Genomic DNA, 57,671 nt, shown 5'->3' with positions numbered 1-57,671 from the left:
CCGGAACCTACCGTCTTTCAACCCCCCGTTCCGTTTGGGACTGCAAAGGTAAGGAGCTTTTTTTATTCCACCAAAAAAAATTTTACTTTTTTTTTACCCCCCGAAACGCCCGGAAACCAAACGCCCCCAAACAACCGCAAAACCTTACCCAAACCGTTCAAAAAACAACCGCAAACTCAAAACTTCTTACCGTTTCCCCGTTTGCGGGCTGCAAAAGTAGAACCCTTATCGTCAATTTCCAAACTATGAGATGAAATAAATGGCAAAAAAAACGTTAGTCACTATAAATCAGCAAGAAAAATTTAAACTACCGACACCGTCACGCTGGGCTTGCCATACCTTTCACGAGCCCGACCCCACATACCGAATGGAATAATTCGAATTTATTGTATTTTTACAAGCAAACGCATGGGGTTTGGAACTAATTTACTACATCGACTTACTCGGCGCCATGGTATTCGCTATTTCCGGGGCCATGGCTGCGTCAAGACATGGGATCGACATATTTGGGGCCGCATTCACCGGTTTTGTCACCGCTATCGGTGGTGGCAGCCTTCGCGATATCTTTCTTAATCTACGGCCTGTATGGGTAAACGACGGCAACTACCTGATAGCGATACTGGCCGGCGTATTAATCGCCGTCTTGTTCAAGAAAGTACTGGACAAATTAGCAAGGACACTCTTTCTATTTGACGCGTTAGGAATTGGCTTCTTCACCGTAGTCGGCGTGCAAAAATCATTGCTATTTGAGGCGAGCGGCATTGCCGCTGTCGTATTAGGCATGTTTTCTGCTGTGATGGGTGGCGTGATCCGGGACACCTTATTAAACGAGACCCCGCTAATTCTCCGTAAAGAAATCTATGCCACGGCTTGCCTATCGGGAGCTATCTTATTTGTACTGCTCGACATGGGCGGAGTCAATTATAACCTCAATGCTTTTCTTAGCGCAAGCCTAGTCTCCGTCATTCGGGTTATTGCTGTAAGATATCAATTGACGTTACCCATTGTCGGCGGATAACATCAGCGGTATCAACGTTTTTTCTTTAATGCGGGAAACTTCATTTTGTAATCCACATCCACCTGCCCTCTTGAAATTGCCTCCAGCTTGCTTTTAATCATGGCTTTCCGCAGGGGGCTCAGCTTCTCAGTAAACAGCTTACCTTCAATATGGTCATACTCGTGCTGGATAATGCGCGCAGCCAGCCCTGTAAAATTTTCTTCGTGCTCCACCCAATTTTCATCAACGTAGCGGATACGTATATCAGGGTATCTATTTACATCCTCCCGGATTTCAGGAATGCTCAAGCACCCTTCGTTGAATGCCCATTTCTCGCCATGCTCATCGAGCAACTCCGCATTGATAAAGACCTTCCTAAAATCTTTAAGCGTTGGGTCATCATCTACAAACGGACTCGCATCGATCACAAACACGCGAATGGAAAGACCTATCTGCGGTGCAGCCAACCCCACGCCATGTGCTGCATACATGGTCTCAAACATATTGGCTATCAACTGCTGCAAATCGGGATAATCCTTTTCAATCGCTACTCCCTTTCGCTTCAAAACCGGGTCGCCATAGGCTATGATAGGTAATTTCATGATACAAAAGTAATGATTTTATAGAAAACCCTTATCTTTGATCATGCCTGAGAAACTACCCGACAAAACAGTCTTTTCCCTTGTGGAGGTGGCCCGCAGCATCCAAAAGACCATCGCCGAACGTTATAAAAGCGTCTATTGGATAAAGGCAGAGATGAACAAGCTCAATCATTACAGCCATTCTGGCCATTGTTATCCGGAATTAGTCGAAAAAAAAGACGGCAAAGTGATCGCAGAAATGCGTTCCGTACTCTGGAATGGCGATTACAAACGCATCAACGAACGGTTTATCGAAATTGCAAAGGAGCCCTTGAAAAACGGTATTACCATTTTATTTCAGGCAACAATCTCCTATGATCCGTTATATGGCCTTAGTCTGCGTATTCTGGACATCGACCCCGCGTACGCGTTGGGCGAACTCGAACGCGAAAAACAGGAGAATATCCAGCGGCTCAGACACGAAGAGCTTTTCTATGCCAACAAACAGCTTCCTTTTCCACCCATCCCGAAACGATTGGCCGTCATCTCGGTCGAAACCAGCAAGGGGTATGCCGACTTCGTGAAAATCTTAAATGGGAATTCCTGGGGTTATCGCTTTGAGCAAACCCTTTTTCCAGCATTATTGCAGGGCGACAAAGCGGTTCCTTCCATTATCAACCAATTGGTGCGCATCGCCGAGCATGTGGAAGAATATGATGTTGTCGCCATCATCCGTGGGGGCGGCGGGGATGTAGGGCTTTCCAGCTACAACAACTACTTGCTCGCTTCCGCCATCGCCCGGTTTCCCATCCCTGTACTTACGGGCATTGGGCACTCCACCAACCAGACAGTGAGCGAAATGGTGGCTTATCAAAATGCGATTACCCCAAGTGAACTGGCTGATTTTCTCATCCAGCGGTTCCACAACTTTGCCGTACCCGTTTCCCATGCGCAAGACGCCATCGAACAGGCTGCGGCCAAATTGTTCGCAACACAGAAAAGCAACCTGATGAATTGTATCCACCATTTCCGTTTGCATAGCGTACACTTATTAAATCAGCAGCATAGGGCCCTTGAGTACCACGCCATGCGATTGGATATGGCAAGCGTTAGCCGTCTACGGCACGAAAACCAGGCCTTGCTTTATCCGCAGCAAGCGTTGCTGTCAACGAGTTTAGCCACACTCAAAAACAACAAGTTTAACCTAGCCGCCATGCAGAAATCCGTGCAGCTATTGGATCCGCAGCAGGTCCTAAACCGAGGATATAGCATCACCCGAATCAACGGCCGTGCGGTGAAGCACACCGAAAACATCCGAGACGGCGATACGTTGGAAACACATCTAGCATCAGGAAGCCTCAGCAGTGTCGTCATCCAAATTAACCCATCAGCAAATGAGTAACGAAAAATACACCTATACAGATGCATTCAACGAGCTGCAAACCATTGTAGCCGAAATTGAGCGTGGAGAAATCACCATCGATGAGCTGTCCGAGAAAGTGAAGCGCGCAACGCTGCTCATCAGTGTGTGCAAAGCCAAGCTTACCGCTACTGAAGAGGAGGTAAACACCATATTGGCTAGTTTGGCTACCGATGTTGATTCATCACCACCGACAGAGGAAGAGTAGCTTAGCCCAGCTCGGACTTCAATTGCTCCATGTCCAACTCGTTTTCCCAACGAGCCACCACCAGGGTAGCCGCTGTATTCCCAACGAGGTTGGTCAATGCCCGTGCCTCGCTCATGAAGCGGTCGATGCCGAAGATAAGCGCAACGGATTCTACCGGCATATGCCCCACCACAGGCAGCGTAGCAGCAAGGATGATAAACCCACTGCCCGTCACTCCGGCCGCTCCGTTGGATGTGATGGTCAGGACAAATAACAGAAACAACTGTTCGCCTAAGCTCATGGGCATGTCCAATGCCTGAGCAAGGAATATAGCTGCCATCGTCAAATAGATGGTTGTTCCGTCCAAATTGAACGAATACCCGGTAGGGACCGCCAACCGCACAACCGGTCTTGAACATCCCATACGTTCCAGCTTTTGCATAATTGCCGGCAAAACAGACTCCGAAGAGGATGTTCCCAATACGACGAGTAGTTCTTCCTTAATATAACGGACTAATTTAAACACACTGATGCCGTAATACTTTAAAATCAAGCCCAGCGCCAAAAACACGTATAATAAACACGTGAAATAAAAGGCAACCATGAGCATCCCCAACGATGAAAGCGAGCTGATCCCATATCGTCCGATAGTAAATCCCATGGCCCCCATCGCGCCAATGGGTGCAACACGCATGATCATCTTAATAACGGCAAACAATCCATCCAGAAAAGACTGCATGACGCGGGTGGCAGGCTCCGCGCGGGCTCCAATTTTGGAGAGACCATATCCAAACAATACAGCGAAGAAAAGCACCTGTAGCAAATTGCCCGAAGACAATGCCCCGAAAACATTTTCCGGAATGATGTTCAACAGAAAGTCCTTTACCCCGCCCTGTTCCTTGCTTTGAGTAATGTACCCTGCCACTTCAGTGGTATCCAACGAGCTCGCATCCACATGCATACCGTCACCCGGCTTCAGCAAATTGATCACCATCACGCCGAGCAACATTGCAACCATAGTCGAAAGCTGAAAATATAATAGGGCCTTCATGCCCACTTTCCCGATCTTCTTCACATCCTCCATTCCTGCAATCCCCAAGACGATGCTACAGAAGATGAGCGGAGCGACGACCATTTTTATCAACTTGATGAATCCGTCGCCGAGCGGCTTTAATTGCACGCCTAATGACGGATAAAAATGACCAATCAGAATACCGATGATAATAGCGACAATTACCTGAAAATAGAGCAAGGTAACTAACTTTCTCATTGATGCCGCCCTTTCAGAAAGACCTGTCTGACTGTATAATGATTATCAAAGATGACCAAATCAGCCACCGTTCCATTTGCAATTCGGCCGAGGTCATCGGCACCGATAAATGTCGCAGGGTACAATGAGGCCATTCGCAACGCCTCGTCCATAGGTATACCGCCATGGCGCACACAATTCGCCACCGCCTGCATCATTGTCAGCGCAGAGCCCGATAACGTACCGTCTGGCAGCGTGTACCGATCGCCTTTAAATACATGGATATATGTGCCCTCATTCACAGCTGCGACTGCATCTGTGATAAGAAACAGACGACTGCCCAGCAGTTTTTTGCTAATGGAAAGCACCTGATAATCCACATGGATGCCATCAGCAATGATACTCGCCATGGCACTATCGGATTGGAAGGTCGCTCCTGGAAGGCCCGGGTCGCGGTGGTGGAGCGGAGACATGGCATTGAATAAATGCGTAACGGCCCGGATACCTTGTCCGAATCCGGTCATGGCTTCTCTATAGGAAGCGTTGCTATGTCCCGCAGATAGCAGCACCCCATGGTCTATCAGTAGATCGACCGTAGCCTTATCAAACTTTTCGGGCGCAATGGTCATCATCCGAAGGCAACCGTCTGCCTTTTTTAATAGACCAGCGATTTCGGATTGATCAGGTTCCCGGATATACGCCTCCGGATGCGCACCTTTTCTTAACGCGTTCAAGTATGGTCCTTCGAGATGCAAACCCAGCAGCGCTGGGTGGCGGTATTCACTTAATGTCTCCAGCGCTCGGTTTACCACTGCCATCGTATTTGTAGCCATGGTAATCATAAAACTCGTTGTACCTGATTTCACCAATGCGTTTGCAATGTCTGTGATGGAAACTTCTGAAGTTTCGGCAGAAAACAAACGGCCACCACCGCCATATATCTGCAAATCGATGAATCCTGGTGCAACGTAATTGCCCATTGCATCAACAATGTCAGCTTCAGGCGGAATCTTGTCTGGCGGAAGCAGCCCTTCAACCCGGCTCCCTTTTATCAAAAGCGCTTTGCCGTCGACGAACGTTTCACCGGTAAATATCGTCCCGTTAATAATTGCTACGCATGATTCTGCCATTGTATTATGCTATCGGATCTATTGCCGCTTTAATGCGGTAATAATACAAATTTCTTTTATTTATCCTATCTTTACCGATTAAAATAAACCGCATACACGATGTTAAAAGAAGAACGGCAAGCCTTTATTGTCCATCAAATAAACTTGCACAACAAGGTCTTGTCCTCGGACCTCAGCGTACAACTCAATGTCTCTGAGGATACCATCCGGCGCGATTTGAACGAACTGGCCGAAAATGGCAAGGTGTTGAAGGTATATGGCGGGGCGCTATCCAAGTCGTTCCAATACCCGTTTCAGGAAACCAATATATATGCCCGCGATGCCAAAAAACAAATCGCACATAAAGCCATTAGCCTGATTAAAAACGGAATGACCGTGCTGGCAGGCGGTGGCACGACCATGCTCGAACTGGCGCGGATTGTGCCTGAAAGCCTGCAATGTACGTTTTTCACTATCAGTCCGCTCGTAGCACTCGAACTCGCGGAGCGGACCCATGCAGATGTCATCCTTATCGGCGGTAAACTTTCCAGAAACACGAATATCAGTATTGGTTCCCAAGTTATCAACCAATTATCGGAAATACGTGTCGATCTTTGCCTGTTGGGCACCAATGGTCTTTCGGTAGAAGACGGGGTTACAGACTCCGATTGGGAGGCGGTACAGATTAAGAAAGCGATGATACGGAGTTCGAGCAAAACGGCTATACTCAGTATCGCCGAGAAACTCAATTCGGTACAAAAGATGAAAGTATGTAGCCTTAATGCCATCTCCTACCTGGTCACAGACTTAGCGCCCAAGCACCCGAGTCTGGCAGGGTTTAGCAAGGTGGTAGAAATCGTTTAATGAAAATTCCAGCACTACCCGGCTTCGATACCGAAGCGTTTAACAGGTATTTGCAGCATACCGGTTGGCTGATGATAGCCCGCGTAGGGTCGCTGTTCATCAAGCTGATCATCACTGCGGTAGTGTTGCCCAACTATTTAGGGCCGCACCAGAATGGCATATTGAATTATCCCTTGGTACTGGTTTCTTTTTTCATGGCTGCCAGCAGCCTGGGTATGGACAGTTTTGTCACCCGCCAATTGCTGCAAGATCCGGGCAGACAGCACGTTATCCTGGGCACCGCTTTCCGTTTGCGTCTTTGCGCCGGCCTGTTGGCGCTTCCGCTTATTTATCTAAGTTACTTCTGTATTGCCGGTTTTGCCCAAGAGCCCCCCGCGGCGCCTGTTGGTTACGTCGGTATTGTTTCCTTGATCTGTGTGTTCCAGTCGGTCAATATCATTGACTGTCACTTCCAAGCAAGGGCACAGGGCAAGTATATAATGTATGTGCAAGTTGGAGCCAACCTCATGTCTGCAGTATTCAAGCTATTGTTTATTTTATTTCAGGCATCACTCGGTTGGTTCATTTGGGCGTTGTTATTAGATGTTATCCTGCTAAGTATCGGAAATGTATATATGTACCAGAAGACAGGCTATAACATTTCCGATTGGAAGTTCGATCGTCCTACAGCCAATTGCCTGTTCAGGCTTGCCTGGCCATTGGCGTTTTCCGCTATCTTCATCACCCTCTACATGAAAATTGACCAGCTCATGCTGGGCACCTATCTGGGAGAAGCGGCATTAGGCGTATATGCTACTGTAGTACAACTTAGTGAAGGATGGTATTTTATTCCAATGGCTATTGTCACGGCCCTTTTTCCTGCCATCATGAATGCCCGGCAGGATGACCCCGTACGTTACCGGAAAAGGTTGCTTCACCTGTATGAGTTGATGGTCGTCATCAGCGTTGCGATTGCCGCTACGATCACATTGGTCGCTCCAATCATTTATTCCACTTTTTACGCACCGGGGTATGCCACCGGTGCCCCGGTACTAACGGTCCATGTATGGGCCGGCGTATTTGTATTCCTCAACGTAGCAAGTGGCCAATACCTGATTGCCGAGGGCTACACGTTGCTTTCCCTCGCTCGGGCACTAACTGGTGCGTTGGTCAATATCTTCCTCAATAGCTGGTGGATTCCGCAGTATGGCATGATTGGTGCTGCCTATGCTACGTTGGTTGCGTATGCATCCACCGCGCTGTTTGTTATCTTTGTCCCCAAAACGAGGAGCCAGGGATGCATGATAATGAGAGCGTTGCTATTTATCCCGATTATTCAACGTTTAATGAAACGATAAGCTGTAAGATACCTCATGCCCAAGATCATTTTCGACACATCCATAGGTACAACCAATCTCGGCGACCACATCATTATGGACGCCGTAAACCGGATTGCTGACGAGTTGTTTATGAACGACTTCGTTATCAACGTACCCACTCACTTTGCTATCCATCCAAAAGATTTGCTAAAACTCCGCAAATACGACACCGGTATCGTAGGAGGTACCAACTTACTGAAAAACGACACGCTACGCAAAAGCCAATGGAAGGTTGGACTAAAGGATGTACTGGTATTGCGGCACAAGGTCGTGTTGTTGGGTGTAGGCTGGTGGCAGTATCAGGAAAAGCCTGTTTCCCTGTATTCGCGGGCCATGTATAAAGCCTTGTTTTCCACCAAATACCTTCATGCCGTACGGGATAGCTATACGTTGCAAAAGTTAAACGAAATGGGCGTCCACAATGTGATCAATACAGGCTGCCCTACCGTGTGGGAGCTAAACGAGCCCCATTGTTCGCAGATAAACCCAAAGAAACGTGATAAAGTAGTCTCCACCATCACCGACTATATGCGCGATCCGGAGCGGGACCGGCAGATGCTCGAAATCCTCAAAAAACATTACGAGGAAGTCCATGTGTGGATCCAAGGCTCAAAAGACCAATCGTATATCGAAAGCCTGACATCGGATATCCATTACATCGCTCCAAAACTATCGGCCTTTGATGCGTTTCTGGAGCGTGAGCCCTGCGAGTATGTGGGCACGCGGCTGCACGCCGGCATACGTGCGCTGCAAAAGAAGCGGAAGGCTATCATTATCGGTATTGACAACCGCGCCATCGAAATGCGCAATGACATTGGCCTGAATGTCCTCGAACGCCAGCGAATGGACTTACTTGAAGAGAAGATACACGAAGAAATGAGCGTGAAGTTATATCTTGACTCGAATGCGATACAACGCTGGAAAGAACAGTTCAATCACTAAAATATACAAGGAGTTACCAGCAGTGTTAAAGAAACTATATAATCGGTCCCTTTTCCAACCTACGTTGTTTGGGTTGTTTTTTAATCCTTTTTTTATTATCCGGGGTGGCCTATATAAGGGGATATCCAAATCCAGCGCCCACATGCAGGGAAGGCTGCTGGATTTCGGCTGTGGGAGCAAGCCTTACAAAGCGCTCTTTCATGTCACGGAATACATCGGTACGGACATTGAAGTAAGCGGTCACGATCACCGAAACGAAGAAATCGACGTGTATTACGACGGCAAGACATTGCCGTTTACCGATGCGTACTTTGACAGCATTTTTTCCAGCGAGGTCTTCGAGCACATCTTCAACTTGCCCGAGATTCTTGGCGAATTACACCGGGTGCTCAAGCCAGGCGGGCGAATGTTGGTTACGCTGCCCTTTGTATGGGACGAGCACGAAATTCCCTACGATTACGCCAGGTACACCTCATTCGGCATCCGGCATTTAATCGAGCAATCGGGATTTATCGTACTTGAAAGCCAAAAAACGACCAACTATGTGGCCACCATCTGTCAAATGTGGATTGCCTATATCTACCAGCATATCTTCCCCAAGCATAAAATGTTTCGGATAGCTTTGACACCCCTTTTCATCACACCTTTTACGCTTTGCGGGCTATTGCTGTCTGCGCTGCTTCCCAAAAACATGAACTTTTTCCATAACAATATCCTGGTCGTGCAAAAGCCAGCAAACCAGCCGGAATCCTGATGAATACATTTTCGCCCAAACTTACGGTCATTACCGTCGTATATAACGATGTACGGGGCATTGAACGCACGCTGCTATCCGTCATCAACCAAACTTATCCTCACATCGAATACCTCGTCATTGACGGCGCGTCTACCGATGGCACCACCGAAATCATTCAGCGGTACACCGGTCACATTACGCGATGGATAAGCGAACCGGATAATGGGATTTACCATGCGATGAATAAGGGATTAGCACTGGCGACCGGAGATTACGTATTGTTCATGAATTCGGGCGACGAAATTTACGCTCCGGATACCGTAGCACAAGTTTTTGCTTCCGCACCTAACGCCGATATTTACTACGGTGAAACCGAAATGTTTGATGCCCGCTGGGAATCGCTCGGCTTGCGTAGACACGCGGCTCCGGACCGCTTTACTTGGCGAAGCTTCCGGTACGGAATGAATGTCAGTCATCAAGCCATCTACATCCGCCGCGCCATTACGGGTCCTTACGATTTGCGTTATCAGCTCAGTGCCGATATTGACTGGATAATCTGCGCCGCAAAAAAGGCGAAGACTATTGCTCACACCCGTCGCCTTGTGGCCAAATACCTCGTGGGTGGCATGTCCAAAAAGCGGCATTGGCAAAGTCTTAGGGAGCGTTTCCAGATTTTTAGCAAGCACTATGGGCTGCTGCCAAATATCTTCAATCACATCGTGATCGCCATTAACCTTGCGGCTTATTATGCTCGTCATGGCAAACCGAACGACGGCAGCTTATGAACACATAATGAAACAAGAAGAAATACTCCACGCGCTTACAACCACCAGGATGCCTTTTGGCAAGTATAAAGAGGTATTGATTTGCAACCTGCCGGAGCCCTACCTCGTGTGGTTCCACCAAAAAGGTTTCCCCAACGGCAAATTGGGTATGCTTTTAGCCACCATGTATGAAATCAAGCTGAACGGCTTGGAATATCTGCTTGCTCCACTGCGAAACAAAACTTCTTCGTAGACGTTTAGTAGGCATTAATACGTATTATATTGTGTATTGGTTTCAGAAACGATTAATACCCCTCGTGATGGGAATGGCCCTAATCGCCTGCAACGAGCGGAATAGCCGGTCAGACGACAGCCAGGCCGACTCCTTGGCAGCGCAGCAAACCACGGTTCCCGACAGTTTGTTGCTGGTACCCGGCCAATCGGCAGGGCTTATCACACTGGGTGACACCGATAGCTCGCTTCTTAATCGGCTCGGCCAGCCTGATTTTAGCAATGCTGGCATGGGCAAAGCGGTATTGGTGTGGCGTGGTGATACGACACAAGGCTATCCGTTGTCGGTCTTTACCTCCCGTGATATGGGCAACGATGAATCGGCGCGCATCCAGCAGGTACGGGTTACGGCCCCAAGCTTCCGAACGCGGCAATCCATCCACGTTGGCAGTACGCATCAGGAGATCGCTTCAGCATACCCGCTTCGCCTAACCGAAACATACGACGCCATGGGCGATCCTTATACCATTTATGACACGGATGAAGGGATCGCCTTTGAAATAGCGCCCAATAATCGCTGCATAGCGATTATCATTCATAAAAAGGATGTAAGCCCACCTTCCTTTCTGCCCTTAAGGGACTACCAGTAGGCTTTTCGGCTCCTTTACGGGCCGTCATTGGAAAGTGACCGGGCTACACTGAGCAAAAGGTACGTCAGCTGTGACCCCGAACCTATGAGCCTTAAAAAACGAACTCATGGCGTCCACGAATTGTCGCTCATCCGCTTCGTTCGGCGGATTCGACAAGAAAGTATAGCTATAGTATTCCACATTTCCATTTCGGTCGAAATAGAACCTGTTGAATATCCGAGTGGTCCCCTTCCATTTAACCCCCTGTTCGCTTAGGTGATTACTTATCGCTACCAAAAAACCCTGATAGGCTTCAATCAGATTCGCCTGTTCCTCTGCTGTTTTAAACACGGCCAGAGCCGAATCGGCATCCAAAGCATTTTTGTACCGCTTATCCAGGTCAGACCATGACGACCCGTTTGCTTTGCTCGCCGAAAAGGAAAGAATCTTAGTCTGTCCCTGTACCGGTGAAAATGACGTCAGACAGAGAAATATCAATAGGATGATCGTTTTCATAACGCAAAACTACGAACTATTTTTTTAGTTTTTTGCGTTCATGCAATATGGGGCCATTGGGTAGTGCTAATTTTTACTACCTTTGCACCCGGAAGAATAAACATTAAACGCCGTTTGCAGCGGTATCAATGGACATATGAAACACTATCAAACCCTGCTGTACTATTGCTACAGCCACATTGACAATGCGGAACAGTTTGCCGCGGATCACCTTGAATTTTGCAAATCACTGGGTCTCGTGGGCCGCATCATCGTAGCGGATGAAGGTCTCAATGGTACGGTATCTGGCACGCCGGAGGCGTGCAAAGCTTATATGGCCGCCGTGCATGCTGATCCTAGGTTTGCCAAAACCGATTTCAAGATCGATGAGGTCGATGAGCCTTCGTTTATCAAGATGCACTGCCGGTACAAATCCGAAATCGTGCACTCAGGGCTACGCGATCCCAATGTGATAGATCCAACCAAGGAGACCGGCAAACACCTTGAACCAAAAGCGTTTTTGGAGATGAAAGATCGCGAAGACGTGGTCGTACTGGATGTACGCTCAAATTATGAACATAACGTCGGCCGTTTCAAAAATGCCGTCACGCTGGACATCGAAAATTTCAGGGAGTTTCCTAATAAAATCAATGAACTGGCTCAATATAAAAACAAAAAAATTTTAACCTATTGTACCGGTGGCATTAAGTGTGAAAAAGCCTCCGCCTTACTGTTGAAAGCAGGATTCAAAGACGTATATCAGTTACATGGAGGGATTATCAAATACGGCAAGGAAGTGGGTGGCAAGGATTTTGAAGGCAAATGCTATGTGTTTGACAACCGCGTGACCGTCGATGTCAATCGGGTAAACCCTACCGTAGTCTCCACATGCCTAAACTGCGGCACCACGACCAGCCGCATGATCAATTGTGCTAACCCTGAATGCAACGAGCACTTCACCCAATGTGAGGCGTGTGGATGGAAGATGGAAGGCTGCTGTTCTGATACCTGCATGGAGCACCCGAGGAAAAGGCCATATGACGGCACAGGCTATTACATAAAAGTACCCCAACCGGTCAACATCGAAAAAATTAGCAAGCGGAAGCATAAAAAAATCACGGCCATCCCCACTGCACGTAGTTGATGTTTTTCCCCGTGTCAAGGTATTTTTTTTCGTAGTAGGTCTTAATGGATAATACTTCATCAACCATAGCAGAACGGTACAGGTCTGCCGTTTGCCAGTGAACGTTGAGGCCCAGCTCGTTCAGTTTATCAAGCGTATAGGCGTATAACCCATCATTATCCGTTTTTAGGTGCATGACGCCTCGCGGCTCCATAATCTGCCGGTACTTTTCCAAAAAAGCAGGATGGGTAAGCCGCTTTTTTTCGCGGCTTTTCTGTGGTTGAGGATCAGGGAAGGTAATCCAAATTTCCGAGACTTCGCCATTGGCAAAGTGGTCCAGTATAGTTTCAATCTGGATACGGAGAAATGCCACATTGGCGATGTTGTCTTCCAGGGCCGTCTTGGCACCCCGCCAGATGCGATTGCCCTTGTAATCAATACCGATAAAATTTCTGTCTGGAAAGAGCTTCGCTAGGTTGACGGTGTACTCACCTTTTCCGCACGCCAGTTCGAGTACAATAGGCTGCCCGTTGCCGAAATGCTTCGCCGCCCATTGACCTTTCATTACCTTTCCTTCATCCAATTGCAGTACATTGGCAAAGGTATTGATTGCTGCAAACTTCTTTAATTTGTCTTTTCCCATCTGTTATCCGATAGGCTGCAAAAATAGGCTAATTTGTCATACCTACCCTGGGCAATGGGGAAAAAAAGAAGTTACTAATAAGTCTCGCTGTCGGGAGGGATGCCATAGTCGACATGCCTCCGGGTTTTCCTGCTGCTTTTAGAGGGCCGAACGAAGTCAGCTACCTTATTAATCAGACTGCTCATCCGGTCTTTATTCAACACGCCCGCAGCCTGCTGTGAAGCCAAAGTCACCAGCGCCCGCTTCAGGAAACCAGCACGGCGCAGGAAGAATCGATTGAGCACAAGTGGAAGACCTATTCGCAAAGCCTTATTTAACCAGTCTTCTTCTTTCTTGCCTTTGGCGAATAATTCGCGTACCGCCGCCGTACCCGGAATCCACGAAATCAGCGATTTGACAAATCGGACAGGAGCAGCAGCCTTTTCGTTGAAAAGATGATATTGATCGCTAAGATACTCCTCCTGCTCCTTGGCGAGTGCTTTAAGGCGATAAATTTCCGCCCTCAAATCAGCCAAGTTCTTAATCTTGCTTTCCTTTATCATCATTTTCTTCATCTATTTCGTCATTCCATTTTTGCAAAAAACGCTTGATGGAAAGGTTCATAAATAAGCGTTCAATGGGATTTTCAAAAAGAGACACCAGCACAATCAACAGCACAAATATCCCGGCGGTAGTGAGAAACCCGAGCGAATTACTGTCTAGAAGCTCCCCCAGGTAAAACCCTAAAGCCAAACTGAGAAAGAACACCACAAACACGGTAAATACGGTTTTTACGACATCTACGATCAAGCTGGCAATGAGCCTTGAAGACCGCTCGACGAGCTTGAGCTTAACAAGTTTAAAACGAGTATCTATGTATTCCTTGCTTTTCTGAAATACACCACTAAGTGAAAATTTTCTTTCCTCCATATTGGTTTGGCCAAGGGCTTAATTAATCGATACCGAAAGCGTTCATCCATGAGCTCGCGTGAACTCATAGAAAGCCGGGGTAGGCTACCCCATTGTGCTGTGCCATGTTATGGCTTAGGGCAAGAACCCCTTTCTATATTCAAGCGTGTTCCTCTAAGGCATCCTCCATCGCCTGTTCGCCCTTATTCAGTTTGGACTTGACAGCTGCCACAACTTTCTCCTTGAAATCATTGAGATGCTCCAATTGCTCAGCTGTACGCTCCTTTAGCGCATCGCCCAGATCCTTCAGCGAATCATTCAATTTTTCACGGGTCTCAGATCCCTTATCCGGTGCAAACAAAACTCCTAAAGCCACACCTGCGGCCAACCCTGCTAATAATGCTGCTACCACTTTTGCGTTATCATTCATAACTTGCTATAATTTAGTTGAAAAATCAAGACTATTCATTTTGACATTCCGTTTCCCGTGATTGCCTCCTTCACCCAGTTAACTATACAAATGAGCCTGCAAATCGTTTGCCAAAATCAAAAAAACTGCCGGAAAACCGCATATTGTCATAAAACCCATACCTAACATTAGGTATTTTATGTAGGAATGCCAAAATTCCAAACTAAGTGGCATAAATATTGCGACTAAACCTTCAATGCTATATTGAAATATTTTTAGCTAAATAAGCACACAGACTTTGTTTTTAACTTATCTTTGTTGCTTTACGCTTTGTACTATTACGCTATTCTATATGATAGACATTTACTTGGTACTCTTTTCGTTCTTACTTTCATGTGCCATCACACTATATGCCGTCCCTTCTTTAATCAAGTTGGCGTACCAAAAACGGCTGTTTGATGATCCGGCGCTTGAAGAACGGAAAATCCATAAATACCGTACGCCCAACTTAGGTGGAATAGCTGTACTTACATCTTTTGCCTTCACTGCTTGTTTTTGTATCTCGGGAAACATCCTGCCTTATGCCAATTATGTCTTTGCCTCCGGACTGTTGATTTTCTTGGTAGGCCTTAAAGACGATTTGGCCGCGCTGAACCCGCATAAAAAATTCTTCGCACAGTCCATCACAGCGTTGATCGTCGTTTATTTCGCCGATATCAGGCTTACCAGTTTTTACGGGGTGTTCGGCATTTATGAAATGCATCCGGTAGTAAGCTATCCTTTTTCTACATTACTCATCGTATTTATCATCAATGCATTTAATCTGATTGATGGCATCAACGGCTTATTGAGTAGCGTGAGTTTAATTGTAAGCCTTACGTTCGGATATATTTTCTTCCAGATGCAAGAATACGGGCTGGCATTGCTGGCCATGAGCATGGCGGGTTCCGTGCTGGGTTTTCTTCGGTACAACGCGGGCAAGGCGAGGATATTCATGGGAGATGCCGGCGCCTATTCGATTGGCTTCATCATAGCGGTGTTGGCCATTCAGTTCATTGAACTCAACAAAGCACAAGACATAGCTGTGGCGCCGCCTTTCGTGGACTCGGTGCCAGCAGTAGCTATTGCCATACTGATTATCCCGATTTTCGATACGCTACGGGTCATCGTCATCCGGCTGGTTCAGGGCAAATCGCCATTTATGGCTGATCGCAACCACCTCCATCACCGGCTTCTGGATACGGGCATGAGCCATACCCAAGCCACGATTGCCCTATCAAGTTTTAACGTACTCATGATTGGCACAGCGCTATCGTTTCAGCATATCGGCACGATTGAGCTCCTGATTCTCATCGCATTGATTGCCCTATTGATGAACACCATGCTCTGGCTGTATGATGTACGCCAGGTGATTGTACGCGCCCAACCCTTAATAGTGGAAGAAGACCATGAGAAGATCTACCAACTGCGCGACCATGCCCGGGAAGTGGCCGAGGAAGCCCTGCAGCAGTATGAAGAAAAACAACACCAAAATTAACGGCTGAGGCTATATTTTACATCATCCTTATGTTGCCTAAAGCGTAGCTGAAGGTCGGCGTGTTTTCTAAAGCAAAGGATATTCGTTATTTTAGCGGAAATACAACTGCCTATGCTTATCAAAACCTACGGAAGTGCCATAAACGGCATTGAAGCGACCACCATAACCATCGAAGTCAACATCTCGGGAGGGACTAAGTACTACATCGTAGGCTTGCCCGATAACGCGGTAAAAGAAAGTCTACGCCGCATTGAAAGTGCCTTATCGACTTCGGGGTTCCGCATGCCCCGGCAGAAGATCGTGGTCAATCTCGCTCCAGCCAACATCCGCAAGGAAGGTTCTTCATATGACCTTGCCATAGCCATTGCCATACTGGCCTCATCCAAACAAATTGAAGCCCCCCTGTTGCAGGAGTTTCTCATCCTGGGCGAGCTGTCACTGGACGGCGGCATACAACCCGTTAAGGGCGCGCTCGCTATTGCTATGCAGGCGGCCCACGACGGTTTCAAGGGTATGATATTGCCCCTCGCCAATGCCCGGGAAGCCGCCGTCGTGTCCGGATTACAAGTATATGGTATCCGGCATCTGAAAGAAGTTGTTGATTTTGTAAGCAACAGGCAATCGTTGGATAGGACACAGGTTGATACGCATGCCGACTTCTTTAGGCGTGGGGATAGCTACGAAGTGGATTTTGCCGATGTACAGGGACAAGAAAACATCAAGCGCGCACTCGAAATAGCTGCCGCAGGCGGGCATAATGTGCTCCTTATCGGACCGCCGGGGTCGGGCAAGACCATGCTCGCCAAACGCTTGCCCACCATACTGCCGCCATTGAGTCTCGATGAGTCGCTGGAAACAACCAAAATACACTCCGTTGCTGGCAAACTTGGCGTAGCCGAATCATTGATGACCGTGCGACCTTTCCGCGCTCCACATCACACCATCAGCGATGTAGCACTGGTAGGAGGGGGGCACCAGCCTCAGCCGGGAGAAATCTCGCTGGCACATAATGGCGTACTCTTTTTGGATGAATTGCCCGAATTTAAACGCACCGTCCTGGAGGTAATGCGGCAACCCCTTGAATCGCGGAATATCACCATATCGCGGGCGCGATTTTCCGTAAACTATCCCGCAAGTTTCATCCTGGTTGCAGCGATGAATCCCTGCCCGTGTGGATTCTACAATCATCCTCAGAAAGAATGCCTTTGCAACCCCGGCACCGTACAAAAGTACCTCAGTAAAATATCCGGCCCCCTGCTGGACCGCATCGATCTGCATGTGGAAGTCACCCCGGTTGACTTCACCCAATTGGTCGCCAAAGATACTGTAGAGCGAAGTGCCTCCATCCGCACCCGCGTGGTCGCTTCGCGCGAGCTACAGGCCAAGCGCTTCGACTCAATTCCCGGCATCTATTGCAACGCGCAGATGAGCTCGCGGCTGGTACGCGAGACATGCCTCCTCCACTCAACAGGACAGGCGTTACTCAAAACCGCCATGGAAAGGCTCAACCTTTCCGCCCGCGCTTATGATCGAATCCTAAAAGTTGCCCGTACCATTGCCGATATGGACCGAAGTACGGATATCAAAACCGAACATCTGGCGGAAGCTATTCAATTCCGCAGCCTCGATCGCCGTGATTGGGCGGAATAACACAACGGCATCACCGGCAGCTTCAGTTGTTTAGTCGCTCTTCAAACAGTTTCAGGATACGCTTATATTCATCCGTCCAGCTACTGGGCTCCACAAAGCCATGATCCTCCACGGGATACACGGCCAATTCCCAGTTGTCTTTGCCAAGCTCAATAAGTCGTTGGCTCACGCGTACAATGTCTTGAAAATGAACATTCACATCGACCATGCCATGGCACATCAGGAGATGGCCTTTTAGTCCTTCAGCAAAATAAATGGGTGACGAGCGCTTGTAGGCAATCGGGTCGTCTGATGGCTCATTAAGAATATTGGCCGTATAACCGTGATTATAATGCGCCCAATCTGTCACCGAACGTAACGCCGCACCTGCTGCAAATACGTCCGGTTCATTGAACATGGCCATGAGGGTAATAAAGCCCCCATATGATCCGCCATAGATACCGATATTTTTGGGATTTACTCCATATTTTTCTACCAATAGCTTGACCCCATCCACCTGGTCAGTCAAATCTTTCCCGCCCATGTGGCGGTATATGCCGGTGCGGTGATCGCGCCCGTAACCTGCGCTTCCCGTATAGTCGATATCCAGTACGGTGTAGCCCTTATCAGCCAGCAGATTGTGAAACATATACTCACGCGAATATTGGCTCCACCAATAGTGCACATTTTGCAAGTATCCAGCACCATGCACAAACACCACCGCAGGACGGCTAGGTTTTGGGGTGGCCGGTTGGTATAGCCGGGCATACACATCGTCCCCAAATCTATTTTTGAAGACAATCACTTCCGGCTCGCGCCACGGGTAAGCCCTAAACTCTTCGGTAAGTGACGCTGTAATTTTTTCAGCCTTCGCCCCCGGCTTGTTTTCCTGCAGGTATAGCTCCCAAGGTTTGTTCGAATACGAATAACGGACAGCCAACCATTTCTCGTCGGGCGAAAGCACGGCTTCATTCCCGCCGTCCATTTCAGTGAGCTGCGTGGGTTCACCACCCTTTACTGACATGCGGTAAAAATGGGTAATGCCGGGATGCTTTTTATTGGCAGTAAAATAAAAATGCTGTCTATCGGCTGAAAGCTGAAGATCACTGACTTCCCACTTACCCTCCGTGAGCTGTCGTTTTTCTCCGGTGCGAACGTTTGCCGTATAGATATGCGAATAGCCGGAGGCTTCACTTTGAAAGTAGATAGACGACTCATCTATCCAGCCGATGTTGCCCGTACCCCACGAGCGCCCAATGCCAGGGCCTGCAATCCAGGCTTCGTCACGCTGGCGGTCGACCAAATGCAAGATGCCTTTTTCGGCATCAAGCCGCATAATCCAACGATCTTTATTGTCCGCAGAGGTCACCACGACACAGGCAGCCGTACCCTGTTCGTTCCAGCTCACCTGCCCGATCGACACCTGCCGATCGCTATTTTCCTCCAAAAGCTTTGCTTTCTTGTCTGGATAATCATCCCAAAAATCAGGTAAATCTTTGAGCCCGGGTATCGATTTTGTTTCGATCATATACACCGTATCGCGCTGCCGGTCATAAATGTAGGACCGTGATACAGGCAACGCATTACCTACTTTGGTCCGGCTGGCAATATCTTCTGTATAGCCTGACTCGGTCACATAGTTAGGCACTATCGTGTTGCGGTTGCTTTCTGCCCGCTTGGTAAGCTGGTAGGTGACATAACGCCCATCCGGACTCAACTGCTGCATGGACAACATATCCGATCCGATGTCCAATAACCTTAAAGGCCGCCGGCCGGCGTTGTCCCGCTGTACCCTGCGGATAGAATCTTGCCGTTTGCGTACCTTCAGCACATCAAACAACTCCAATTGGTCGGTTTGCAACCAGCTGTCCTGCTCATTAAGCGCTCCTGATCGTTCGGCCGGGCCGCGCCGGGACGTGTTGTCTGCCCTGCCAAAATGGGTTAGCTGCTCCCACTCACGGCCATCCAACGACAGGCTGAAAAGGTCATCTCCCTGTTGAAACACAATGTTCCGCCCGTCAGGCGTAAAACGCGGATTACTTTCACGCGCAACGGTCTTGGTTAGCTGCGACTCCTCACCCGACTTCAGTTCGCGAAGATAAATATCGCCTGACCGCTCAAAAACAATACGGCTCCTGGACTTATCATAGCTATATTGCCGGATGACATTCTGCGCCTCCGGTTCACCGATCCGCCGCGGATCACGATCCGAAGGGGTCACGTAATACAAAGGCGTAGTCTCTGCTGCCTCAGGATTCCACGAAAAATAAAGCTTATTGCTGCCTGCTTCCCAAAAAGCCCCGCTGGGAGCGATGCCCATCCATTTGGGATCCCGCATGATTTTCTCGACCGTGAGTACGGATTGTTGAGCGTAAACCGATAAACTGGCGCCGATAAAGGCGATGGAAAGTAATTTTTTAAGCATTGGCGGATATGTTTAAGTATACCGGTAGCTAATGTACTCACTTTTCCATAGGAGAATATGTAACAATTTGTTTGGAAAGCGGCATACGCCAACCAGGGGACGCCCTGATTGGCGATGACAAGCATGCTGCTACCAGAATATCGTATAGATGGCCAACAACAATCCAACAATCAGGATAGTGCCGACCAGAAACGGAGGATGTACTTTGAACATGCTGCGATCGACCTCCAACCCGTTAGGAACGACACCCCGCTTATTTTCAACCGTACTGATGATAAACATTCCAACAATGCAGAATACAAAAACTATTCCCATGCGATCAAGGAAAGGGATCTCGTAAATGCCAGCGACATTTGGCACGGCAAAACCTATTGAATACAAAGAAGACAAATCGACCCATTCAGGCAAAAATTTCAAAACAACGGACAGCGCAAACCCACCTATCGTAGCAAACAAGGCCGCATTTGACGTGGCTTTCTTCCAAAAGAACCCAAGGATAAACATGGCAAAGATACCTGGCGATACAAAGCCCGTATATTCCTGAATATATTGAAATCCACCCTTCTCAATACCCAAGTGCGGAGCAATGATTACTGCCAGAATCATGGTCACGACAATGGTGATCTTACCCGTGTTTACCAACGTACGTTCGCTGGCTTCCTTATTGAATATTTTCTTGTAAATATCCAACGAGAAGATAGTGGCAATACTGTTTGACTTGCCAGCAAGCGAAGCCACTACAGCTGCCGTCAACGCCGCAAACGCCAACCCTTTCAATCCCACGGGCAGCAGATTCAGCAGCACCGGATAGGCCTTGTCGGGTCGCACAGCACCGGCCTCCAGCATCTCCTCCTGAAAAATCCCCTCACGATAAAGCACCCATGCTGCAATACCCGGCAACACAACGATGATAGGCATCAGCATTTTCAGAAATGCTGCAAAAAGGATACCATTGCGGGCAGTCGTCAGATCCGCACCCAATGCCCGTTGTGTGATGTACTGATTGCACCCCCAATAGTTCAGATTCACAATCCACATACCGCCAATGAGTACCGATAAGCCGGGTAAGCTGATGTAGTGTTCCTGTGTCTTGTCGAAAATCATATCAAAGTGCGTAGGTGCCTTCTCGTGCAGCAATCCCAACCCATTGAGCACACCGGTCGTACCAAAGTGTTCGGACACCATATTCAGCGCAAGATACGTGGTCGCCAAGCCGCCCAGAATAAGCACCAGCACCTGAATGACATCGGTATAACCGATCACCTTCATGCCGCCCAGCGTAATGAATATTGCAAAAATGGCAATACCATACATACATACCGTAAAATTGATGCTGGAAATGGCGGACACCGCCAATGCACCCAGATAAAGGATGGACGTCAGATTGACCACCACATACAGCAATAACCAAAATACGGCCATAATCGTGCTCACCGTTCCGTTGTACCGCTGGTTGAGAAACTGCGGCATGGTGTAAATCTTATTCTTCAGATAAACGGGAATGAAGAATACGGCGACAATAATTAAAGTAGCTGCCGCTAACCATTCGTAGGCAGCAATGGCCAAGCCCAGCTTAAACCCATCGCCGCTCATACCAATAAACTGTTCTGCCGAAATGTTGGACGCTATCAAGGAAGCGCCGATCGCCCACCAGGTCAATGACCCCTCAGCTAAAAAATAGTCCTTTGTATTCAGTTCTTTGGATTTCTTGCGGTAATAAATCCAAAGGCCATAGCCTGAAATAAGGATAAAATAACATAAAAATACAATATAATCTGACGTCGCTAAGGTTTTCATTGTGCCTTATTTAAATCAAGGTTAAGCTTATAAAGTGAGCTAATGTAAATATTAATCGTAAAATATCAATACCAAGGGATGACATTTACGTGTTAAATTTCATTATGCGCTCCTATCCAACTGGCATTGAATAAATTAAATTAGTGTTGTCACCACACTAAGCGCCGGTAAACTGTTTGATAAAATGCTGGATTACTCCCGGATAAAAAAGGATAGTGAGAATGATGCCAAAGACGGCGCCGTAAAAATGAGCATCATGGTTGATGCTATCCCGTGCGTTTCGTGAAGCCCACACGCAGTAGCCCAGGAAAAGTATGCCGAATATCCAGGCAGGCATCGGAATAAAAAAGAAAACACCCAGCATCATCTTCGGGTCGAAAAGGATGAAGCTGAATAGGATCGCGCAAATGGCTCCAGAAGCCCCCAGGCTGTAATACACCGGGTTATTGCGCTCCTTGACGACCGTTCCGACGTCACTAAGCACCAGTCCCAATATATAAATCACTGCAAACTGCACATGCCCCCAAGTGCTCAGGCTAGCCAGCAGCATCTCTAAGGGAAATCCAAAAAAATAAAACGTAAGCATATTGAACAGCAGGTGCCCCCAATCCCGATGGATAAGGCCACTGGTCAGCAAGGTATAAAGCTTCCTTCCCTTGCTTATGCTATAAGGGTGAAGCATGAATCTCCCAAAGAGCTGGTGGTTCGAAAACGTATAAATGCTTGTGACAATGGTAAAGGCAAAAATGATACTTGCCACAGGTGTATTAATCAAGTAGTCTCTCATGCCATGATGTTCATGTGTCGAAAGTAAGAAAAATTATCCGCCATTAAAACAAATCCAATTGTTTTCCTCCTTTGGGAGCGAATAAATCCAACCTCAGATCCGGCATCGTCGCCCCGGCCAGATACCGTTTTACACTTATTTTGAACAATTGCCTGATGCTCTCCGCCAATTCGCCTTCGCCCCGCATGCGCACGCTCCAGCGGCTGTCGTTTAGTTTTCCCCCGTGGCACGCAGCGATGCTATGCAGCACCTTCTCAGCCCTGTCTGGATATGCTTTGTACACCCAATCGGTAAACAATTCACCAATAGCTCCATTTAGCCTCACGATGGTATACCCGGCACCGCTGGCACCATGATCGGCCGCTGCTTTGATGACCTCCGGCATCTCATCGCTGTTCAGCCCGGGTACGATAGGTGCACACATCACCATCACCGGGATGTTCGCGTCGCTGAGCTTACGGATAACCTGCAGCCGCCCTTTAGCCGTAACGGTACGCGGCTCCATTTTCTGCCGGAGATCTTCATTCAACGAATTGATGGACAAGGCGACGTGCACCAGCTGGAGTTCCGCCAGTTGGGACAGGATATCGATATCCCGGAGGATTAGATTATTTTTGCTGATGATGGATACCGGATGGCGATACGATAGCATGATTTGCAAAAGTGCTCGGGTAATCTTCAATTTACGCTCAATGGGCTGGTAACAGTCCGTATTACCCGAAAGCATAATTGGTTGGGGCTTATACCCCTTAGCATTAAACTGCCGTTCCAACAATTCGGCAGCGTTTCGTTTGACAATAATCTTACGTTCAAAATCCAGGCCTGCACTATATCCCCAGTACTCATGCGCATTCCGTGCATAGCAATAGATACACCCGTGTTCGCATCCTTGATACGGATTCAACGAATAACCCAACGATAAATCCGGGCTGTCATTCACACTGATGATCTTCTTCGCATGCTCATCAATCAGCTGGGTAGACGTGTTTTCCAAAAATTCCTCATCCAGCCCCTCCACATGTTCGGCCACATATCGTTGTGCGGCAAACTTATTATATGTATTGACCTGCGCCCCACGACCTTTGAAATATTCGGGGTTTTGTATCGTATCCATACATGCAAATATACTAATTTATTTAGTAAACAACACGCAAGAAAAGATAACAATTTGATCAAGGCAGTTAAGAGTTAACCCTACATCGGTCTATCTTCCAACAAAAAGACATACACCTCTTTAGGTCCATGCGCCCCAAGAACAAGAGTCTTCTCGATATCCGCTGTGCGGCTCGGTCCGGTGATGACATTGATTAGGGACGGAAGGCCTTCGGCATACCGGCGTTGCATGAGCGACAACCCGTCTTTAATATCCATCACCAACTGTGAGGCGAAGGCCATCACTACATGCACATGCGGATAGATAGCCAGCCGGCGCCCGGAAGCGTTCCCATTACTTACCAGGATGCTGCCCGACCGCGCGATGAGCGCTTCGCACGTGGTGATGCCTGCTTCTATTTGGTCAAGGTCCCTTTCGGTACGGTAAAACGGAAAACCATATTTATCCAGCAGCTGCTGCACAGCGGGCTCCCAAGCGTACATCCTTCGGAGCTTTTCGCGTTCAGCCAAGGAAATTAGGTTTTCGATAAAACTTATCTCATCTTCACAATAGACGAATTTGCCTGCCACATCGGTAAACCGCTGGGCGAAAAGTACATCAATCGGCTCAGACTCTTTAGGGTGCAACTCAGCCTCTTCAAAATTGGGATAGGGGGCTTCCCGCTTTTGAAGCAGCGCATGCCGGATCTTTTTCAGCATGCGCTCCTTGGCCGTCGTGGTCTTTGTGTTTTTTTGCAAAGCAAGCTCTCAATCTATTACTCACCCGTAGACTGTCCACTTAGTCTTCCGAGCCTTTGGTTTCTTCCTCGGCAGATCGCTTTTCGAACGTTCCCGAATTATCCCCTACGCCATCATGCACCAAACTTTTGGCAGCTTTGCTTTGATCGCCTTCCCCGCGTTCGCCATTGACAAACTCGTCATAGGTTGTCCGGTGATCAAAGGGGCGCTTGCCCAATATTTGCTCCAAATCAGCTTGAAAAAGGATTTCTTTCTCAAGGAGCTTTTCGGCCAACGCAATCAGTCCGTCCTGCTTGTCAAGCAGCAGTTTCTTGGTCTTGTCATAGATTTCCGCTATCAACTTGCGTACTTCCTCGTCGATCAGTTCGGCCGTTTTTTCGGAATATGGCCGCTGAAACTGGTTTTCCTGACTATCATTGAACGAGACGTTGCCTACACGCGGATTCATCCCATACACGGCAACCATGGCGTAGGCCAATTTGGTAATGCGTTCCAAATCATTCTGTGCTCCGGTCGAAATTTTGCCGAATGTAATGTCTTCAGCCACGCGGCCGCCCATGGTCATGCACAAGCCGTCGATCAGTTGCTCAGTCGTATACAAAAATTGCTCCTTCGGCAGGTATTGCGCATAACCCAGCGCCGCAACGCCCCGGGGTACGATCGAAACCTTCACCAAGGGGTCGGCGTGTTCGAGAAACCAGCCTACAATGGCATGTCCTGCCTCATGGAAAGCAACGATACGTTTTTCTTCCGGTGAGATGATTTTATTTTTCTTTTCCAAGCCACCGATTACACGGTCTATTGCGTCTTGAAAATCCTGCATATCAATCGAAGCCTTATTACGCCTGGCCGCAATAAGCGCCGCTTCATTACACACGTTTGCTATTTCGGCTCCCGCGAAGCCGGGGGTCTGGGCAGATAACTTCTTAGCATCCACTTCTGCGGCCAATTTCAATGGCTTCAGGTGCACCTTGAAAATTTGCTCGCGCCCTACCAAATCGGGTTTGTCAATCGATATCTGGCGGTCAAACCGTCCGGGACGCAGCAATGCGGAATCCAGGACATCAGGCCTATTGGTTGCGGCCATGATAATGATACCGGAGTCTGTCCCAAAGCCATCCATTTCCACGAGCAGCTGGTTCAGTGTATTCTCCCGTTCGTCATTGCCGCCCATCACACTGTTCTTCCCACGCGCACGCCCAATCGCATCAATCTCGTCTATGAAGATAATACATGGCGCTTTGTCTTTCGCCTGACGGAAGAGATCCCGCACGCGCGACGCACCGACACCGACAAACATTTCCACGAAATCAGAACCTGAAAGCGAGAAAAATGGCACCTGTGCTTCCCCTGCCACAGCTTTTGCCAGTAGCGTTTTACCCGTACCGGGAGAACCTACCAATAGGGCTCCTTTAGGAATCTTACCGCCTAAGTTGGTGTATTTCTTCGGATTTTTCAGAAAATCCACAATTTCCATCACTTCCTGCTTGGCCTCTTCAAGACCTGCTACATCACTGAACGTGATGGCCACCTGGGATTCTTTGTCGAAAAGCGTAGCTTTAGATTTTCCGATGTTGAAAATCTGGCCGCCGGGGCCAGCACCGCCGCCCCCCATACGCCGCATGATAAATATCCAAAATACGATAATCAGCAGTAGGGGCAACATGATGGAAAATATCCACCCCGTCCATGCGTTTGTCCGATCTTCCAACCGAAGGGATACCCGTTCGCTTGGCTCCATCGCTTCCTGAGCAGCATTCAACTTACGTTCCAACGCGTCATAGGAGCCGTCCGTAAAGAAATACTGCGGCCCCGTGGAGGGAGTAAGCGTAAGGCTGTTTGCACTTGGTCTTACATCCCGATATTTGGGGTCCGAAAGGCGGTCTTTTTTGATAAACACCTCCACGAAAAACAAATCATTCCGCTTGTAGGCTACCAGACGCTCCACATCCCCTTCCTTCAGCATCGTTTCTTCAAACTGCTGATAAGTTATCTGTTTTGCTTTATCGTCGGTAAATATATACTGCAACGCAAAAAAGCCGAAAATCATCGCCACCCACAACCACATAATATTGAAACGTGGCGGCTTAGGCGTCACTTTCTTGCTAGGTACTCGCTTCATTCTATCAGGTCCGTTAGGCATACCTTTCTTCCTCTTTTGTTTCGTTTCTTTTGAATTACGCACTTTGATAATATTCTAATTCGGCATCGCCCCAGAGGTCTTCAATGCCATAATATTTACGTTTGTCTGTCTTAAATATATGTACCACTACGTCGACAAAGTCCAGTAATATCCACTCACCGTGTTCCAAACCTTCTTTCCGCCAGGGCTCCTGATTCAAGGCTTTAAACACCTCTTCTTCTACACTTTTTGCCAATGCGTTGACTTGGGTAGATGAATCCGCGTGGCAAATTACGAAATAATCTGATACCGAACTATGGATGTTTCTTAAATCAAGCCGCACAATCTCATTCCCTTTCTTCTCCAGCATACCGTGGATAACAGCCTCCGATATGCGAGCTGACATGGCTGATTTTTTGTTTTTTATCATTAAAAATAATTATAGTTTTGGGCAATATTACCCCTTAATTTATTCGTATTGCAAAGTAACACATTTTCAGGATTATTTGAAGGACAAAATGTTATTACATTACAGCGGACTCCCTCCACAAACGAATTTCTAAAAAAAGAACTGTCAAAATCCACGCCACTTGCCGAGGGAACTGTAATAATGGCAGTGGATCAGTACGCTGGCAGGGGCCAGAAGGATGCTATTTGGCACAGCGAACCGGGAAAAAACCTGACGTTTAGCCTGTTGCTCACCCCAACTTTCTTGAATCCGAAGCATCAATTCCACCTCACCGTTGCCATCAGTTTGGCTGTCGCGCAATGGCTGGAAGCCCTGCTTAAAACGCCGGTGAAAATCAAATGGCCCAACGACATTTACATCGGCGACAAAAAAATCGGCGGTATACTTATCGAAAACATCCTCGCCGGAAAGACTTGGAAATCAGCGATTGTCGGCATTGGCATCAATGTCAATCAAACCGTGTTCCCCGACCCGATCAGTAAGCAGGTCACGTCTATCAAACAAATTTTACACAACGATAGCAATATACCAAAATTATTAGCCGAACTTTGTAACCACATCGGACACGCGTATCAGGCGCTAAAAAAGGAAAGCTTCGACACCCTTCTGGCAACATACAGGAAGCGCCTCTATCGGTTTGGTGAAACACATCCTTTCCTCGTCGATGGCGTGAAAGTAACTGGCGCACTGGCAGGAGTCACAGAGGCCGGCCGGTTACAGATCGATTTTGAGGGACACGTAGTCGACTTTGATATTAAGGAGATTGCTTTTGTCATTTGAGTTAGAATGGTTAGCTTTGCATCGCAAATACCGAACGTAAACTGGCAGGGCATTAAACCTCCACATTGTTTGAAGGTCTTATCTTAAAACAATACATAATATAACGATATCATGAAAAAATTCTTGTTTGCAATAGCGGTTTCATTTATCTCAGTTACGAGTATTTCCGCACAAATCTTGGAACCTGTAAAATGGCAGTTCGGCGCTAAAAAACTGAACGAAAATGAGGCGGTTATTTTCATGAAAGCGGTCATGGACAACGGCTGGCACATTTACTCCCAAAACGTTGAAGAGGGAGGCCCCATAAAAACTTCGTTTTCGTTCGCCCCGTCATCGGACTACACATTGGTAGGCCAGCCGGCTGAGCCGAAGCCGAAAGTCAAACACGAGGACGTCTTCGACATGGATGTCGCTTATTTCGACAAAGAAGTGGTCTTCCAGCAAAAAATCAAGCTGAAGAAAGGAGCGGCCACCGTCAAAGGAACAGTCGAATTCATGGCTTGTGATGCCACGCAATGCCTCCCTCCGGATGAGGTGGCCTTTACGGTGGCTGTAAAATAACCTGCATTAAAAGAATTCAGTAAAGGCAGTGTACTGCCTTTTTTTATTATTATGTTTGCAGCCCGTTTAACGTATACAGATTCATGAAACGAGTCTCTCTTGCTTTGCTTTTCCTGCTTGGCATTATCCACATCGCCACTTCGCGTTCAGTCGTTCAAGATACCTTGATTGATTTCGACGATGTCGAGTTTACGGATGGACAGGATACTGCCGAAGCTACGTATATGGACGTTCCTGATGACGTCGTATTTACAGACGGTCAGGATACTTCCGAGGTAGTGGCTTCGGCCGGTCATGCCGATGCCTCCGATCAGAACCCGCAGACACTATGGGGTATATTCATTGCCGGTATCATTGGTGGATTTGCAGCTTTTCTTATGCCTTGTATTTATCCGATGGTTCCCCTCACGGTCTCATTCTTTACCAAACAAAGTGGCACAAGGGCGAGAGGCATAGGCAATGCCCTGTTGTACGGCCTTTTCATTATTGTCATTTACGTCGCATTGGGCATGCTCGTTACGCTTGTTTTCGGGGCCTCTGCGCTCAATGAAGCGGCAAGCAGTGCGTGGTTCAACCTGCTGTTTTTTGTCATCATCATTATTTTTGCCATTTCGTTTCTCGGCGCATTTGAAATTACATTGCCTTCTCGTTTTGTCAATAAGATGGATGAAAAATCCAATAAAGGCGGTTTGTTAGGGCTGTTTTTCATGGCATTTACCCTGGCATTGGTATCTTTTTCCTGCACCGGCCCCATTATCGGCTACCTATTGGTGGAGGCCGTATCAAAAGGAGCCCTGCTCGGACCGGCCATGGGAATGCTGGGGTTTTCAGTGGCACTGGCCATCCCATTCATGTTGTTTGCTTTCTTTCCGTCTCTCCTAAAGGAAATGCCCAAGTCAGGCGGTTGGCTAAATACCGTAAAAGTCTCCCTGGGATTTCTGGAGTTAGCGTTGGCATTTAAATTTTTATCTAATGTAGACCTCGCCTACCATTGGCGTATACTCGATAGAGAAGTGTTCTTATCCATCTGGATCGTCATCTTTGGACTATTCGGATTATACCTGTTGGGCAAGCTGAAATTCTCGCACGACAGTGATGTCCCCTTCCTGTCGATTCCCCGATTATTCTTTGCCATCGCCGTCCTTTCCTTTACCGTTTATATGATTCCGGGATTGTGGGGTGCGCCGCTCAAAGCACTGAGCGCATGGTTACCCCCGTCGCCCACGCAGGATTTCAACCTGCACCAAGCCCGTCTTGCGGGCGCTACGCCACAGGCGAGTGCAGGAATTGCAAAAAAATACGGAGACCTCTTTCATGCACCGCATGGCATAGACGCCTTCTACGATTATGAACAGGCGCTCGAGTATAGCAAGCAGGTCGGCAAACCCGTGTTGCTTGACTTTACCGGGTGGAGCTGTGTCAACTGCCGCAAAATGGAAGAGTCGGTGTGGCCCGACCCCCAAGTGCTAAAACTCCTAAAAGAAGAATATATCCTTGCTTCATTGTATGTGGATGACCGTACCAAACTGGAGCCCCATGAACAGTATGTTTCCGAATTCAGCGGTAAGCAGATTAACACCGTTGGCCGGAAATGGTCGGATCTCCAACAGTCCAGATTTGGTGTGAATGCACAACCTTATTATGTCATCGTAGACAGTGAGGGTAATCAACTGGTGCCTGCACAGGCCTATAACGAAGATGTTTCGAATTACCTTAATTTTTTGACCAGCGGATTGGAAGCATTCCGCGCCAACCGTCCCTAAAACGTAAAACAAAAACCTATTTAATATCAATGAGCACAAACATTAAAAACATCGCTGTATTCACATCCGGAGGAGATGCACCGGGCATGAATGCCGCTATACGCGCAGTGGTCCGTACAGGATTGTATTACAAACTCAATGTTTTCGGTATCGGGCGTGGTTATGACGGCATGGTACATGGCGATATTTTCTCCATGGACGCCAAATCCGTAGCCAATATTATCCAGCGGGGAGGAACCATCCTGAAAACCGCACGCAGCGACGAGTTTCGAACCGAGGAAGGCCGCCGCAGGGCGTTCGAAAATCTGCAAAAGCATGGTATCGATGGTCTGGTGGCCATCGGCGGTGACGGAACATTCACCGGCGCGGCCAAATTTATCGAAGAGTACAACATTCCTGTCATTGGGTTGCCCGGCACGATTGACAACGATCTGGCAGGGACGGATTTTACCATTGGCTATGATACTGCCATCAATACGGTCATTGAAGCGGTAGATAAAATCCGCGATACCGCTGAATCCCACGACAGGGTATTCGTCGTCGAAGTGATGGGTCGTGATTCCGGACTGATTGCCTTACGGTCGGGCATCAGCGTAGGGGCAGAGTGTGTGCTCATCCCGGAAATCAAGGTAGATTACGAAGCCATGATGGACAGGCTGGATCGGACGCGCAAAAATAAGGCCTCTCGGGTGATCATCGTGGCTGAAGGCGACGAAGCTGGTGGCGCTTTCGCCGTCGCAGAACGCATCAAGGAACGTTTTCCGCACTACGACCTGCGCGTCTCTATCCTCGGGCATATCCAGCGAGGCGGTAGCCCGTCATGCATGGATCGCGTGTTGGCCAGCCGTCTGGGAGTAGCCGCCGTAGAGGCCTTGATGGAAGGCCGGCGGGGCGAAATGGCAGGGTTGGTGCATGGCCAGATTGCGTTTACCCCCTTCAATAAAGCCATAAAACACATTGGCGCGATTAACGACAATTTACTCCGGATCGTCGACATCCTATCTTCGTAGCGGCTATTGATATGCCCCCAGCAGTCAATAAACTCCTGGGGGCACGTTGTTTTTGAGATAGCCGATACGACCATATCCGCGTCACGTCCAAGCCATTCAGCGCTTCACGATCTTTTCCGGCTTACCCCGGGTGATGTACCGCACGACGACTTCCGGCGTGCTATCATCCTCCACATCGCAGGCAAACGCTATGCTACTGGATCCTTCAGCCAATATGGCCTTGCCATGTACTGCCGGCCGGCTCAATACGTTATAATTCTGGTCGGTCACGGTGGCGTTGCCCTCGTGATCAAGCAGAAGGTATTGGTTCGCTTCAATCGTGCCCTCGACCTTGATAACACCGCGCGTAGTGGTAAAAGAAGGATTAGAGATCGCTCCTTCACCCTCCACTTTCAGGCGTAGCGCATAGGTGCTTTCATAGGGCGTATACCACGACCAATCCGCCCCGCCGGGTTGCCCCGGCTGCATTTCGGCAAGATTGCAACGATAGCGTTCAGAGATATGCAGCGGATAGAGCAGAAAATTGTGGTCGTCAAGCTTCTGAAGGTGCCATTCCGTTTCAGGATCTTTAAGCCGTTCCATCTGCTCCGTCGAGAACGCCTGAGCGAAACGCAGTTCATCCCAATTTTTCATGGCGTCCAATAGCAGGTCGATTTGACCGTGACGCTTAAGTGTACGCATATTGATGCTCATGGCATAACCCGCATCGAAGCCGGCCGATTCAGACAGCGCCCACTCCAGATCCTCTAATGTCGTGGCCTCGAATTGGCGTTCGGCCAACCGTACCAAAAACCACCCCAGCATGCGTGGGAACAAGTTCCGCTTAAAAAAATCCTGGTTTTTGATGCGGTTTTCCACTTGCCCTTTGCGCATTTCCTCGCCCCAAGGCTCGCCCCAATTCATCCGCGTATGGATATGCCATAAATAATGATCCAACCGGCTAGCATCATTAACTAAATTCGCCTGATCTTCCAGCTTATTGTAATACGCCGTAATGAACCGGGCTGTTGCGTAATAGTCATGACCGGTATACATGCTGCCCTCCAAGCCATCAAATGAAATTTGCCTAAGCCCGGTACGGTTGAAAATCTCGGCCAGCCTGTGCGCGAATTCATCCTGAAGTTCCAAATCAGGAAACAGCGTTTTGTACGGGTAATCCCACAACTTGTATAGGGTGCTGGTCTTGGTATGAGCGGCTTTTTGGGTGCCGAATGCGCCCCGCGTACATCCGGTCAGTTTGATCCGGTCACCCGCTTGGGTTACTTTACCGAAGGTAATCAATTCGTCATCAATCTGCAATGCATTCAGTGAGAGCGGCATGTCAAATAAATCCGAATGCATAATCTCCAGTTCGGTCTGCGTTTCGTCCAGGTCATGTGTTAAGGTCAGTTCCCCCTGTTTCAACAGCTTCTTGCTTGGCACGGGTGTGACGTATGGGTCATTCGTCGTCAAAAAATTGGTGAGGGTATGCACCCCCACATGAATATCCCTGGCCTTGGCGCGATCTACAAGCGCCTTCACTCCGTGGTCTCCATCCTTGACAAATGCGGGCTTCCACCGGAAATGCCCCCAGGTTTCGAACGGGTCTGTATGGTATACATGCTTGAAACCGGCACGTTCGGCTTTATCCAAGACAAAATCAAAATCTTCAGCTGAAAAATTGGAAATGAGGTAAGACCCCATTGAGGCACGCGATACTTTGTCCCACTCGCCCTCGATGAGCGGGTGAGGCAATCCCTGTTCGATCTCAACGTTGCCTATGCGGTCAAGGATTGATGTGCGCAAGTCTCCAAAGAGCGCAATCTTCGAACCCACAATGCGGCCATCGGCACCAACCACAGGCAGCGTGAGCGACCGGCTTACCTGTTGCACTTGCCGGTACTCCACATTTTGGCGGTCACGGCTTGACAGCTGGAACACCGTGCCATCGCCCGCGTCAACAGCTGCCAAATTGTAAAACGGTATGCTGGCCACGGAGAGTTCGGTATTTGCACCGGTATAAGCAAACTGCTCACTGTACTGATCAGCATATTCCTGCGGGATCCCACCATTGGTCTTGATGTGCAGGGATTGCATGGCGAACGCAATGTCGCCCTGCTGCGCTACACCCACGATTTCGCCAACAACCTCGCATAACGAGACCTTAAGCGGACCGAAGACCACCAAACGGTAATCATCACTGATCCGGGTAACCTCATAGGTTATGGCTTGCGAGGCCTGTTCAACCAGCAGTTCGATTGTTTGTCCGTCTTCCATCGTCAGCACAAAACGGTTGCCACGCACATCCAATGCACGGGGCAATACGATCTGGTTGCCCTTCGCTGCCGAAAGGAGCGGGTAGGAGCCTGCCCCCAGAATTTCCTGCCCCGCAACCTTGATGGAACGGTAAAAGCCCTTTTCATCGATGCTGACCTGGGTTTGTGCGGTCTTTAAGTCCGTTGCCATCACGAGGTGGATGGCCATCGTCAGTATAACAGCCAAGGCCGCCTTTTTGATACCGAATCGTGTCATACGCATATCGCCTGTTTTTCGTTTTATTTTGTATTGTCTATTCCTTGCATACATGCCGCTTCGGGCTATTTCAAGGGGTCGAATGTACCACCTTCCCAACCGATAGTCTGTTCCAGGTTAGCGTTAGTTTCCAAGTGTCTATTCGGGAGGGCATAAAAGTAATAGTTATCCCGGAAATTGATATCAAACACCCTGTCCACATTGATGATTTCGTCTTCAAAATATAAATGATATTGGGTGTTCAAATCAACTTGATCTTTTACCCGTTCGAACTCGGCGTTTGAAACCTTCAGCTTCGGCAGCAATCCCTTGCGGCGCTTGCCGTTCAACTCTTGTTCAAACAGCTTCCTTCTCCGGAGATCCCAGTAGCGCTTGCCTTCAAAAGCAAACTCCAGTTTGCGTTCCAGCATAATGGCCGCAATCAGTTCAGCTTTACCCATACCAGCTTTCAGGCCATAAAGCTGCTCACTGCCCGGAGCGATACCGGCACGGTGCCTAATCTGCTTGAGCACGTCATACGCTTCATCCAACCGGCCGGTCTCTACCGCCGACTCGGCGAAATTCAGCAGCACTTCGGCATAACGCAGCTCGATCCAATCGGTACTGCTTCTTTCGGTAAAATAAGGCGTATAACCTACATTGACGGCTTTGCGGCAATAGAACCCCGATAGCGTAGGCGCATTGGCCTCGGCTCCCTCATAGGTCCATTGTCTTCTGCCGCTTTTGCCACTCAGTTCCCACAACACGCCGTTATAGGCGATGGTCGCATCGAACCTCGGATCGCGGTTCTTCCAATAGTAAATTGGATCATAACCCGAATCTGGATCGTCAATGGCCGCACCGGATGCCATCGGATATGACGCCACCATATCCCACGTCGGGTGGTTGGCCCCCGAGAAGTTCTGAGCCTCGGATAGCGGACGGGTGCTTGCATCCCAGCTATGGACGACGGTAGGTTCCTGGAAACGTTTCACGAAAATCACTTCCTTATTCATTTCGTCAAACCAAAGATTAGCGTAGCTTTCATACAAACCATAACCCTCCGCTGCCAATTCCTCCTTTGCTCGCTTATTGGCATTGTATGATGCTGTCCAGCGGTCCTGGTCTTGATTGGGGTTGAACTGGGGGCTTGCGTAGTACAGCAGCACACGGCCTTTCAGCGCTTGGACGACGGCTTTAGTGAAACGTCCCTCGTCATTGCCCGTCCATCGCCAAGGCAGGTAGGCTTCAGCAAACTCCAAATCAGCAAGGATAGCATCTATGCAATCGGAGGCGCTGGCACGCGAGACGGAAAGGTCTTCCGTAAGTTCTTGGGGATGCAGCACCAAGGGCACCCCGCCATATAAGCGTACCATCTCAAAGTAACGCCATGCCCGGAGCACGGCCGCCTGTGCCTTAAAGCTGTTTTTCACCTCAGCGCCCAAACTACTTTTGTCTACGTTGGCCATCAGTAAGTTGATAGACCTGATTTGATCATAATACCACTCGTCTATTGAAGTCGTGATTAGTTGCCCGTACAGAATAGCTGAGTTGCCAACTTCGGGTGACGCCTCGTCCGAATAGGAAGATACTTCGACGTCCCATGACGGAAGATTGTCAAGGTATAGTTTGTTCAGGAATGCTTCTGCATAATTCTCGTCGTTCCAAACGAGGTCGTCTGAAACGGCCGACAGGTTTCGTTTGTCGAGGACTTTGCTACACCCTGTCAAGGCCAAAGCTCCGGTAAGGATTGTATAATAGATTAAGTTCCTTTTCATGTCGTCATTAAAAATTAAGGTTAACACCTACTGTATAACTCTTCATCAAGGGATACGCTATGATACTGGAGTTTTCGGGATCAAAATACTTCACGTTGTTTTGCAGCAAAAATAGGTTATCACCATTCAAGAATACCCGCAGTTGTGAAACGGCGATTTTACGGAGCCAGTCGGCAGGTAAATCATACGAGACCCGGAGGTTCTTCAGCCGGGCGAAAGACCCGTCCCTCACCCAAAATGTAGAAGGGGCGTCGGCAGTATTCCGGCCCGGTCGCGGAAAACTGGCATTGGGGTTTTCGGCCGTCCAGTGATCTGTCCAGAAATCGAAGTTGGTCACATGCGGGCGAGCTTCGATGCTCCGTTGGTTGATCAGCACGTCATTGCCGGCAACGCCCTGTACGAATACCTCAAACGCCAGGTTCCTCCATTTGGCCCCAAGCAGTAAACCGTAGTTTACCGGAGGGATGGTACGGTTCACTATCCAGTCCATGTCGTGCTCATCGATTTTCCCGTCCGGCGTGTCAGAAGTGGCACCACGCAAGTCCTGGTAGTTCAGCATACCTAGCTCCGGTTTCTGACCGAATATCGTGTACCCGTCAGGAAGGGCATCCAGTTGGGCTTGCGTGCGTATGATATCGGTGGCGACATAACCCAGCGTGCGACCGGTGTTGAGACCGATTTCCGAACGGAATGCCCGGATGTTCTCAGGTTCGTCTTTGAGGACCAATTTGTTGGTCGCATACCCGAAATTGCCCCTTACCTGATAGGAGAAATCCTGGCTTATTTGATCGTTGTATGCAAATTCTAATTCGAAGCCGTAGGCATTTATCTTCGCATAATTCTCCGCAGGCATGGCGGCTCCGAAGGTGGTCGGGAGGCTTTCCATGCGCGCCCCGAGGATGTCGTAGGTTTTTTTGTAAAATCCATCCACCGTCAGCGACATTTTGTTTTGCAAGAACCGGGTGTCCAGACCTACGTTATAATTCAGCGATTTCTCCCACGTAATGTTCGGGTTGGGCACCACGCCGGCCACGATGCCGCTACTGAGATTCCCAAACTGGGCTCCTGTTACCGGTGTTGACCCGCTCACGAAGTTATACATTTGCAGCCATTGCCATCCACCCACGGCATCGTTGCCCAACAGTCCGACCGAAGCGCGCAGCTTGGCTTCGTCAAAAAACCGGACATTGTTTTTGAAAAAAGATTCTTCAGAGATACGCCATGCACCCGATACTGACGGGAAGAATCCCCAACGCTGGCTGGGCGCAAAATTTGCCGACCCGTCATAACGGAAAGAAGCTTCGATGAGGTACTTGCCGTCGTACCCGTAGTTTAGCCGGCCAACATACGAAAGGCGGCCAAATTCCTCACCGGTACCGTTTACCGTAGAGTTAATGGCGTCGGGGCTGCCTGCATAGAATTGGTCTACCGCAGAGGAGATAAAAAAGTTCCGCTGCCCGTTGAACCAATCGAGCATGCCTTCCGCTTGCTCATAAACAAACACAGCGCCAACGTCGTGCTTACCAAACCGATTGTTGTAATTGACCATCGTATTGAATTGGTAATTATCTGTGCGATCGTAGCGCTCGAAAAGAAAATCGCCATCATTACGTATTTTCACGCTTTCGATCTCATCCGTAGCGATGTGGCCGTGCCCACCGGTCATTACCGGGTTATACAGCGGGTAGGGCCGGTTGAACTGCTTGATGAACGCATGCCGGTTGTAACGGTTGTACATCACCTTTACGCTCAAGCCTTCAATCTGAGGGACTTTGTATTCCAGCGCCAGCGTGGCCTCGTAGTTGCCGTACCGTTTGCGGTTATAACCTGTATGGTCGGCCAGAATCTCCAAGGGATGCCATTCCACAAAGCCGCCATTGGGTCTGCCGTTGATATATGGCGGTATCATTTCCGAACGGACCAACAGCCCTTTGTACAGGTCGGCCATGTTGTCATTGTCGCTGTCCCAGCGCCAGTAAGGTTTCAGATCATCTCGGTTTTCAATATTCAGGTTGAGCGAAGCGGTCAGGTTTTCGGTGATATTGGCTTCCAAATTGCCCCGGAGGTTATAACGATCAAAATCTAAATTCCTGAAAGAACCGGTTTCATTATAGTAAGTGCCGCCCACAAAAAAACGGACGTGTTCCGAACCGCCATTTACATTCAAGGAATGCCTATTGCGAATGGGATTTACCCATGAATCGTCCAGCCAGTCCCACCGATTGTTTTTGAAGTACTCCAGCTCATCGCTGGTAAAGTACCGGTTGTCGGTAGTGGGGATCTGATCAATGGCCAGGCTGTTATTGATCAGGATGGCTTGGTCATAACCACTCTGCCGATGCGGTATCAATGTGGCATCGGAGACACCGAACGAACCGGTATAGCTGATGACGGGTTTGCCCACCTTACCGCGTTTGGTGGTGACCAAAATGACACCATTTGCAGCTCGCGAACCGTAAATGGCGGCCGATGCACCGTCCTTAAGAATGGAGATGTTTTCAACTTCAGATGCATCCAGCCCATCAAATGCAAACTTATCGCGCACCACACCGTCGATGACGTACAATGGCGCCGCCGAATTCCACGTGCCGTCTGCCCGGACCTTGATGTTCGATGTTGCCCCGGGTTTGCCGACGCTCTGTGTAATCAATACGCCCGACATCCGGCCGCTCAGCGCGTTTGAAAGGCTGGATGATGGGATGTCATTGATCGCTTCAGCATTGATGGCTGCTACCGAACCGGTAAGGTTTACTTTCTTTTGCGCGCCGTAACCAACGATCACCACTTCTTCCAAGGCTTGGTCTATCAGCTCCAACACAACATTGAGGGTGGTAGCCTCGCCAAGCGTAAACGAATTGGTATGATACGCCAAATGGCTGAATGTAACGGTACCGCCGGGTACTGCAGAAAACTGGAATTGCCCGTTTTCGTCAGTGGCTGTCGTAGCACTTGAGGTGCCTTCTACCTTGATGGTCACCCCACCCACGGGCTCGCCCGATTGATCTCGCACGTATCCCTTATATAGTTCCTGCTGACGGTTGAGGGGCGCTCCATCTGCGAGCGCAGCCTTATCGGACCGTGGTGCATGGCGCTTGGGTAAGAGGACAATGTGATTTTCGTTGACCTTAAACTCCAGCCCGTATTGCGTGCAAAGCTGCCCAAGCACATCCTCCAGTGTGCCGTTTTCAACATGCATGGTTACTTTTTTGGTATTATTGATAAGCTCCACATCATACCAAAACGAATAGTTTGTTTGTCGTTTGATCTCTTTCAGAATGTACTTGATGGTCTTGTTTTCCGCCCGGATAGACACCCGTTTGTTCAGTGAGATGGACGAAGCCAGCACCGAAAAGGAAGTCAGGCATATCATCAATAAGGTCCAGATTCTCGAAGTTAAAGGCAAAGGGAAACCCTTAAACTTTGCGAAAAGTTTATTTTTAATCATTGGTTAATACAGTTTAATTAAATGAATTTACAATTGGCGACCGCGTAACTCGTGTCTCTTGTTGTTGCTTTGTCAGTATTTCCTCATAATTTATATATATTAATTTTGTTCTTTTTTATCGTGTATCGGTACATGCCGTCCGCAGTAATCACATTGAGCACTTGCTCGATAGTTTCGCCGTTTTCGAACTCACCGAAGAAAATCCGGTCATTCAATTTATGGTCATGGACCTGTATCTCCACGCCGTAGTTCCGCTCCAAAACGGTTTTAATCTCGCGGAAAGGTATGGAATCAAAAACAAGCTTACCTTCCGTCCATTTAATGGCATCAGCGGCGTTCCGTTCGTTGACAACGACCTGGTTGGTCGCCTTCAGCAATACTGCCTCTTCGTTTGGCTTCAGTATAATTTTCTCCTTGCCATCTAAGGCCATCTGCACAGCCCCTTCCAACAGTTGGAGTGCTAGCTTATCGGCTTCACCATAGTTCTGGAGATTGAATTTCGTACCCAGCACGCTCACCTCCACACCATCGGTTTCTACCACAAACCGGCGCTTGGTATCTTTTGCCACCTCAAAGTAGGCTTCTCCATCCAACTGCACGCGCCGTTCGCTGTTCCCGAACCCTGGCGCCAGTACCAGCCGGGAATCCGCATTCAGGAAAACCACTGTTCCGTCAGTCAGGGTAACCCTCGACTTCGACCCTTTCGGCGTACTCATCACCACTGGTACCCGCTGGCTGGTATCTCGGTTGACCCACTTAAGTGACAGGAAACCGGCAATAAACCCGAGCACCAAGACGGCCGCATACGGCAACAGCCTGTTAAAGAACAATCGCTTTGACGGATGGCGCGGCGGCGCGACGACCGTCTCTTCTTCAATACGACCCCTGAACTGGCTCCACGCTGCATCTGTGTTATAGTTGTATTGGTTAGCAGGTAAATCACTCGCAAACCAAAGCTTTTCAAGCTCCTGAAAATAAGCCCGGTGGTCTATGGAAGCGTCGAGCCAGTCTTTTAGTTTCCGTTGTTCCTCCACAGTCAGTTCATCGGCCAAAAAGCCCGTGATCAACGTCTTCCAAAAGGACTTGTTTTCTATCATTTTCTGATTACGTTTAGTAGACAAGTGAAAATTAAAAGCGGGTAAATGAAAATTAAAAAAAATTTAACAACAGCAATAAAAACAAGAAATCCTTCAAGGCAACACGCAATGCCGAAAGGGCACTTTTGATGTGATACTTAACGACATCAATCGAAACCTTAAGTTCATCGGCAATCTCCTGATATCTCAACTGCTCGAACCGGCTTTTCCGGAAAATCGTTTCGGTGAGCTCAGGCAGTTGCCTCAACGCCGATTCCAGCCGGTCTTCCAATTCGCGGAGGATCAGTTTCTCAAAACTGTTTTCGTTGTTGACGAAGGAATGCTCCAGCAAGATCTGGTCTCGTAGTGTCTGCTGCAGCTTCTGCTGGTTGAGGTGGTTGATACATCTATTCTTTACCGCACGCACCAGGTAGCTGCGCAGCGTTTTCTCAATCATCAGGTTTTCTCTGTTTTTCCAGATGGTATATACCACGTCATTGACGATGGATTCGGATGTCAGGTGATCGTGCACAAATTTAAATGCATAGGCACAAAGTAAGACATAGTATTCCTTATATAAGAATGCATACGCGTCTTGGTCACCTTTTTTCAATCGCTTTAGTAGCTCCTCGTCCAACGTTACATGTCGATTCATATGCAAAAACAAAAAGATCGTAGGTCAATTCGATATAAATGCCCTATTTCCGGCTATGCCAGCGATTGGTTTTTATTGATTAGAATTTCCAAAAATAGCCAAAGCTTTTGATTATATTTTGACCGAATACTATGGTATTTTACCATTTTTATCCATTTCCGAATTTTTGGTCCGGCAGGATGCATCCGCATTCAACAAGCGAGGTCGGGCACCAGGTCAAAACAGTATACCAAAATGAAAGCCGCCCTTAGGAAAGAGGCGGCTTTTGATATCTCGGCGAGCGGCTTACGCTGCGGTCAGTCTAATAACTCGGCCAGTTTTGCGTGCAACTCCGGCCCGCGGAGGTTTTTAGCTACAATTTTGCCTTCCGGGTCAAGTAGAAAATTTGCGGGGATACCCTGAATCGCATATTGCTCAACAACATCAGACTGCCACCACTTCAGTTCAGATACATGTGGCCAGTCCTGCAAGCCATCATCATGAATCGCTTTCAGCCACGCCTCTTTCTGCCCTGGCCGATCGAGCGATACGCCGAATACGGTAAAATTCTTGTCCTTGTATGCTTGATATGCCGCCACCACATTGGGATTTTCGTGCCTGCAGGGGGTACACCAGCTCGCCCAAAAATCGACCAACACATATTTGCCCCGCAATGACGACAAGGCCACCGGATTGCCAGCGGTATCCGGTTGTGTAAAATCAGGGGCTATGGCACCAATCCCTACGCGCTTAAGATTTTCCAACTGCTCAGCAATGATTTTGCCCTTGTCCGAAGTTTTCAACGCCGCCGAAAGCCCATTGAATGCAGGTTCGATCACCTCCTGCACCGGTTCCGAACCAACATAAGGAAAGAGCAGATCCAGACTCACAACGCTTGCCGGATAATCGGCGATATATTTGAAATCAACGGCTTTCTGCTCTTCCTGGATAGTCATGGCTTCCATTTGCAGCGCTTGTACAAATGCAGGATCCTGCTTCTGGCTATCCGATGCCGCGGCATACCGCTCTATAAGGTCACCCATTTTCTCCTGTACGGGTGCCGAGTGCGACCGATAAACGAGGAAATCCTTATTAATATCGCCTCCTTTTACTGAAGCACCACTTAGTGAGTCGTCCGCTGTAATCGTAATGGCCCCCTTCTCTAAATAGAGCTCCACCCGATCGGGATCATCCATTTCGCGGATATCGCCCCCCTCATGAGCGAGGAGTACCAGCGCCCGAGATGGCGCTTCCACGCTGCCGTGAAACTTAAACCGACCATCAGCGACATCCACAGAGTCCAATACAGTGCCGGTGCCCGTGCGGTAACTCAAGTAAGCTTTAGCCGGTGCGTTTAAACTGCCGACTTTGGCCGTAATTGTAAAATCATCCTGCGCAAATCCCACTGTCGGCAATACCGTCATTGCCATCAAAACCAACCTTCTCATCATAGGGTTCTTTTTTATTTATTTATGCAATTATGGCAAAGATGCCGTATTTTTATCGGAAACCACAGGTCCTGTAAGAGATTTTGTGCACTACCACCTTCCGCTGGCACCGCCGCCGCCGAAGCCGCCGCCGCCAAAACCGCCGAAGCCGCCACCACCGAAGCCACCGCCGCCGCTACCGAACCCTCCACCGAAGCCACCTCGGCCGCCTCCACGGCCCATCCCGCTAAGCAATGTCCACCACAGGAGGTCCGAAGCGCCGCGGCCGCCTAGAACCTTGCCGCCACCACGGCCTCCGCCACCACGACTAAGAAGGGCTACGAGAACAAAGACAATAATAAGTATCAATACGATCGAGCCGGAGCCTCCTTTGCCATCACGCTTCGGTGGCGCCGTGTATTCGCCTTTGGTGTAAGCAATGAGCGCGTCCGTGGCCCTGTCAATCCCCGTAAAATAATCGCCCCGCCGGAAAGCAGGCTTAATCTCGTTTTCGATGATCCGGTACGCTATCGCATCGGGCACAGCCCCTTCCACGCCATAACCTGTCTGGATGGTCACGGCCCGGTCGCCCAAAGCCACCAAGAGCAAAATACCGTTGTCATGATCCTTGCCGCCCACGCCCCATCGTTGGGCCAGTCGCACACCATAATCAGCGATGTCGTACTGCCCCGTTGACTGCATCAGTACCACAGCTATCTGCGTGGATGTGCTATCATCGAATGCCACCAGCTTGTGTTCCAATTGCTGTACCTGTGCGGCTGTCAGTGTTTGTGTATAATCGTTGACCAATCTATTCGGCGTAGGAGGAAAATCTTGTGCCAAGGCACCACTCACGCCCAATAGAAGGATAGTTTTCAGCAAAAAAAGTTTAGTCTTTACCATTACCAAAGGCGATATCGTTAGGCAATTCATTTACATCGTCATCCAGCCGCGGAAAAAAGTGCTGTAGCTGCTCGCCAGCGTGCACAATACCCTCAATAAGGCCCTGCACCAAATCACCTCGCTTGAAATGTTGTACCATAAGTTCTTTCGTCTCTTCCCAGAAATTGGCCGGTACTTTCGCATTGATGCCGCGATCGCCGATGATAGCAAACTGGTGATCTTCCGTCGCGATATAGAGCAGCACCCCGTTATGCTGGGCAGTCTGGTCCATGCCCAGCCGTTGAAAGTACACCGTCGCACGTTCCAATGGATCGGTGGGGCAGTGGGGTTCCACGGCCAACCGTATTTCTCCAGACGTACGCGACTCGGCCAATTGAATGGCGTGCACAATTTTTTCCTGCTGCTCCGCTGTAAATTGTTCCATATACCTAAAACTGTACCTCCGGAGCCTGATTAGCTCCAGCCTCGGCGGTAAAATAACCTTTTTGTTTAAATCCAAACATGCCTGCCGTAATGTTGTTCGGGAAGCGCCTTACCGATGAGTTGTACTCCTGTGTTGCTTCGTTAAATGCCCGGCGTTCGGTACTGATACGGTTTTCGGTACCTTCGAGTTGCGCTTGCAACTCAAGGAAATTCTGATTGGCTTTCAACTCAGGGTAACGTTCTACGCTCACCAATAACCGTCCCAGCGATTGGGACAATGCGTCCTGTGACTGTTGGAACTGCTGAATGGCTTCAGGCGTCAGGTTTTCCGGATCAACGGTTACAGAAGTAGCTTTGGCACGCGCTTCAATAACCTGCGTAAGCGTTTCCTGTTCGAAATTGGCCGCACCTTTTACCGTATTGACTAAATTCGGAATCAAGTCCGCGCGCCGTTGGTAAGCGTTTTCCACCTGAGCCCATTTGGCCTTTACATTCTCCTCTTGGTTCACCAGGGTATTATATCCGCATGAGCTGAACGAAAGGGCTACGAATACACCTACCATTACAACAAACAATCTGCTTTTCATGTTGACTGAATTTAAATTCATATTGCTACTAATTTAACACTTTGATGGCAAAATTCATACCTTTGTTACACTTCGGGATAAAAACCCGACATCATTTCATGCAGCACGAACTTGAATTGGCCATTCTGCCGGAAAGAATCGCGGATCAAACGCACATCCTGCAAAAAGGTGCCGCGTTGTTGAAGATTGCTCCAGCACGGATTAAAGGCCTAAAAATACGCAAACGCTCCATTGACGCCCGGGGGAAACAGGCAGTCTTCCGGGTACGGGTCATCTTCTACATCGACGAACAGCCGATTCCTGAAATTTTACCCCTGGAATATGCCAATGTTGCAGACGATCCACCAGCGATCATTGTTGGCGCCGGTCCTGCCGGTCTGTTTGCGGCCCTGCGATGCCTGGAAAAAAAGATACGCCCCATCATCATTGAACGGGGAAAACGTGTACAGGAGCGCCGCCGGGATTTGGCTGTATTGAATAGACAGGGAATCGTCAATCCAGACTCCAACTATTGTTTTGGAGAAGGCGGTGCGGGCACGTATTCCGACGGGAAACTGTATACCCGATCCAATAAACGCGGGGATGTGCAGCGGGTCCTACAGCTCCTCGTCGCCCATGGCGCCACGGACGACATCCTGGTGGATGCCCGCCCCCATATCGGCACCAATAAGTTGCCCCACATCATCCAAGCGATACGCCATACCATCCTCAACCATGGCGGAGAAATTCATTTTGACAGCAGGGTAGTGGATATCGTGGAGCAGTTCGGTCATGTAAAAGGAGTGAAGCTGGCTTCCGGCGAGCACATCAACGCTGAGCATGTCATCTTGGCCACCGGGCATTCGGCACGCGACATCTTCGAAATCTTTCATCGAAGGCGATGGTTAGTCGAGCCTAAGCCATTTGCCCTCGGTGTGCGCATCGAACACCCGCAGCAAATCATCGATCAGGCCCAATACCACTGTAACGTGCGGAGCGAGCATCTTCCACCGGCGTACTATAGCCTGGTCGAACAGGTGGATGGCCGGGGGGTCTTCTCGTTCTGCATGTGCCCGGGCGGCATCATCGCGCCCTGTGCAACGGATAAAGGTGAGATCGTCGTCAACGGCTGGTCGCCTTCGAAACGCAACAACCCCTATGCCAACTCGGGCACTGTCGTGCAGGTCAACCTCGAAGACGTCCCGCATGCTGTACGTTATCCTTTTGCGCTGCTGGATTTCCAGCATGAGGTAGAAGAAAGGGCCTACGTAGTGGGCGGTGGCAAATTGGTGGCTCCAGCCCAGCGGATGGTCGACTTCGTGGAGGGCAGATTGTCGAATACGCTGCCTGTCAACTCCTATAAACCGGGCACCCACAGCGCGTTGCTCTCGGAGGTGCTTCCTCCTTTTGTACATGACGCCCTCCGGAAAGCGCTCCCGCTATTTGGAAAAAAGATGAAAGGCTACTATACGAATGAGGCCATTTTAGTGGGTGTGGAATCCCGCACCTCATCGCCCGTGCGGATACCAAGGGATAAAATGACGTTGCAGCATCCGCAAATCAAAGGACTATATCCCTGTGGCGAAGGGGCGGGCTATGCCGGCGGCATCGTATCGGCAGCCATTGATGGGATGAACTGCGCCGATGCCATAAAGGATTAAAAAGATTTGGAAAATAACGAACGGCCGCCTTACATTTGTAGTTGTATTAGCGAAAGTAGCTCAGTTGGTAGAGCATCAGCTTCCCAAGCTGAGGGTCGCGAGTTCGAGCCTCGTCTTTCGCTCTGATTTTTCAGCTTGCGGGAGTTTCATTTGCCATTTTCATAAATTGTATTCTACCGATGTTGAAAATATAAAAATCGTGATACGAAGCAAATTGCAAATTTCATAAAAACAACCATCAAACCACAGAAAATCAACCAATTATTTCCGACAATTTTGCGTATTTCGTAAATTTGCATACGCTATTTGGCAGATATGGAAATATCTTTACCAAGATTAGCTGTTTATCCCGCGGACCTGCAGCGGATCACCGGCCAGAGCGAACGCACTTGCCAACGGCTCCTAAACAAGATCCGGGATATGTTTGGGCTGGATAAGCACCAGCATGTGACGGTTTATCAGGCCTCGGAATATCTGGGCATTTCAGTAGCAGAAATCTCCCGCTTCATGCGCCGATCCTGACCCAAGCAGCCGGCAAAAGGTTTGCCGGGACAGCGACAGATTTTCAGGGATAACCCGCGGCGGCGACTGGCCGCCGCGGTTTTTTTTGCCCATCAACCCGTCAATTCCGACAATTCCGCCAAACCCGCCAATCCCGACAGCGTTTATTGCCATACTGCGGAACTTTGTCTTGTCAACGGGTCAGGTACCGCCCGGAGACGCGGAGTAAAGTTTGTTTTTTTTAACGTTTTAATTTTTAAACAATGGCAATTAAGTACAACATTCTGGAAATCGGCAAACCGGGGGATGCCGCGGCGCCGAAGAAGTTTTATGCACGGCCGGTCCATGCCGGCGAGATCACCCTGGAAAACCTGGCGGCAGACATCTCGCACGCCTCATCGCTCACTGAATCCGATGTCTACGCCGTATTGCAGAGCCTCGTGCGTGAAATCCCGCGCAACATCCAGCACGGATACATCGTCCGCTTGGGTAACCTCGGCGCATTCCGCCTGGGAAGCAACAGCACGGGGAGCGATGCCGAGGAGGAGGTGACCGCGGCCAACATCTTCCGTAAGCGCCTGCTGTTCTATCCCGGCAAGCATGTCAAGCAAGTGATTGACGGTTTAACTTTTGAGAAAAACCGGTAAATCCGGCTCCATTAACCGTTTACGCAGCCGTCCCGATGTGTTTCGGGACGGCTTTTTTGTTTAAAAAAGCCCAAAAACGACCCTTGGTCACTCTGAAAATCGGCTTCGGAGCGTCCGGAAAGTCTCCGAAGCCGGTCGTAAAACCCGCTTCGGAGGGTTTGGAAAGTCACTTCGGACGGTTTTAAAAGGTTTTGGCCGACATCAAAAAATATCCTATAACGAAATTTATGTCTGCTGCAACCGGCGCGTGAAATAGGACCAAACCCGCACTCATCCTGCATCGGTACGGGCGTAAGGGGCTGCATGGACCACTTGTGGCCCAACTAAGACGACAAGTAAAAGAGGGGATTATCTGACTAACCTTCCGCCGCGAGATAAGCTGGCTTCTCTTACCCCGCCTTCAACCCTTGCTCCACCAAGTGCTCCACGTACTCACGTACGGTCGCATTGGCAAAACGGCTCGTCACGTCAAAGGCAAAGGCATGGACCAGAAGCACACGTGCCTGCGCCTCACTGATACCCCTGGCTCGAAGGTAAAATAACGCTTCATTATCAAACTGTCCAATCGTGCAGCCGTGACTACATTTTACGTCATCTGCAAAAATCTCCAGCTGCGGCTTGGTGTATACGGCAGACTTTTCGCCAATGAGCATATTGTTGTTTTGTTGGAACGCGTTGGTCTTTTGTGCATCGGGACGCACAAAAATCTTTCCATTGAACACAGCCGTAGACGTATCCTGCGTGATATTCTTATACCACTCATAGCTTTCGCAATGCGGCTCGCGGTGATCGACGATCGTATGGTTATCGACGAGCTGGTTGCCTGCGGTAAGCGTCACGCCGTATAAATGGCTCTCAACCTCACTGTCGCCCAGCCGAACATTAATATTATTCCGCACAAACGCAGCGCCCGGGAAGGTACAGTTGTAATGATTATAAAGGCTGTGCTTTTCCTGATAGACCTCGGTATGGTTGAGGTAATTGCCTTGTGCCCCTGCAACCTGTAGGTAATAATGCTGCAATTTTGCACTTTCCCGTACCACAACCTCGCTCACTGTGTTATTGAGGTTGTGCGCTGCACCTTCATCCGTAATGAATGATTCGATGATTTCAGCTTCAGCAAATGTGCTGATCACGTACAGATTGCGCACCTGTGCAAATAAGGGCTTCATGGCAGAGGCGACATGGATAACGTGTATCGGTTTTTGCAATTGGACGTTTTTGCCCACTTCGATAAACAATCCTGAGGTAAACAAAGCGGTGTTAAGCGCCACAAACGGATTATCCGTTTTATCTGCATATTCTGCAAAATACTTCGCAAAACAAAGACGGTCGAATGCTTGGTCAATCGGCATTATAGATAGGCCGTGGATATCCGCCGCGGTGGATAACTTAGCGTTGTACCTGCCATCGACCATAACCACGCGGTAAGCATCCAAACCGGGAATAACCGCTTTGTCGAGCGATAAATCATCGGAAGAAAGCGTTTCCGCATCCAGCACATAGTGCTGACGATTGACGAGCGGTTGTACATTGGTGTACTTCCAATCTTCCTGCTTCACCGTGGGGAATCCAGCGCTTTTGAACCGCTCGAAAGCCTGCTTGCGTATTTCGTCAAGCGAATGGGGCTCTGATGAGGGCAGGTTGCCGCCATACGTTTTAATCAACTGTGTATATAATGAATCGCTTACTTGTGTAATCATGATATCTGTAGCCACTTCATCCAACATAACCGCTCTTTACTAAAACCGAAAAGAATTAAACGGTCCCTTCGGCGTCCACTGTTTCTTTTATCCAATCGTATCCTTTTTCTTCCAGCTCCAGTGCGAGCTCCTTGGTACCCGACCGCACGATCCGGCCGTTGTAGAGCACGTGCACAAAATCCGGCACGATATAATCCAGTAGACGCTGGTAATGCGTGATGACAATAAATGCGTTATCGTTGGACCGCAATTGGTTTACGCCGCCGGCAACGATACGTAGCGCATCGATGTCCAACCCCGAATCGGTCTCATCAAGAATAGCCAGCTTCGGCTCCAGCATAGCCAACTGAAAAATCTCATTACGCTTTTTTTCGCCGCCCGAAAAGCCTTCATTCAGCGAACGGTTGGCCAACTTAGCGTCAAATTTCACCAGCTTCTGTTTTTCCTTTACCCTGCTCAGAAACTCTTTAGCTTCCATTGGGGGCAGCCCTTTGTAGGCCCTTACCTCATTAAGCGCCGTTTTGAGGAAATTGATGTTTGAAACACCCGGTATTTCAACCGGATATTGGAACGCCAGGAAGACACCTTCGCGCGCGCGGTCTTCCGGAGAAAGATCCAGCAGGTCTTTCCCATCCAATAGCACTTCGCCTTCGGTCACCTCGTAGGCCTCCCGACCGGCCAACACATTTCCAAGGGTACTTTTGCCCGAACCGTTTGGGCCCATAATGGCGTGTACCTCTCCGGCTTTCACTTCAAGATCCAGCCCTTTTAATATTTGTTTATCTTCTACTGATGCGTGTAAATTCCTAATACTTAACATGGTTGTTTTACTACTCTCTCGCTTTATGTAATTATCCCACACTTCGATTACCCGACACTTCCTTCCAGGGATATGGCTAATAATTTTTGTGCTTCCACGGCAAATTCCATGGGCAATTGGTTTAAAACTTCTTTCGCGTACCCATTGACGATAAGTCCCACTGCCTTCTCGGGATCAATGCCCCGTTGGGTAAGGTAAAACAGTTGGTCTTCACCGATTTTTGATGTTGTAGCCTCATGTTCCAGTTTGGCGGTTTTATTCCGGCTTTCAATATAGGGAAATGTATGCGCCCCACACTTATCGCCGATGAGCAATGAATCACATTGGGTGAAATTCCGCGAATTTTCAGCTCCGGGACCTATTTTTACCAACCCTCTATAGCTGTTGTGACTTACCCCGGCCGAGATACCTTTGGATACGATTTTGCTCCGGGTATTTTTGCCCAAGTGGATCATCTTGGTGCCGGTGTCGGCCAGTTGCCTGTTTCGTGTCAGCGCTACTGAATAAAACTCACCCACAGAATGATCGCCCTTGAGAATCACTCCCGGATATTTCCACGTGATGGCCGATCCGGTCTCTACCTGTGTCCAAGATATTTTACTGTTATCACCCTTACACATCCCGCGCTTGGTCACGAAATTATATATCCCTCCTTTGCCGTCCTTGTCGCCCGGATACCAGTTTTGGACCGTCGAGTATTTGATTTCGGCGTCTTTGAGTGCAATCAGCTCAACGACCGCAGCATGCAACTGGTTTTCATCCCGCATAGGAGCCGTGCAACCTTCGAGGTAACTGACGTACGCCCCCTCGTCAGCGATAATCAACGTGCGTTCAAACTGGCCCGTGTTTTCGGCATTGATGCGGAAATACGTGGAAAGCTCCATCGGACAGCGCACGCCTTTGGGTATATATACGAAAGAACCGTCGGAAAACACCGCAGAATTAAGCGCAGCATAAATATTGTCTGTTTGCGGCACTACCGAGCCGAGGTATTGTTTGACAAGCTCCGGATGCTCTTGCACGGCTTCGCCGAACGAGCAAAAAATAACCCCCTGTTCTTTTAATTTCTCACGGAAGGTGGTTTTGACCGAAACGCTATCGAACACGGCGTCTACGGCAACAACACCGGCTAACACCTTCTGTTCGTCCAATGGAATACCCAGTTTCTCAAACGTGGACAGCAATTCCGGATCAACTTCATCCATGCTGTTCAGTTTGGGCTTCGCCTTGGGCGCAGCATAATAGGAAATATCCTGAAAATCCACATCGGGATGCTCGAAATTCTGCCAAGCAGGCATTTCCATCTGTAAAAAATGCCGCAACGCCTTCAGCCGCCACTCCAGCAGCCATTCCGGTTCGTTCTTCTTCGCAGAAATCAGCCGAACGGTATCTTCGGAAAGCCCTTTAGGGGCTATATCCATCTCAATATCCGTCGTAAATCCGTATTTATATTCCTCGAGCGCTAGCTCTTTCAGCAATTCATCATCTTTAGTACTCATAACGCACCCTTTCGCAACGTGATTAAAAACCGAGCAGACAGGCAACCCGTCAGACTTTTCGAGTTGCAAAGTTACAAATTTTAACTGGCATTAACCGTGCATATCGCCCTTTCATTTAGCTCAAGGTTGAATGGCACTGTATTTTTACAAATCAGTGATAATGAATACAATTTCCTTATCATGAACGGTTTTAGCTACTTACGGCAATTTGAGAGCAAATTATTTGAAAATAAATTGTAATATTGCCAAATATAATTTGGTGTTATTGTTTTCAAATATGCCTTTTCAACCCGACAAAACTGATTTTAAAATCCTGAAGTTATTACAGGAAAACGGCCGGATTACCAACTTGCAATTGGCGTCAAGCATCGGACTTTCGCCAGCACCCACGCTTGAACGCGTGCGGAAGCTGGAAAATTCCGGCTACATCAAAAGCTACCACGCGTTTGTTGATGAGGAAAAACTCGGGCTGGGCATAAAATCGTTCATCCAAATTTCGCTCGATTTTCACACGCACAATGCCATCCCCGAATTTGTAGCGGCCGTGAAAAACATAAAAGAGGTGACCGAATGCCACCATGTTACTGGCCAATGTGATTTTATCCTGAAAGTCTATGTGAAGGATATTAAGGCTTACGAAGCTGTAATTATGGAAAAAATCAGCAAAATACCCTACGTCAAAACATTCCAGACCATGATGATCATGTCTACCAGCAAAAAAGAACCCATCGTGCCGATGGAATATTAAAAATCATACCTGCCAGTTGATGGCTTCCATTCCCTGCTTGACCAAAAACTCATTGGCTTTGGAAAAATGGCGGCACCCAAAAAAGCCGCTGGACGCGGAGAATGGTGAAGGATGAGCAGCCGTGAGGATATAATGCTTATGGTAATCAATGAGTGCCGCTTTGTTTTTTGCATACCGGCCCCATAGCATGAAAACAATTCCGCTCCGACGAGCCGATAATTCAGCAATGGCTTTATCCGTAAAGGCCTCCCAGCCTTTGCCTTGGTGCGAACCCGCAGTATGTGCCCGCACAGTCAGTGTCGCATTGAGTAACAGTACACCTTGGTTGGCCCAAGCGGTCAAATCGCCGTGTGCCGGAATCTGGAACCCCGGAATATCGTTGCTCAGCTCCAAATACATATTTCGAAGGGAGGGCGGTATCCCGATCCCTTTCGGAACGGAAAACGACAAGCCATGCGCCTGCCCCGCATTGTGGTATGGATCCTGCCCGAGGATCACAACCTTAACGCGATCAAAGGGTGTATGATCAAACGCATTAAAAATAAGGTTACCAGGAGGATATACGGTATGATGACGCTTCTCCTCCTGTAAAAAACGTTTGAGTTCCGCCATGTAGGGCTTTTCAAATTCGGGGGCTAATACCGCCCGCCATCCCGCCTCCAATTGTATACTCATTCAACAAAAATACACATTTTGCAAAATATATATATTGCAGTTGTTAAAGCGCCTAAATAAACGGATATTTGCACTAATATTTAAATTAAGCACATCGTGAATTAAATCATCATCAACATGTCTAATCTTGTTCGAATCATCATATCATCGCTTTTATTAATCGGCACCATAGCCTTATTTTTTTATGGAGAATGGGGGTGGGGAATACTGGGTATCCTCATAACCATCATAGCCTTTGTAACCGTATTTTTTAATGAAAATATGCTGATTGCCCAATTCTATTTGCGCAAAGAGAATATGACAAAGGCTGCTCAATGGCTAAGCCGTATCACAAACTACGAAAAACAGCTCATCCGTGCGCAACATGGCTATTACCACCTGTTATTGGGTCTCATGGAATCACAAAAATCACCCATGCAGTCCGAAAAGTACTTTAAAAAAGCACTTACCTTGGGGTTGCACATGGGGCACAACGTAGCACTCGCCAAGCTAAGCCTTGCAGGCATCGCGATGGCCAAACGGAATAAACGGGAGGCAACCAAGTACTTGCAGGAGGCTAAAAAAGCCGACAAAAACAAGCTGCTGGCCGATCAGATAAAAATGATGAAAGACCAAATGGGCATGATGGACCGCCAGCAAATCCGCTACCGGTAACCCAAAAAAAAGGGGTTAGTTAGCTGCGCCTGACGCCTCCGTGAGGTAAGCATCAAGGAACCTTCCTTCTTCCGCACTGTCTTCAAAAACGATTTTTACCACTTGAATGGCCGCCCCCGGGGAAATACCTTCGGCGGTGATCACAAGCTTGGCAGGACTATCGGGCTGCAATAGGTAGTGCAAGTAGTTTTGTTTATCGGTAAAACGCATCAATACACGGCCCAACCCAATCGTCGAAAAATAATATGCATCCCGCCTGTCGTCTACCAGTTGAGTCCCGTAGACGTTAACCTTCAGCTCGCGGGGCGTTTTTTTCAAGTTGACAAGCGACAGCTCCACCGTGGCTACGTTGGTAGCGGAGTCAACAACAAACCGCTCTGCTTCGAACCGGATATCGTCAATAACAAGCACGCTGGAATCGCGGGCGGCGGTCCCGCGGGCAGATACAGCCGTTGCTGAAGAGAGTATCAGCATCACCAGCAATAACTTTTGTCTCGTCATCTCAGTCGATCTGCGGATTTGATTAACTTTTCGTCGCGCCGGATACCTCCCAACGCCATCAATAAAAAGATGATACTGATAGGCAGCAGGAAAAAACCAACACCGATATTCCGCGCCGAAAGAAACTGTCTCGCCTCTGTCAGCGCCCCGCTTGCTGCCGTATATAGCCAAACGCCGAATAATAAAATCAGCACAACGGCTAAAACAACCAACTGGATCTGCTGCTTTCGGTTTCTGAACTTAAAAATAATGTACAACGGAAATACACCCAACAGGACGGTGGCAATGGACTGCAAGACAAAAAATTCTTCCCGGATAGCCTGCCCTTCCAACCCGCGATAGACTCCGGTGACCTTTAATGCTTTGCCCAGTCCACCGATATCAGCATACTGAAGATAAGGGAAAAGAAACAAGGCAAAAATTGTAGCCGACGCCAAAAACAACCAAATGGTTTGGATACGTTGGATCATAAAAATTGCTTTTATTGTAGGCAAACTTAGCCAAACTTACCTACAAAAACAAACAATGAAAAGCCGTATATGTTTGTACGCGGCGGATGGCTCCCACTATTTCAAAATTTATTCAAATTTCTATCCTATCTTTGTTTTTACCATGAACCCGGCGTGGTTAAAACAATGAATAGATGAAAGTCCTTGTCATCGAAGACAATCGTGAGCTTGCAAGCAGCATTCTGGGACTAATGGCCCAAGAAGGGTATATTTGCGAATTGGCGGAAGATTACTCAAACGCATGGGAGAAATTACACCTGTTTTCCTACGATTGTATCCTGCTCGACATCATGCTTCCCGACGGGAACGGCCTCGACTTGCTCACACGGATAAAAGATGGAAAAATTCAAAGCGGAATCCTCATCATATCCGCAAAAAATGCGCTGGATGACAAAATCAGCGGGTTGGAATTGGGGGCAGACGACTACCTGACGAAACCTTTCCACCTGTCTGAACTGCATGCCCGGCTACGGGCCATTTACCGGCGCAAGCAGCTTGGCGGGAGCAACAGCATCGCCTTTAACGAGCTGGTTATCAACACCGATTCGTTTGAGGCTCGGGTAAACGGCCTGCTATTGGATATTACTCGCAAGGAGTTTGAACTACTGCTCTACCTGGTCGTCAACAAGAATCGGGTATTGTCTCGACAAGCCATTGCTATCCACCTTTGGGGAGACTACATTGACGGCCTTCCTAATTTTGACTTCGTGTACCAGCACATCAAAAACCTCCGAAAGAAAATCAATCACCTGGGCGGACGGGACTACATTGACACCGTATACGGATTGGGCTACAAATTCAATGCAGACAAGTATGAAGCTGGTTAATAAATTCACCCTGTGGTTTGTGGGCATACTGATTCTTACCACCCCAATCAGTATGGCGATTAGCCATTACAACATCCGCAAAAAAATAGACGAAGCGGAAATCGAACGGCTTACGCAGGTCAATGGTGTAGTCGCCTCCCAACTCCGCCAAGGTATCCCACATGAAAAATACGCGCAGGGAAGACCGATCCATGTGTCGAAAATAGCTGGACCACTCCCTGATGAACACGTTCGGATAACGGAAGAAAACTATTTTAACGAAGATCTACAGCGTGAAGAATGCCAGCTTACCGTTACTTCTTATTACCAAATCGGCGACACTTACTACCGGATTGAGTCGCATGATTACGTCATCAAAGCGAAGCAAATCCTCGCCGGAATGATGAGTGGCGTAATCTGGAAAATGTTGCTAATTGCCTGTTGCGTAGCACTCACCGCGCATATCGTATCTGGCTATATCCTTAAGCCCTTCTACCAAACGCTCAGGGCGATACAATCGTTCAGCTTAAAGCAAAAAGAAAAAATTGGATTCCCGCAGACGAGCACCAAGGAGTTTAAGGAGCTGAACATGCTTTTACAAAAAATGACTGATAAAATCAGTGAGGACTATGCTTCGCTCAAAGAATTCAGCGAAAACGCATCGCACGAACTTCAAACGCCGTTGGCCGTTATCCGCAGTAAACTGGATTTACTGGCCAATACGCCGATACGGGCCGATCAAGCCCAGCTGATAGCCGAAACACAACATTCCGTGGAAAAGCTCTCGCGTATCAACCGGTCACTTTTATTGCTGACCAAACTGGAAAACCACGAATTTGAGCCGTCCGAACATATCCGGCTGTGCACGCTAACAACCGCCACACTCTCAGCCTACCAGGAGCTTATCCAGCTGAAATCGCTTACTGTGCAACGGCAGGTCAATAAAAATGTGCATGTAAAGCTACATCCGACGTTGGCCGAAATCTTGCTCAACAACTTGCTGCACAATGCCATTCGTCACAATGTCCAGGAAGGTCACATCGTAGTAAACCTCACTTCGGAACAACTGGTTGTCCGCAACACAGGTATTGCACCCAAAACACCAACGGAGGAGCTTTTCCAACGATTCAAGAAAAACAACCAGAGCAGTGATGGTATCGGCCTCGGCCTGGCAATCGTCAGGCAAATTTGTGAAATCAGTGGTTTTAATATCGCTTACCATTATGCCGATGGTTGGCATTGCGTATCGGTCTTATTCGATCCCAACAAGGTGCAAGTACGCAAAACCGAAGTATTTGCCGGCGCCTAATCCGATTCTATACATTTTTGTTACGGATAGGCCCGTTATCTTGTCCATTTCTTCAAAATTACTTCAAAATAGCATGCTAAATTTGCGTTATACAAGCAGATACTTTTACATCCTGTCAAATTATGCGATCTATTTCATGCTATTTGCTGTTATTGACATGCCTTTTTATGGGGCACTACCTGCAGGCACAGCAAACGCTTTCCCTCAAACAAGCCATTCAAACGGCAACAGAAAATTACGGACGGATCAAAGCCAAGGCTGCTTATGCGGAGGCCGCAAACGCAGCAGTTTCACAAGCCAAACGGGATTACCTGCCTAACTTTTCGTTGTCTGCCCAGCAGGTATATGGCACGGTCAACGGGCAAAACGGCCCTGCGTACGGGTTCGGTGGGCTGGGCGTGAGCTCATCCGGCTTACCCCTTCCGGACCAGAATTGGAATGCAGCGTTCGGCGCCCTGTATTTAGGCAACATTAACTGGGAAGTTTTTGCGTTCGGCCGTGCTCACGAACGGATGAAGACCGCAGCGGCGGCAGCCACGCGCGAGCAGCGGGACTATCAACAGGAAGTATTTCAGCACCGCGTAAAGGTGGCCGCAGCCTACCTTAACCTCCTGGCTGCGCAACGGCTCACGGAATCCTATCGCAAAAACCTGGCACGGGCGGATACCTTCCGCCAAGTCACCGTCACCCGCGCCCTGAACGGGCTCATTGCCGGCGTAGATTCGTCACAGGCCAATGCGGAAGTTTCGAACGCGCATATTGCATTAGTCAAAGCCCAAGACCTTGAACAGGAACAAGCCACTCAGCTCGCCGTATTGATGGGCGTAGCGCCTACTGAATTCAGGCTGGACAGCTTTTTCTTCACCCGCATCCCCAATACGTTGGGCGAATTGTCCAGCGATTCGGTACTTTCAGGGCATCCTGAATTGCAGTGGTACCAAAGCCGCGTGGACTTCAATGACCGGCAGGCACGGTACTTCAAAACGTTTAGTTTTCCGACCGTATCGCTGGTGGGCGTTTTTCAGACGCGCGCCTCGGGGTTTTCCAGCAATTACGCGCAGGACCAGCATGCATATACCCGGAGTTACTGGGACGGCATTAATCCCTCACGCACCAATTACCTCCTGGGGCTGGGCATTACTTGGAACATTACGCAGATCGCGCGCGTTGCCATGCAGATAAAAGCCCAGCAGCTCGTTTCCACAGGCCTACGTGAAGAATATCACCTGGCTAGCCAGCAGCTTTCTGCTCAATTGCAGTTGGCAGACGCTAAGATTGCAAATGCCCTGCGAAATTACCGGGAAGCACCCATACAGGTAAAAGCCGCAGCGGAAGCTTATCAACAGCGAACCGTGCTGTATAACAACGGACTTGCCAACTTGGTCGATGTTACGCAAGCGCTGTATGCGCTGGTTCGCGCTGAAACCGACCGGGATATCGCCTATAACAATGTGTGGCAGGCATTTCTGCTCAAAGCCGCCGCCTCGGGAGATATTGAACTTTTTATGAATGAATTATAGCCGTCTATGAACTTAATCCG

The 57,671-nt window shown here is 48.7% G+C and carries 57 protein-coding genes and 1 tRNA gene (2 of these 58 cut by a window edge); 28 read left to right on the top strand and 30 right to left on the bottom strand.

What is annotated here, in order from left to right; translation table 11 throughout:
* Both B5X72_RS20955 and B5X72_RS12610 read left to right on the top strand, forming a co-directional pair.
* Positions 1–254 carry part of the coding region annotated (locus tag B5X72_RS20955) for a hypothetical protein (protein ID WP_217698139.1) on the top strand (this coding region is incomplete at its 5' end). 181 nt of the annotated region lie to the left of the window's left edge, so 254 of the 435 annotated nt are shown.
* Positions 255–415: 161 nt separating this feature from the next.
* Positions 416–1,018 (top strand): trimeric intracellular cation channel family protein, encoded by a 603-nt coding sequence (locus B5X72_RS12610; RefSeq protein WP_079717248.1) that lies wholly within the window; start codon positions 416–418, stop codon positions 1,016–1,018.
* 11 nt (positions 1,019–1,029) lie between these two features.
* Here the strand turns inward: B5X72_RS12610 and def are convergent, their stop codons facing one another.
* Complete coding sequence (def, locus tag B5X72_RS12605; protein ID WP_079717247.1) at positions 1,030–1,599, bottom strand: peptide deformylase; 570 nt, start codon at positions 1,597–1,599, stop codon at positions 1,030–1,032.
* A gap of 43 nt (positions 1,600–1,642) precedes the next feature.
* On the opposite strand from def, the gene xseA reads away from it, so the two are divergent.
* Together xseA and xseB are read left to right on the top strand one after the other, a co-directional pair.
* Positions 1,643–2,980 carry an exodeoxyribonuclease VII large subunit gene (gene xseA, locus B5X72_RS12600; RefSeq protein ID WP_079717246.1) on the top strand — a complete coding sequence of 446 codons (1,338 nt, stop codon included), beginning with the start codon at positions 1,643–1,645 and terminating at the stop codon, positions 2,978–2,980.
* Complete coding sequence (xseB, locus tag B5X72_RS12595) at positions 2,973–3,206, top strand: exodeoxyribonuclease VII small subunit (RefSeq protein WP_079717245.1); 234 nt, start codon at positions 2,973–2,975, stop codon at positions 3,204–3,206. Before xseA ends, xseB begins: the two co-directional genes overlap by 8 nt.
* Position 3,207: 1 nt before the next feature.
* Here the strand turns inward: xseB and dctA are convergent, their stop codons facing one another.
* Both dctA and nagA read right to left on the bottom strand, forming a co-directional pair.
* Positions 3,208–4,455: a C4-dicarboxylate transporter DctA gene (dctA, locus tag B5X72_RS12590; RefSeq protein ID WP_079717244.1), complete on the bottom strand. Its 1,248-nt coding sequence runs from the start codon at positions 4,453–4,455 to the stop codon at positions 3,208–3,210.
* A complete protein-coding gene (nagA, locus tag B5X72_RS12585) occupies positions 4,452–5,564 on the bottom strand; it encodes an N-acetylglucosamine-6-phosphate deacetylase (RefSeq protein ID WP_079717243.1) in 1,113 nt (370 codons plus the stop codon). Before nagA ends, dctA begins: the two co-directional genes overlap by 4 nt.
* 99 nt (positions 5,565–5,663) lie before the next feature.
* On the opposite strand from nagA, the gene B5X72_RS12580 reads away from it, so the two are divergent.
* From B5X72_RS12580 to B5X72_RS12550, 7 genes are all read left to right on the top strand, one after another.
* Positions 5,664–6,407, top strand: a complete 744-nt coding sequence (locus tag B5X72_RS12580; protein ID WP_079717242.1) for a DeoR/GlpR family DNA-binding transcription regulator — start codon at positions 5,664–5,666, stop codon at positions 6,405–6,407.
* On the top strand, positions 6,407–7,744 hold the full coding sequence (locus B5X72_RS12575; protein WP_079717241.1) for a flippase: 1,338 nt from the start codon (positions 6,407–6,409) through the stop codon (positions 7,742–7,744). Before B5X72_RS12580 ends, B5X72_RS12575 begins: the two co-directional genes overlap by 1 nt.
* A gap of 15 nt (positions 7,745–7,759) precedes the next feature.
* A complete protein-coding gene (locus B5X72_RS12570; protein ID WP_079717240.1) occupies positions 7,760–8,707 on the top strand; it encodes a polysaccharide pyruvyl transferase family protein in 948 nt (315 codons plus the stop codon).
* Between the two features lie 22 nt (positions 8,708–8,729).
* A complete protein-coding gene (locus B5X72_RS12565) occupies positions 8,730–9,461 on the top strand; it encodes a class I SAM-dependent methyltransferase (RefSeq protein ID WP_176146191.1) in 732 nt (243 codons plus the stop codon).
* Positions 9,461–10,228 carry a glycosyltransferase family 2 protein gene (locus B5X72_RS12560; protein ID WP_079717238.1) on the top strand — a complete coding sequence of 256 codons (768 nt, stop codon included), beginning with the start codon at positions 9,461–9,463 and terminating at the stop codon, positions 10,226–10,228. The genes B5X72_RS12565 and B5X72_RS12560 overlap by 1 nt, the downstream gene beginning before the upstream one ends.
* A 7-nt stretch (positions 10,229–10,235) precedes the next feature.
* Positions 10,236–10,460, top strand: a complete 225-nt coding sequence (locus B5X72_RS12555; RefSeq protein WP_079717277.1) for a DUF3820 family protein — start codon at positions 10,236–10,238, stop codon at positions 10,458–10,460.
* Between the two features lie 67 nt (positions 10,461–10,527).
* A complete protein-coding gene (locus B5X72_RS12550; protein WP_079717237.1) occupies positions 10,528–11,088 on the top strand; it encodes a hypothetical protein in 561 nt (186 codons plus the stop codon).
* A 24-nt stretch (positions 11,089–11,112) separates the two neighbouring features.
* On the opposite strand, the gene B5X72_RS12545 is transcribed toward B5X72_RS12550, so the two are convergent.
* Entirely contained in the window at positions 11,113–11,583 is a 471-nt protein-coding gene (locus B5X72_RS12545; protein WP_079717236.1) for a hypothetical protein, read from the bottom strand.
* 136 nt (positions 11,584–11,719) lie between these two features.
* Between B5X72_RS12545 and trhO the strand changes: the two genes are divergently transcribed.
* Positions 11,720–12,706, top strand: coding sequence for an oxygen-dependent tRNA uridine(34) hydroxylase TrhO (gene trhO, locus B5X72_RS12540; protein WP_079717235.1), 987 nt, complete (start codon positions 11,720–11,722; stop codon positions 12,704–12,706).
* Here trhO and trmB read toward each other — a convergent pair.
* The 4 genes from trmB to B5X72_RS12520 all read right to left on the bottom strand — a co-directional run bounded on the left by trmB (position 12,678) and on the right by B5X72_RS12520 (position 14,646).
* On the bottom strand, positions 12,678–13,328 hold the full coding sequence (gene trmB, locus B5X72_RS12535) for a tRNA (guanosine(46)-N7)-methyltransferase TrmB (RefSeq protein ID WP_079717234.1): 651 nt from the start codon (positions 13,326–13,328) through the stop codon (positions 12,678–12,680). The two genes, trhO and trmB, sit on opposite strands and share 29 nt — an antisense overlap.
* 74 nt (positions 13,329–13,402) lie before the next feature.
* Positions 13,403–13,873, bottom strand: a complete 471-nt coding sequence (locus tag B5X72_RS12530) for a hypothetical protein (RefSeq protein WP_233632604.1) — start codon at positions 13,871–13,873, stop codon at positions 13,403–13,405.
* Complete coding sequence (locus B5X72_RS12525; RefSeq protein ID WP_079717232.1) at positions 13,848–14,237, bottom strand: phage holin family protein; 390 nt, start codon at positions 14,235–14,237, stop codon at positions 13,848–13,850. Before B5X72_RS12525 ends, B5X72_RS12530 begins: the two co-directional genes overlap by 26 nt.
* A gap of 139 nt (positions 14,238–14,376) precedes the next feature.
* Positions 14,377–14,646 (bottom strand): YtxH domain-containing protein, encoded by a 270-nt coding sequence (locus B5X72_RS12520; protein ID WP_079717231.1) that lies wholly within the window; start codon positions 14,644–14,646, stop codon positions 14,377–14,379.
* Positions 14,647–14,977: 331 nt separating this feature from the next.
* Between B5X72_RS12520 and B5X72_RS12515 the strand changes: the two genes are divergently transcribed.
* Together B5X72_RS12515 and B5X72_RS12510 are read left to right on the top strand one after the other, a co-directional pair.
* Positions 14,978–16,162: a glycosyltransferase family 4 protein gene (locus B5X72_RS12515; RefSeq protein WP_079717230.1), complete on the top strand. Its 1,185-nt coding sequence runs from the start codon at positions 14,978–14,980 to the stop codon at positions 16,160–16,162.
* A gap of 111 nt (positions 16,163–16,273) precedes the next feature.
* The gene (locus B5X72_RS12510) at positions 16,274–17,812 is read left to right on the top strand and encodes a YifB family Mg chelatase-like AAA ATPase (RefSeq protein WP_079717229.1); all 1,539 of its coding nucleotides are present in this window, start codon (positions 16,274–16,276) and stop codon (positions 17,810–17,812) included.
* A 22-nt stretch (positions 17,813–17,834) separates the two neighbouring features.
* Here the strand turns inward: B5X72_RS12510 and B5X72_RS12505 are convergent, their stop codons facing one another.
* From B5X72_RS12505 to rsfS, 7 genes are all read right to left on the bottom strand, one after another.
* A complete protein-coding gene (locus B5X72_RS12505; protein ID WP_079717228.1) occupies positions 17,835–20,216 on the bottom strand; it encodes a S9 family peptidase in 2,382 nt (793 codons plus the stop codon).
* Between the two features lie 129 nt (positions 20,217–20,345).
* On the bottom strand, positions 20,346–22,013 hold the full coding sequence (locus B5X72_RS12500; protein WP_079717227.1) for a sodium/sugar symporter: 1,668 nt from the start codon (positions 22,011–22,013) through the stop codon (positions 20,346–20,348).
* A gap of 157 nt (positions 22,014–22,170) precedes the next feature.
* Positions 22,171–22,800 (bottom strand): rhomboid family intramembrane serine protease, encoded by a 630-nt coding sequence (locus B5X72_RS12495; protein ID WP_079717226.1) that lies wholly within the window; start codon positions 22,798–22,800, stop codon positions 22,171–22,173.
* 43 nt (positions 22,801–22,843) lie between these two features.
* Entirely contained in the window at positions 22,844–23,914 is a 1,071-nt protein-coding gene (locus B5X72_RS12490; protein WP_079717225.1) for a PA0069 family radical SAM protein, read from the bottom strand.
* 80 nt (positions 23,915–23,994) lie between these two features.
* Positions 23,995–24,651 (bottom strand): LutC/YkgG family protein, encoded by a 657-nt coding sequence (locus B5X72_RS12485; protein WP_317043114.1) that lies wholly within the window; start codon positions 24,649–24,651, stop codon positions 23,995–23,997.
* 40 nt (positions 24,652–24,691) lie between these two features.
* Positions 24,692–26,773: an ATP-dependent zinc metalloprotease FtsH gene (gene ftsH, locus B5X72_RS12480; protein WP_079717224.1), complete on the bottom strand. Its 2,082-nt coding sequence runs from the start codon at positions 26,771–26,773 to the stop codon at positions 24,692–24,694.
* Between the two features lie 55 nt (positions 26,774–26,828).
* Positions 26,829–27,203, bottom strand: a complete 375-nt coding sequence (gene rsfS, locus B5X72_RS12475; RefSeq protein ID WP_079717223.1) for a ribosome silencing factor — start codon at positions 27,201–27,203, stop codon at positions 26,829–26,831.
* 48 nt (positions 27,204–27,251) lie between these two features.
* On the opposite strand from rsfS, the gene B5X72_RS12470 reads away from it, so the two are divergent.
* From B5X72_RS12470 to pfkA, 4 genes are all read left to right on the top strand, one after another.
* Positions 27,252–28,022 (top strand): biotin--[acetyl-CoA-carboxylase] ligase, encoded by a 771-nt coding sequence (locus tag B5X72_RS12470; protein ID WP_079717222.1) that lies wholly within the window; start codon positions 27,252–27,254, stop codon positions 28,020–28,022.
* A 111-nt stretch (positions 28,023–28,133) separates the two neighbouring features.
* Entirely contained in the window at positions 28,134–28,583 is a 450-nt protein-coding gene (locus B5X72_RS12465) for a protein-disulfide reductase DsbD domain-containing protein (protein ID WP_079717221.1), read from the top strand.
* A gap of 83 nt (positions 28,584–28,666) precedes the next feature.
* Positions 28,667–30,346: a protein-disulfide reductase DsbD family protein gene (locus B5X72_RS12460; RefSeq protein ID WP_079717220.1), complete on the top strand. Its 1,680-nt coding sequence runs from the start codon at positions 28,667–28,669 to the stop codon at positions 30,344–30,346.
* A gap of 29 nt (positions 30,347–30,375) precedes the next feature.
* The gene (gene pfkA / locus B5X72_RS12455) at positions 30,376–31,356 is read left to right on the top strand and encodes a 6-phosphofructokinase (RefSeq protein ID WP_079717219.1); all 981 of its coding nucleotides are present in this window, start codon (positions 30,376–30,378) and stop codon (positions 31,354–31,356) included.
* A gap of 96 nt (positions 31,357–31,452) precedes the next feature.
* Here pfkA and B5X72_RS20950 read toward each other — a convergent pair whose 3' ends face one another.
* The 9 genes from B5X72_RS20950 to B5X72_RS12410 all read right to left on the bottom strand — a co-directional run bounded on the left by B5X72_RS20950 (position 31,453) and on the right by B5X72_RS12410 (position 44,119).
* Positions 31,453–33,873 (bottom strand): hypothetical protein, encoded by a 2,421-nt coding sequence (locus B5X72_RS20950; protein ID WP_217698138.1) that lies wholly within the window; start codon positions 33,871–33,873, stop codon positions 31,453–31,455.
* A 59-nt stretch (positions 33,874–33,932) separates the two neighbouring features.
* A complete protein-coding gene (locus B5X72_RS12445; protein WP_079717218.1) occupies positions 33,933–35,624 on the bottom strand; it encodes a RagB/SusD family nutrient uptake outer membrane protein in 1,692 nt (563 codons plus the stop codon).
* A 7-nt stretch (positions 35,625–35,631) separates the two neighbouring features.
* Positions 35,632–38,994, bottom strand: coding sequence for a TonB-dependent receptor (locus B5X72_RS12440; RefSeq protein WP_079717217.1), 3,363 nt, complete (start codon positions 38,992–38,994; stop codon positions 35,632–35,634).
* A 158-nt stretch (positions 38,995–39,152) separates the two neighbouring features.
* Positions 39,153–40,166, bottom strand: coding sequence for a FecR family protein (locus B5X72_RS12435; protein ID WP_079717216.1), 1,014 nt, complete (start codon positions 40,164–40,166; stop codon positions 39,153–39,155).
* 52 nt (positions 40,167–40,218) lie between these two features.
* Positions 40,219–40,800: an RNA polymerase sigma-70 factor gene (locus B5X72_RS12430; RefSeq protein WP_079717215.1), complete on the bottom strand. Its 582-nt coding sequence runs from the start codon at positions 40,798–40,800 to the stop codon at positions 40,219–40,221.
* Between the two features lie 296 nt (positions 40,801–41,096).
* Positions 41,097–42,230: a TlpA disulfide reductase family protein gene (locus tag B5X72_RS12425; protein WP_245826934.1), complete on the bottom strand. Its 1,134-nt coding sequence runs from the start codon at positions 42,228–42,230 to the stop codon at positions 41,097–41,099.
* An 87-nt stretch (positions 42,231–42,317) separates the two neighbouring features.
* Entirely contained in the window at positions 42,318–43,109 is a 792-nt protein-coding gene (locus B5X72_RS12420; RefSeq protein ID WP_079717214.1) for a TPM domain-containing protein, read from the bottom strand.
* The gene (locus B5X72_RS12415; protein ID WP_079717213.1) at positions 43,096–43,533 is read right to left on the bottom strand and encodes a TPM domain-containing protein; all 438 of its coding nucleotides are present in this window, start codon (positions 43,531–43,533) and stop codon (positions 43,096–43,098) included. Before B5X72_RS12415 ends, B5X72_RS12420 begins: the two co-directional genes overlap by 14 nt.
* Before the next feature lie 4 nt (positions 43,534–43,537).
* Positions 43,538–44,119 carry a LemA family protein gene (locus B5X72_RS12410; RefSeq protein WP_079717273.1) on the bottom strand — a complete coding sequence of 194 codons (582 nt, stop codon included), beginning with the start codon at positions 44,117–44,119 and terminating at the stop codon, positions 43,538–43,540.
* Between the two features lie 98 nt (positions 44,120–44,217).
* On the opposite strand from B5X72_RS12410, the gene B5X72_RS12405 reads away from it, so the two are divergent.
* From B5X72_RS12405 to B5X72_RS12390, 4 genes are all read left to right on the top strand, one after another.
* Complete coding sequence (locus B5X72_RS12405) at positions 44,218–45,759, top strand: NAD(P)/FAD-dependent oxidoreductase (RefSeq protein ID WP_079717212.1); 1,542 nt, start codon at positions 44,218–44,220, stop codon at positions 45,757–45,759.
* A gap of 49 nt (positions 45,760–45,808) precedes the next feature.
* A tRNA-Gly gene (locus B5X72_RS12400) sits at positions 45,809–45,881 on the top strand.
* A 193-nt stretch (positions 45,882–46,074) separates the two neighbouring features.
* Positions 46,075–46,281: a hypothetical protein gene (locus B5X72_RS12395; protein ID WP_139378672.1), complete on the top strand. Its 207-nt coding sequence runs from the start codon at positions 46,075–46,077 to the stop codon at positions 46,279–46,281.
* Positions 46,282–46,523: 242 nt separating this feature from the next.
* Positions 46,524–46,907, top strand: a complete 384-nt coding sequence (locus tag B5X72_RS12390; protein WP_079717211.1) for an HU family DNA-binding protein — start codon at positions 46,524–46,526, stop codon at positions 46,905–46,907.
* A 389-nt stretch (positions 46,908–47,296) separates the two neighbouring features.
* Here B5X72_RS12390 and sufD read toward each other — a convergent pair whose 3' ends face one another.
* Genes sufD through sufB form a run of 3 tightly spaced genes read right to left on the bottom strand, consistent with a single transcriptional unit; the run spans position 47,297 to position 50,929 of the window.
* Positions 47,297–48,637 (bottom strand): Fe-S cluster assembly protein SufD, encoded by a 1,341-nt coding sequence (sufD, locus tag B5X72_RS12380; protein ID WP_233632607.1) that lies wholly within the window; start codon positions 48,635–48,637, stop codon positions 47,297–47,299.
* Positions 48,638–48,665: 28 nt separating this feature from the next.
* Positions 48,666–49,430, bottom strand: a complete 765-nt coding sequence (gene sufC, locus B5X72_RS12375; protein WP_079717209.1) for a Fe-S cluster assembly ATPase SufC — start codon at positions 49,428–49,430, stop codon at positions 48,666–48,668.
* 47 nt (positions 49,431–49,477) lie between these two features.
* Positions 49,478–50,929: a Fe-S cluster assembly protein SufB gene (sufB, locus tag B5X72_RS12370; RefSeq protein WP_079717208.1), complete on the bottom strand. Its 1,452-nt coding sequence runs from the start codon at positions 50,927–50,929 to the stop codon at positions 49,478–49,480.
* A 277-nt stretch (positions 50,930–51,206) separates the two neighbouring features.
* On the opposite strand from sufB, the gene B5X72_RS12365 reads away from it, so the two are divergent.
* Positions 51,207–51,677, top strand: coding sequence for an Lrp/AsnC family transcriptional regulator (locus B5X72_RS12365; protein WP_079717207.1), 471 nt, complete (start codon positions 51,207–51,209; stop codon positions 51,675–51,677).
* Positions 51,678–51,680: 3 nt separating this feature from the next.
* Here the strand turns inward: B5X72_RS12365 and ung are convergent, their stop codons facing one another.
* The gene (ung, locus tag B5X72_RS12360; protein WP_079717206.1) at positions 51,681–52,352 is read right to left on the bottom strand and encodes a uracil-DNA glycosylase; all 672 of its coding nucleotides are present in this window, start codon (positions 52,350–52,352) and stop codon (positions 51,681–51,683) included.
* 117 nt (positions 52,353–52,469) lie between these two features.
* On the opposite strand from ung, the gene B5X72_RS12355 reads away from it, so the two are divergent.
* A complete protein-coding gene (locus B5X72_RS12355) occupies positions 52,470–53,006 on the top strand; it encodes a tetratricopeptide repeat protein (protein ID WP_079717205.1) in 537 nt (178 codons plus the stop codon).
* Positions 53,007–53,021: 15 nt separating this feature from the next.
* Here B5X72_RS12355 and B5X72_RS12350 read toward each other — a convergent pair whose 3' ends face one another.
* Both B5X72_RS12350 and B5X72_RS12345 read right to left on the bottom strand, forming a co-directional pair.
* A complete protein-coding gene (locus B5X72_RS12350) occupies positions 53,022–53,507 on the bottom strand; it encodes a hypothetical protein (RefSeq protein ID WP_079717204.1) in 486 nt (161 codons plus the stop codon).
* The gene (locus tag B5X72_RS12345) at positions 53,504–53,977 is read right to left on the bottom strand and encodes a DUF4293 domain-containing protein (protein ID WP_079717203.1); all 474 of its coding nucleotides are present in this window, start codon (positions 53,975–53,977) and stop codon (positions 53,504–53,506) included. Before B5X72_RS12345 ends, B5X72_RS12350 begins: the two co-directional genes overlap by 4 nt.
* A gap of 173 nt (positions 53,978–54,150) precedes the next feature.
* On the opposite strand from B5X72_RS12345, the gene B5X72_RS12340 reads away from it, so the two are divergent.
* From B5X72_RS12340 to B5X72_RS12325, 4 genes are all read left to right on the top strand, one after another.
* Positions 54,151–54,843 carry a response regulator transcription factor gene (locus tag B5X72_RS12340; protein ID WP_079717202.1) on the top strand — a complete coding sequence of 231 codons (693 nt, stop codon included), beginning with the start codon at positions 54,151–54,153 and terminating at the stop codon, positions 54,841–54,843.
* The gene (locus tag B5X72_RS12335) at positions 54,830–56,131 is read left to right on the top strand and encodes a sensor histidine kinase (RefSeq protein WP_176146190.1); all 1,302 of its coding nucleotides are present in this window, start codon (positions 54,830–54,832) and stop codon (positions 56,129–56,131) included. The genes B5X72_RS12340 and B5X72_RS12335 overlap by 14 nt, the downstream gene beginning before the upstream one ends.
* Before the next feature lie 167 nt (positions 56,132–56,298).
* On the top strand, positions 56,299–57,651 hold the full coding sequence (locus tag B5X72_RS12330) for a TolC family protein (protein ID WP_217698137.1): 1,353 nt from the start codon (positions 56,299–56,301) through the stop codon (positions 57,649–57,651).
* A gap of 6 nt (positions 57,652–57,657) precedes the next feature.
* Positions 57,658–57,671: the 5' end (the start) of an efflux RND transporter permease subunit gene (locus B5X72_RS12325; protein ID WP_079717199.1), read on the top strand. 3,259 nt of this gene lie beyond the right edge of the window; 14 of the gene's 3,273 nt are visible here — the first part of the coding sequence; it begins with the start codon at positions 57,658–57,660; its stop codon lies off the right edge, out of view.

The organism is Parapedobacter luteus, assembly GCF_900168055.1.
Classification (GTDB): Bacteria; Bacteroidota; Bacteroidia; order Sphingobacteriales; family Sphingobacteriaceae; genus Parapedobacter; species Parapedobacter luteus.
This window is presented reverse-complemented; position numbering and strand designations above follow the sequence as displayed.

What these genes read in the sequence shown, in the direction of transcription:
- B5X72_RS12505 (WP_079717228.1), bottom strand. Translation starts at nt 20,216, where the DNA reads ATGCTTAAAAAATTACTTTCCATCGCCTTTATCGGCGCCAGTTTATCG.
- def (WP_079717247.1), bottom strand. Translation starts at nt 1,599, where the DNA reads ATGAAATTACCTATCATAGCCTATGGCGACCCGGTTTTGAAGCGAAAG.
- B5X72_RS12495 (WP_079717226.1), bottom strand. Translation starts at nt 22,800, where the DNA reads ATGAGAGACTACTTGATTAATACACCTGTGGCAAGTATCATTTTTGCC.
- B5X72_RS12395 (WP_139378672.1), top strand. Translation starts at nt 46,075, where the DNA reads ATGGAAATATCTTTACCAAGATTAGCTGTTTATCCCGCGGACCTGCAG.
- B5X72_RS12350 (WP_079717204.1), bottom strand. Translation starts at nt 53,507, where the DNA reads ATGACGAGACAAAAGTTATTGCTGGTGATGCTGATACTCTCTTCAGCA.
- B5X72_RS20950 (WP_217698138.1), bottom strand. Translation starts at nt 33,873, where the DNA reads ATGCGTATGACACGATTCGGTATCAAAAAGGCGGCCTTGGCTGTTATA.
- B5X72_RS12430 (WP_079717215.1), bottom strand. Translation starts at nt 40,800, where the DNA reads ATGAATCGACATGTAACGTTGGACGAGGAGCTACTAAAGCGATTGAAA.
- ftsH (WP_079717224.1), bottom strand. Translation starts at nt 26,773, where the DNA reads ATGAAGCGAGTACCTAGCAAGAAAGTGACGCCTAAGCCGCCACGTTTC.
- B5X72_RS12440 (WP_079717217.1), bottom strand. Translation starts at nt 38,994, where the DNA reads ATGATATGCCTGACTTCCTTTTCGGTGCTGGCTTCGTCCATCTCACTG.
- B5X72_RS12580 (WP_079717242.1), top strand. Translation starts at nt 5,664, where the DNA reads ATGTTAAAAGAAGAACGGCAAGCCTTTATTGTCCATCAAATAAACTTG.
- trhO (WP_079717235.1), top strand. Translation starts at nt 11,720, where the DNA reads ATGAAACACTATCAAACCCTGCTGTACTATTGCTACAGCCACATTGAC.
- B5X72_RS12355 (WP_079717205.1), top strand. Translation starts at nt 52,470, where the DNA reads ATGTCTAATCTTGTTCGAATCATCATATCATCGCTTTTATTAATCGGC.
- B5X72_RS12530 (WP_233632604.1), bottom strand. Translation starts at nt 13,873, where the DNA reads ATGATGATAAAGGAAAGCAAGATTAAGAACTTGGCTGATTTGAGGGCG.
- B5X72_RS12560 (WP_079717238.1), top strand. Translation starts at nt 9,461, where the DNA reads ATGAATACATTTTCGCCCAAACTTACGGTCATTACCGTCGTATATAAC.
- trmB (WP_079717234.1), bottom strand. Translation starts at nt 13,328, where the DNA reads ATGGGAAAAGACAAATTAAAGAAGTTTGCAGCAATCAATACCTTTGCC.
- B5X72_RS12445 (WP_079717218.1), bottom strand. Translation starts at nt 35,624, where the DNA reads ATGAAAAGGAACTTAATCTATTATACAATCCTTACCGGAGCTTTGGCC.
- B5X72_RS12545 (WP_079717236.1), bottom strand. Translation starts at nt 11,583, where the DNA reads ATGAAAACGATCATCCTATTGATATTTCTCTGTCTGACGTCATTTTCA.
- B5X72_RS12410 (WP_079717273.1), bottom strand. Translation starts at nt 44,119, where the DNA reads ATGAAAAGCAGATTGTTTGTTGTAATGGTAGGTGTATTCGTAGCCCTT.
- B5X72_RS12575 (WP_079717241.1), top strand. Translation starts at nt 6,407, where the DNA reads ATGAAAATTCCAGCACTACCCGGCTTCGATACCGAAGCGTTTAACAGG.
- B5X72_RS12490 (WP_079717225.1), bottom strand. Translation starts at nt 23,914, where the DNA reads ATGGATACGATACAAAACCCCGAATATTTCAAAGGTCGTGGGGCGCAG.
- B5X72_RS12550 (WP_079717237.1), top strand. Translation starts at nt 10,528, where the DNA reads ATGGGAATGGCCCTAATCGCCTGCAACGAGCGGAATAGCCGGTCAGAC.
- B5X72_RS12465 (WP_079717221.1), top strand. Translation starts at nt 28,134, where the DNA reads ATGAAAAAATTCTTGTTTGCAATAGCGGTTTCATTTATCTCAGTTACG.
- B5X72_RS12330 (WP_217698137.1), top strand. Translation starts at nt 56,299, where the DNA reads ATGGGGCACTACCTGCAGGCACAGCAAACGCTTTCCCTCAAACAAGCC.
- B5X72_RS12460 (WP_079717220.1), top strand. Translation starts at nt 28,667, where the DNA reads ATGAAACGAGTCTCTCTTGCTTTGCTTTTCCTGCTTGGCATTATCCAC.
- B5X72_RS12365 (WP_079717207.1), top strand. Translation starts at nt 51,207, where the DNA reads ATGCCTTTTCAACCCGACAAAACTGATTTTAAAATCCTGAAGTTATTA.
- rsfS (WP_079717223.1), bottom strand. Translation starts at nt 27,203, where the DNA reads ATGATAAAAAACAAAAAATCAGCCATGTCAGCTCGCATATCGGAGGCT.
- B5X72_RS12500 (WP_079717227.1), bottom strand. Translation starts at nt 22,013, where the DNA reads ATGAAAACCTTAGCGACGTCAGATTATATTGTATTTTTATGTTATTTT.
- B5X72_RS12345 (WP_079717203.1), bottom strand. Translation starts at nt 53,977, where the DNA reads ATGATCCAACGTATCCAAACCATTTGGTTGTTTTTGGCGTCGGCTACA.
- xseA (WP_079717246.1), top strand. Translation starts at nt 1,643, where the DNA reads ATGCCTGAGAAACTACCCGACAAAACAGTCTTTTCCCTTGTGGAGGTG.
- pfkA (WP_079717219.1), top strand. Translation starts at nt 30,376, where the DNA reads ATGAGCACAAACATTAAAAACATCGCTGTATTCACATCCGGAGGAGAT.
- B5X72_RS12415 (WP_079717213.1), bottom strand. Translation starts at nt 43,533, where the DNA reads ATGGAACAATTTACAGCGGAGCAGCAGGAAAAAATTGTGCACGCCATT.
- B5X72_RS12425 (WP_245826934.1), bottom strand. Translation starts at nt 42,230, where the DNA reads ATGATGAGAAGGTTGGTTTTGATGGCAATGACGGTATTGCCGACAGTG.
- B5X72_RS12335 (WP_176146190.1), top strand. Translation starts at nt 54,830, where the DNA reads ATGAAGCTGGTTAATAAATTCACCCTGTGGTTTGTGGGCATACTGATT.
- B5X72_RS12390 (WP_079717211.1), top strand. Translation starts at nt 46,524, where the DNA reads ATGGCAATTAAGTACAACATTCTGGAAATCGGCAAACCGGGGGATGCC.
- nagA (WP_079717243.1), bottom strand. Translation starts at nt 5,564, where the DNA reads ATGGCAGAATCATGCGTAGCAATTATTAACGGGACGATATTTACCGGT.
- sufD (WP_233632607.1), bottom strand. Translation starts at nt 48,637, where the DNA reads ATGTTGGATGAAGTGGCTACAGATATCATGATTACACAAGTAAGCGAT.
- B5X72_RS12340 (WP_079717202.1), top strand. Translation starts at nt 54,151, where the DNA reads ATGAAAGTCCTTGTCATCGAAGACAATCGTGAGCTTGCAAGCAGCATT.
- ung (WP_079717206.1), bottom strand. Translation starts at nt 52,352, where the DNA reads ATGAGTATACAATTGGAGGCGGGATGGCGGGCGGTATTAGCCCCCGAA.
- sufB (WP_079717208.1), bottom strand. Translation starts at nt 50,929, where the DNA reads ATGAGTACTAAAGATGATGAATTGCTGAAAGAGCTAGCGCTCGAGGAA.
- B5X72_RS12515 (WP_079717230.1), top strand. Translation starts at nt 14,978, where the DNA reads ATGATAGACATTTACTTGGTACTCTTTTCGTTCTTACTTTCATGTGCC.
- B5X72_RS12420 (WP_079717214.1), bottom strand. Translation starts at nt 43,109, where the DNA reads ATGGTAAAGACTAAACTTTTTTTGCTGAAAACTATCCTTCTATTGGGC.
- B5X72_RS12525 (WP_079717232.1), bottom strand. Translation starts at nt 14,237, where the DNA reads ATGGAGGAAAGAAAATTTTCACTTAGTGGTGTATTTCAGAAAAGCAAG.
- B5X72_RS12555 (WP_079717277.1), top strand. Translation starts at nt 10,236, where the DNA reads ATGAAACAAGAAGAAATACTCCACGCGCTTACAACCACCAGGATGCCT.
- B5X72_RS12405 (WP_079717212.1), top strand. Translation starts at nt 44,218, where the DNA reads ATGCAGCACGAACTTGAATTGGCCATTCTGCCGGAAAGAATCGCGGAT.
- B5X72_RS12520 (WP_079717231.1), bottom strand. Translation starts at nt 14,646, where the DNA reads ATGAATGATAACGCAAAAGTGGTAGCAGCATTATTAGCAGGGTTGGCC.
- dctA (WP_079717244.1), bottom strand. Translation starts at nt 4,455, where the DNA reads ATGAGAAAGTTAGTTACCTTGCTCTATTTTCAGGTAATTGTCGCTATT.
- B5X72_RS12570 (WP_079717240.1), top strand. Translation starts at nt 7,760, where the DNA reads ATGCCCAAGATCATTTTCGACACATCCATAGGTACAACCAATCTCGGC.
- sufC (WP_079717209.1), bottom strand. Translation starts at nt 49,430, where the DNA reads ATGTTAAGTATTAGGAATTTACACGCATCAGTAGAAGATAAACAAATA.
- xseB (WP_079717245.1), top strand. Translation starts at nt 2,973, where the DNA reads ATGAGTAACGAAAAATACACCTATACAGATGCATTCAACGAGCTGCAA.
- B5X72_RS12435 (WP_079717216.1), bottom strand. Translation starts at nt 40,166, where the DNA reads ATGATAGAAAACAAGTCCTTTTGGAAGACGTTGATCACGGGCTTTTTG.
- B5X72_RS12510 (WP_079717229.1), top strand. Translation starts at nt 16,274, where the DNA reads ATGCTTATCAAAACCTACGGAAGTGCCATAAACGGCATTGAAGCGACC.